Genomic DNA, 57,671 nt, shown 5'->3' with positions numbered 1-57,671 from the left:
CTTTGTAGAATAGCCGCTTCTTATCAGGGGACAGCTGAGCGGCCCCATAATTCTTTTCGCCTTCCTGCAACGGGGTCTCATTGCCCGTGGAGAGGGTGTGGAGATAAAGATTATGCGGATAGCGTTCCTCGCCTTCTACCGTCTGGGGCGGAAGCTCCCGGTTCTCTTTATCGACCACAATGGCATCCTCACCGGCAAAATCCGTTCCGCGAACGCCCTCCACTTTATCAATGCCCTCCAGCTGCAGCTTGGTGTAGACCGATTCACTTGTATTGTCCAGAACGGTGATTTTTTGGCCGGATTTCTCGATTGTCTGTCTGGCTTCAGTATTTTCCGTGCTGCAGGCGGCCATGGACAGCAGAACAGACGCACCCGTCAGCAGCAGCGCCGCTTTGCGCAGTCCGCCACTCTTCTCAGGATTCATAAATGGTTTCCCCCCAGGTTGTGTTGCTCCCAGCATACCGGATGCTTATTTCGAAACCGCTCATGGAATGTTTCCAAGTTGTAAACTTCCTCCCTTTAAGACACCAGCGGAAAAGACAGCCGAAACTCCGAACCTTCACCGTCCGCTTCCAGCAGGGCAATGGTGCCGTTCTGCTTCTCCACCAGATTCCGGACGAGGGATAGCCCCAGCCCCGTGCCGCCCGACTGCCTGGCACGGTCGCGGTTAACGGTATAGAAAGGCTCGAAGATTTTGTCTCTGGCCTCCGCCGGAATGCCGATCCCTGAATCCCTGACCGTAATCCAGACCCGCTGGCTCCTGACCTCGCTCTGAAGATGCACGGTCCCTTGCGGAACATTATACTTAATCGCATTATCCAGCAGGTTGATGAAGATATGCATAAAGCTTTCTTTGTCGATCCAGATATGCGCAGGCTCTGCATCCAGTGTAATTGTAAGCCCATACCGCTCTGCCTTGCCTCTCATGCGGCTGCAGATATCCTGCAGCACACCCTGCACCTCCAGCAGTTCGGCCCGGGATTCGAAATCATATTTCTCCAGCGCCGTCAGCTGCAGCACCTTGTCCACCATCTCATACAGGCGCTGGGTTTCCCTGGCGATGCTGAGCTTGGCGTCCGACAGCAGCTTGGGATCATCGTCATACATGTTCAAGAGGTCCACATAAGCCTTGATCGAGGTCAGCGGCGTCTTGAATTCATGGCTGATATTGCCGATGTACTGCTTCTGCTGCTGCTCCAGCGCCTGCAGCTTCTGCACCGCGAGCTGCAGCTTGCGCTGCTCTTCATCCTTTGCGGCAATGCTGCTGTCAATCTCCCGGCTCATGAAGTAAATGCCCTCCGCCAGCTCGCCCAGCTCATCCTTCCGCTTCAACGGCGGAGCGGTGATATACTCGGCGCGGCGGATCGATTCCGCCGCCTTCTTGAGGCGTCCAATGGCAGCGGCAGCCCGGTTGAAATACAGGTAGCCGCCGATGAAGCTTAAGGCCAGAACAGCGGCTCCGGTTGTAAGGAACAGATTCAGCAAGGTCCGCTGGAAGCTCTGGGCGGCCTGGAGCGAATACTCAAGCTGCACAACTCCCATCTGGTTATCCGGCCCTTGCAGCGGCGCCAGATAGAGCAGCCTTTCACCGGCGCTCTGGTAGGCAATTTTGTTCTGCAGCGCGTAGGCCAGGGCATCGGCAGGCGTCTGTCCCGCCGCCGGACCTTCCTCCTGCAAGGATGTCCCAACCTGCTGCCCCTCTGCGTCGTACAGCGTAACCTGCAGCCCGGTGAATCCGGCCAGCTCTGCGGCCAGCGCTCTGCCCCGCTGCTGCATAAATGCCTGCGGCTCCAGCCTCGTACCGGTATAATACGTCTGCTTGACCCGCAGATTGACGGTTCTCACATGCTGGGCAAGCAGGCTCTCGGTCTGGGCCTGTTGATTCCGCCCGACTCCGCGCAGCACCAGATAACTCAAGACACTTATAGCCACAATGAGCAGCACGGCCAGAAACAGGCTGAACTTAAGCTTGATGCTGGTTCTCATGCGAAGCTCCCCGCCGGAACGGCTTTATAGCCGACGCCATAGACGGTCTGCAGGATATTCTGGTACGGTTCGCCCAGCTTTTTGCGCAGCCGCTGGATGTGGATATCCACTGTGCGCGTGCCTCCGGCATAATCCATCTCCCAGACCTGCTCCAGCAGTTCCTCGCGCATGTAGACACGCTGCGGATGGGAGAGCAGCAGGAGCAGCAGATCGAATTCCTTCGGCGTCAGCTCCAGCTGCTGTTCCCCAAGCTGGACGGATCTCCGGTCCGCGTGAACCCGCAGCGCGCCGTATTCGACAACCTCGCTTTTGGCTTCGGCCGAATTCTTCTCCAGCCTGCGCAGCAGCGCCTTGACCCGGGCCAGCAGCTCGCGGATCTCAAACGGCTTGGTCATATAATCGTCCGCGCCCAGCTCCAGGCCGACGATTTTATCGACGATATCATTTTTGACGGTCAGCAGAATAATTCCGATATCCCCCCGGTCCTCCAGCTTGCGGCATACATCATATCCGTTCAGCTTCGGCATCATCACATCGAGCACCATCACGTTCGGATGAAAAACAAGCGCCTTGCTCAGCGCCTCTTCACCGTCTCCTGCCGTATCCACTTCATAGCCTTCACGCCTCAGCGCATAGGCAATCGAATTTACAATACCCGGCTCATCATCGACTACCAGCACTTTCTTGGTCATTCACGGTTCACCCCTTTCACTTGCGGTCATTTAATTTCCGGCTCTGAATTGCTCATGGGCATTCTCCGTGAGGCTATACTTCCAGACGGACATTTGGCTGAAAAGTTCCTGCGCAAAAAAGAAATGAACCCAAACCGCTGTCTCAAACGTAGTATCCGGCAGAGGTTGATTCTTTAGGTTATCTTAAAGAAGAGTTAAGCTTAACCTCAGCTTTGCCGGTTACAATGTAATTAATCACAACGAAGTCATAAGTATCCCTATTCCTGTAATCAATGCCCCTGCACCGATATACCAAACTTGAAATGAGGATGAATTATGAATATCAAACGAGTGATGATTGTCGGGACGATGATTGTGGCGATCTCCTTCGGTGGAACCACCTGGGGGAAGCCCGTGGTGAGTGCCAGTCCGGTTGCCAAATGGTCTACAGCCAGCGTAGCCGATAAGGATGATTTGCTGGAAGCGCTGAACCAATCCTCCGATGAGGAGCTGTACAATGCGCTGTATGACGGCAAGTCCCTGAAAGATATCGCCGAGGAGAACGGCGGAGATATTGACAGCGTCGTTCATCTGCAGGTGTCGCAGCTTACCCAGCAGCTTGATCAGCGCCTCGCCAGCGGCAGCATCACCCGGCAGCAATATACCGTGCAAAAGGCCGAATTGAAAGAGATCGTGACGCAAAGTGCAATGACCTCCTTCGGCTGACAGAGGGTACATAGCACTTGAGTTCCCGTCCCGCTGCCTGCGGGAATCCTGGGAAACGCATACATTCCGGCAAAAAAAGGCTGTCTCCTGCGCAGATTAACTGCACATGGGTGACAGCTTCTTCTTTTGCAGGCAGGCGGCACGCCGGAGCCGGTTCACTGGCATTTCTGACGCTGATTCCTGCCAATTGTCCGCAGGAGCCAATCCAGCGGTGCTTCTGCCGATAATTCCTGCGGTATCCTTTTGCCCAATTACGGCTTGAACATCTGTTTCACCGTGCCGCTGCCCTCGCCTGACTTCAATTCCACCTCGGCATACGCCCCATTGATGAGGGTCAGCTGCGGCGGAACATGCCCGCAATCGATATCGTAGAGAACCGGAAGCTGCAATTCCTTGCTGCTCCCCACCTTAGTATGCAAGCAAGCAGAAACGGCTACGCCGTCCTTGACCGGGCATTGCAGCTGTTTGCATTTCAGGTGTAAGGCTGGCTGCTGAAGCCAGGCGGAAAGCCAGGTGGAAAAGGTCACTTCATATTCCCCCAGCCGCTTTTTCAAAAGTCCTTAGCGGGAAAAAGGAACCTTAATCGATCCGTTTCTCTTCCTTTCAGAGGAATTCGCCTGCATTAAGATGAACTTGAACCATTCATCCAAAGGGCAGCCATATTAGTGGTAAAAAGGATAACTAATCCGCCGCATTCGGATCCTGGATCATCCCTAGTGGGAAAAAGTACACCTAATTCGGCTGAAATCGGGCATATGGGGGGAGCGGGCCTCCATTAGGTGTACAAAATCCCACTAAAGCTCGTTAAAGCCAGAATTCCTGCCCATTAGTGTTACTTTTTACACTTCGCTTCCGTTCCTTATGAACCTCCTTGCTTTTCATCAGCTTGTTCAGGCTCTCCGGTTCAATTCATCCTGAATTCCGAAAGTGAATGGAACCAATGTAGAGCTTTTTAGATGATTTGTGGATACTTACTTTCGAAATTCAGGATAAATTCTTATCCTTCAAGTGGAAACGGCTTCGCCGTCCTTATAAAGGAGTGTTTCAGCGATAAATAGAAGGATCATTTAGTGCGCCGAGCATATAAATTATATTTTAAAAAAAGCGGCATTCAAACTGCGGTCAGTCTGAATGCCGCTTATATAGTGTACCAAATCCGCGGTGCCGCAGCACAGCTTAGACCTCCGGTTTCTCCCGGGTAATGTCCAGAATATCAAGGAAAAAGACGAAAATCGGGATGCCCAGAATCAGGCCCCATACGCCGATATAATGCTCGGAGAACAGCAGCACAATGAAGGTGTAGAACATGGGAAGGTTCATTTTGGAGGACATCAGCTTCGGATTCAGGAAGTAGCCTTCCATGAAATGCAATACAGCTATCAGCCCCAGCACGTAGATGGTCATCATCAGTCCGCCGATATTGTACCCGATGAGGCACAGCGGAACGAGTGAGATCACAAACCCGACCACGGGAATCAGGCTGAGCAGGAAGATCATAATCGACAGCGCGAACAGGTACGGGAAAGGCTCAAAGAAAAAGCCAAGCACCCATAAGCCTACTACAGTGAAGAGGGTATTGAACAAGGCAATAAGAATCTGTGCTTCAATCACCTTGCCGAAGGAAGAGATGAATTTTTTGCCGAAGTACTCCAGTTCCACATAGAACCAGGAAATCTTGCTGTCTCTCAGTCGGGTAGTGAAGCTGACAATGCGGTTTTTCTCCAGGATGAAGACGAAGCTTAGAATGGTTGCTAATACGAAGGTGGTCCCCCAATTGCTGATTTTCAGCACATATCCAATGCCCTGGGTCATATAAGACTGGTAATTCAAGTCCTTCATTTGGCTGAATATATACTGGGTAATTTCATTTTGCGGAAGATCATCAGAGGTTAGAGTGGTCAGGAAATCGGTCAGCTGCCTAATCTGCGTATATACCTTGGGCAGATACTTGACGAGCGCCAGCACAATCATCGTGATTAGAGCTAGATATAAAATGACAATAATAACCTTGCTGTTCACCTTGACGTATTTGCCGATCCGCTTGGACAGCAGCACCTGAAAGCTGTTCATGACATAAGCAATTAGAAACGTCAGGAGCACAAGATTGAGCATATCTCTAATACTGTACAGCAGCAGTGCAATCAGCGCGAGAATCAAAAAGCGCCGGACTGTTAAATTCGCATAGTAACGCTTGAATACATCCATTGTTTCTCTGTTCCTCTCCATTCGCTTGCGATTAGTACCTATATTTTATAGTCTACAGTAATGAAATAACTTATAGCAACTGAAAGCCTTGTCAAATGCGCGAAAAACCAAACTTTATGTCGATTTCCGGAGGTCTGACCGCTGTAAGCTATACTATGCAAGTGGAAACGGCTTCGCCGTCCTTATAAGGACGGTATCCGTTTCAGCGAGAAAGATAAGGCTAATGTATAGCGTGAAACATATATATTCTTATCTTTTGAAAAAACTGGAGACCGCATCCGCAAAATTCAGCAGAATTTGTAAGGAGCTGCGGAGGCGGCGTTATGTGCAAGGCAACGCGGGTACAGCAGAATGGCAGCCCGCCTGCACCCTTGACTGTCATCATGCAATGCCCGCGCCGCATGCATGGATCTCGAGCGATACGGAAGTGCGAGTCCCGGTATGAGCGCTGGAGCAGAATGTAATCCGGGATTAAAAGCAGGCCGCCGCCGCTAACCGCCAGTCCCGCCCAGCTCACGCTTAATCCGTTCCTGATTGCTGCGGTGGAATTTGCGCATATTGCGGGGGAAGGCGCAGCCCGCAATGAGATGATCTGCCGCTTCTCCAGCAGCTACAGCCGCCCGCAGGCGGCGGATGTAATCCAGGCCTGCGCCTCTGCGCCGCTCGATTTCCGGCTGACTCTCCGCTGCTTCCCCATGTCCGGGCACCAGCAGCGGTACAGGATGCCGGGCGATAATCCGCTCCACCTTGCCAAGCGTTGCTTCGTAGGCAGTACTGCTGTCATAAATATAGGGAAACTCAACATCCGACAAATAATCTCCGGCAATGAACAGGCGGGGTGAATCAACCACCGTGAACAGACCGTCATTGGTATGACCCGGCGCAGCATATCCCGTAAGCTGCAGTTCTCCGAATACCATCGTCTGCCCGTCCTGCCCCATGATATGATCCACATCAGGGTAGGTAATCTCATAAGATCTTCTGAGGTAGTAATTATCGTCAAAGGCACGAATTTCTTCCAGAATGCTTTCCCGCTCTTCCCGGCTTTTGTCCGTGAAGGCTTTGCTGGCAATAACCTCAGCTTCCGCGAAGGCGCCGTATCCGATAATATGATCAAAATCCGAATGCGTGAACAGCAGCAGCAGCCGTCTTCCGCCCAGAACACCGCTGACATATCGACGGATCTCCTCCACCTCGCCCGGCAGCCAGCAAGGATCAACGACCAATACATGTCCGGCGCTCTCCACAACCAGGGAATTGGTCTCATACAGCTCACTCCGGAACAGGGTGATTTCACCTCGCTTCCACTTCAGCACCTGGGTTCCTCCTTCACAATAAGTTGATTTCTGAACCGTTGGACAACACGAACGGATTGAACCCGGCTGGCCCCTATGTACTGCATATCGTTTTTCCGCTTCTTAACATACGCCCGTATTATAATATGCGTTTCAGATGAATACACGATAACCCGCAAAAGCTCCTTTTACTTCACAGCAGAATTATCGCTGAACCGGCTCAATCCGGCAGGACCCTTCAGCACCCGCAGGGCCGCCGGTAATCCGCCAGCCGTAGGAGAGCACGGCTTCCAGCCGGTTTTTCTCAGCTTCGGTCAAGGTCACTTCCACCGCTTCCTTGCCTTCCTTAAGCTCCAGCCCGGCCGGCTTGCCGAGGGCAACGGATATCCAGCTGCGGATGCCGCGGATCGTATTGTACTTGATCCGGTAGCCGCCAGTTACCGCCTGCCGGAATTCCTCAGGCCGCTCCCCTGCCAGAGTGGTCAGGCGGGCATAATCAAATTTATATTCACTCTCGTCCGCAGGCAGCTCTCCCGACGCCGCTCTGCGCAGCAGTTCCTCGTCGGACCAGCCGAGAGAACGCAATGATTCCACCAATAAGGCATCCCATTGCGATAACTTCACTTTGCTTGCCGTCTCTGTCATCTCATAACCTCCTAATGATGGTTTGGATATTAAGCCGATTTTCACTTGCATGTTGGTCCGTTACCAAGGAGATCGTCAGGGATCGCAAATTCCGGACGCCGTTGTCTCAGTCCGAGGCCACATAGTGGCCGGTCCTGAACGGAGACGTCCAGCGCCGAGATCGGCTCGTCGCAGACGACAAATTCAGGCCGGACCGGCAATGCCCGAGCAATGGCCTATTCTCTGTCTAAGCGGTATTGTACAACAGTCCGTTTCCAGACGACAATTCATATATTTCCGGACCCGGCAAAAAATAAGGGGTAGTCCAGTACGTCTGCAAATATATTGAATATATATAATCCATACATCTATTTGTACTGGAGTGGACAATGAATGAGCAAGAGCAAGAACAAGACACGTGTGCTGCTCGGCAGTCCGATTCACCAGAAGCCGCATATTCTGCAGCAATTTCTGAATTCTCTGCTGCGCTTGCGGCGCGCGGGCTTCGAACTGGATTTCTATCTGATCGATGACAACGAGGATGAGGCCTCCAGCCGTCTGCTCGAGACCTTCGCAGCAAGCGGGAATGAAGTGTTTCTGCAATCCTCCGGCTTTCATGATGCCTATATCCGCAACGATACGACCCACTTCTGGAATTCCAATCTGGTCTGGAAGGTGGCCGGCTTCAAGAACCTGATGATCCGGCGGGCCGAAGCCTTCGACTACGATTATCTGTTCCTGATCGATTCCGATCTGATTCTGCATCCCGATACCCTGCTGCACCTGATCGGGACGGGCAGGGACATTATCTCCGAGGTGTTCTGGACGCAGTGGCAGCCGGGGACCCTGCTGCAGCCGCAGGTCTGGATGCACGATGAATACAACCAGTGGGAAGCCGAGCCGGGCGAGCAGCTCAGCCAGGAGGAGATCAACCGCAGATTCCATCAATTCCTGGCCAAGCTGCAGCAGCCGGGCATTTATGAAGTGGGCGGACTGGGCGCCTGTACACTGGTCAGCCGCGGGGCTATTGCTGCGGGAGCAAGCTACGACAGAGTGCGCAATATCTCCTACTGGGGCGAAGACCGCCACTTCTGCATCCGCGCCGCCGCTCTGGGCATCCCGCTATATGTGGATACCCACTATCCGGCGCTGCACCTGTACAGGGACAGCGACCTTGATAAGGTAGCGGATTTCATCCGGCTCTGCTCAGCGGGGCCCGGGCTGGAGGCAGAGGCGGAAGCGGCTGGCACCGGAGCGGCAGCAGCACCAGAGCCGGAGACCGGGAAGGATGCGGGAACGGGAGCGGCAGCAGAGCAACCGGCACAGTCCTCCGAACAGGACGGCCCCAAGCCTTGGACGGAGGCGGAAGCCCGGCGGCGGCTGCATAAGGAGCCGCTGTTCCGGGAGGAATCAGACAGCGAAAAAGCCGTCCGGGCGGCGGCTGAATTTGCTGCAGCTTTTACCGAACGGGCTGCCTCCCGCAGACCCAAGCTGACCTTGACAATGGTGGTCAAAAATGAAGGCCGGCGTTTCCTGCGCCAGGTTCTGCAGACACACCGCCAGTATATCGACGAGGCCGTCATCATCGACGATGGCAGCACCGATGACACAGCCGACATTTGCCGGGAGGTCCTGCAGGGCATTCCGCTGCACCTTGTGCGCAACAGTGTCTCCAAGTTCAGCAATGAATCCGAGCTGCGCAAGCAGCAGTGGGACGAGGTCGTGAAGAGCAGCCCTGAATGGATTCTGAGCCTGGATGCGGATGAGATTTTTGAAGAGCGGTTTGCCGGGGACATCGACAGCCTGCTGCGCGAGGACAGCTGCGATCTGTTCTGCTTCCGCCTGTTCGATTTCTGGGACGACCGGCATTACCGCGAGGACAGGTACTGGCGCTCCCATCTAAGCTACCGGCCTTTTCTGCTCCGCTACCGCGAGGATTTCAACTATGAGTGGAACGATCTTCCGCAGCACTGCGGACGGCTGCCGGAGAATATTTTTGAGCTCCCCCATCTGTTAAGCAATCTGCGGCTGAAGCACCTGGGCTGGTCCAGGCCGGAATACCGCCTGGATAAATATTTGCGTTATATGCTGCTTGATCCCGATGGACAGTACGGCTGGAAAGAACAGTATCTGTCCATTCTTGACCAGCATCCAAATCTGGTTCCTTGGACAGAGTGAGCGGTGGTATAATGAACCTCATGCGGTTTGCCCCTTAACCCGGCGCAACTAAACTCCAGGAGGTACATCTTGAAAGCTGACCCGACTGTCCATTCCGCTTCATCCAAACGCAATTATACACTGCAGCTGCTGACCGTCTTCGTCGGCTTCCTGGTCTTCGGCTTCTCTGAAAATATCAAAGGTCCCGCCATTCCGCGCATCCAGTACGATCTGCGGCTCGACGAGATGCAGCTGGGCACTCTGCTGTCACTGAATTCACTCGGTTATCTGCTGGCCTGCACCTTCACCGCCCTGCTGATCCGCAAGATCGGCATCAAGGCGGTCAGCCTGCTTTCCTTCGGCTCGATGGCCGTATCCGGTATCTTCATTTTCCTCTCCCATAGCTATCCGGCGCTGTCAGGATCTTTTTTCCTGATGTATATCGGCAACGGCATGCTGGAAATCGGCCTGGCCGTGCTTGGAGCCAGGATCTTCGTGAAAAACACAGGAACCATGATGAACCTGTCCCATTTCTTCTATGGCCTCAGTTCAACCGTGGCGCCGCTGCTCTCTTCCGGGCTGATGACTGTAACGGTATTCGGCCATATGCTGGATTGGCGGGGAGTTTACCTGCTGATTCTCATGCTGTCGGTGATTCCGATGCTTCCGGCGTTTCTCGGCAAATTCCCGGGCGACGCCACCTTGTCCGAGGATCGCATCCCGCTCTCGGCCATTTCCCGTGATCCGGTAATTTGGCTGCTGGTGGCTGTGCTATCATTTGGTGTTATTTCGGAGCTGGCCGTCGGCGGCTGGCTGGTGAACTTTCTGGAAAAAGCGTACGGCTGGCAGACCCCGGCCGCTTCAGGCATGCTGTCCGCCTTCTTCCTCTGCTTCACACTCGCCCGCCTTGCGCTTGGTCCCTTGACGGACAAAATCGGCTTTGCCCTGTCGCTGATCCTGTTCTCCGCCTTCACAGGCCTCTGCACCTTTGCCGCCATCCTCTGGGGGGAGCCCGGCGCCGTCCTGTTCGCCATCGCCGGCATCGGCATCGCGCCGATTTATCCGACGGTGATGGCGCTGATCGCCGACCGCTACCGCAACGGAAGCGATACCGCCATCACCTTCGTCGTGACCTTGATCGGCGCAGCCAGCGTGCTCGGCAACTACTTCATCGGTGTGATCACCGGGGGAATCAAGCAGCTGTTTTCCTCCGGGCAGGAAGACGGAATCGGGCTGCTCCGGGGACTGCAGGCGGGCTACGGCTTCATCGGATTATGCGCACTGCTCTGCTCCGTATCGGCTTACCTGCTGTACCGCCATTTGAAAATGAGAGGGCAATTGATGTAAGGTTGCATATTGCCTGCACTAACCCGGCATGGGCAGCATTACGGCCAAATTAAAAGCATGCGGACGCTTATTGGCGTGGAGATGAAGCCCTGACCTCCCTTTTCCGGTCGATTTAGGGACATCTGCTTATGTTTGAATTAATTCAGCGCCTCCGCAGACTTCGGACGGGTAATCGATACGGACAGCTCGCCTCCCGCTTCATTGACCTCCATCACCGAGCCTTCTTCTGCCTCACCGGCTATCAGCGCACGCGCCACTCTTGTCTCCAGGCTTCGCTGGATGAAGCGTTTCAGCGGTCTTGCGCCATACACCGGATCAAAGCCTTCCCTGGCGATGAACCGCACCGCCGGATCGCTAAGCGCAAGACCGACGCCGCGCTCAGCCAGGCGCTGGCGCAGGCCTTCCACCAGCTTCACGACAATCCGTTCAATTTCATCCAGCGCGAGCGGCTTGAACATTACGATGTCGTCCACCCGGTTCAGAAACTCCGGCCGGAAATGGGCGCTGAGCTCCTTCATAACCCGGTCCTTGACTGCATTTGTAAGCTCCCCGTTGTCATCGGTGCCCTGGATGAGATGCGGCGAGCCAATGTTCGAGGTCATGATGATGATTGTATTCTTGAAGTCCACCATCCGGCCCTGCGAATCGGTCAGCCGCCCGTCATCCAGCAGCTGCAGCAGGATATTGAACACATCTGGATGGGCTTTTTCCACTTCGTCCAGCAGCACCACCGTATACGGCTGGCGGCGAACCGCTTCCGTAAGCTGGCCGCCCTCTTCATAGCCGACGTAGCCCGGAGGCGCACCGACCAGGCGGGAAACACTGTGCTTCTCCATATACTCCGACATATCGATGCGGATCATGCCGTCTTCGCGGTCAAACAGCGATACCGCCAGCGCCTTGGCCAGCTCTGTTTTACCGACACCGGTAGGTCCGAGGAACAGGAACGAGCCAATCGGGCGGTTCGGGTCCTTGATCCCGGCCCTTGCCCGGAGCACCGCATCCGTAACCAGCCGGACAGCTTCTTCCTGCCCCACTACCCGCTCATGCAGCGTATCCTCCAGCCGCAGCAGCTTATCCCGCTCGCCTTCCACGAGTCTGCTGACCGGAACACCGGTCCAGCGGGATACAATATCGGCAATTTCCTCCTCCGTCACAGCTTCACGCAGCAGCCGGCTCTCCTGATCCTGCGACGCCGCTTCCTCCGCTGCCTTCAGCTGCCGCTCCAGATCGGGAATAATACCGTAGCTGAGCTCCGCAGACTTATTAAGATCGTAGACCTCCTGGGCGTCTACCAGGTCTTTGCGGGCCTGCTCCAGCTTCTTCTTAAGCTCCCGCAGATCTTGAATGGCCGATTTTTCCTTCTCCCAGCGTGCTGTCATGCCCAGATGCTTCTCCTTGAGATCAGCCAGCTCACGCTGCAGGATTTCCAGGCGGCGCTTGCTGGCGTCGTCGGTTTCTTTTTTGAGCGCAGCTTCTTCAATCTCCATCTGCATCAGGCGGCGGGTCACCTCATCCATCTCGCCAGGCATGGAGTCAATCTCCGTACGAATCATGGCACACGCTTCGTCCACCAGATCGATCGCCTTATCGGGCAGGAAGCGGTCGGTAATATAGCGGTTGGACAATACGCCCGCCGCAACCAGTGCGCTGTCATGGATTTTCACACCGTGATGCACCTCGAAGCGCTCCTTCAGCCCGCGCAGAATGGAAATGGTATCCTCGACATCCGGCTCACTGACCAGCACCTGCTGGAAGCGGCGCTCCAACGCAGGGTCTTTCTCGATATATTTGCGGTATTCATCCAGGGTCGTCGCCCCGATGCAATGCAGCTCGCCGCGCGCCAGCATCGGCTTCAGCATATTGCCGGCATCCATTGCGCCTTCGGTTTTGCCAGCGCCGACAATGGTATGCAGCTCATCGATGAAGAGGATAATCCGTCCGTCGCTCTCACGGATTTCCTTCAACACCGCCTGCAGCCGTTCCTCGAATTCTCCCCGGTACTTCGCTCCGGCAATCAGCGCGCTCATATCCAGCGAAAAAATCGTCTTGTCCCTCAGCCCCTCCGGCACATCCTTGCGGACAATCCTGTGAGCCAGACCTTCAACAATCGCTGTCTTCCCTACACCGGGTTCCCCGATCAGCACCGGATTGTTTTTCGTCTTGCGGGAGAGGATGCGGATTACCCGGCGAATCTCTCCATCCCGTCCAATGACGGGGTCAATCTTGCCCGCCCGCACCTCGGCCACCAGATCGCGGCCGTATTTCTCCAGCACCTCATACGTTGCTTCCGGCTCCCGGCTTGTCACCCGCTGATGGCCGCGGATTTCAGCAAGCACCCCCAGCAGCTTGTCGCGCGTCAGCCCGCGGCTCATGAACAGCCCGCGCAGCTCCCGGTTCCCGCTGCTGGAATCGGACACCATCGCAAGCACCGCATGCTCCACTGCCACGAATTCATCCTGCATCTGCGCGGCTTCCTTCTCAGCCTGCTCCAATACGGCGATCAGCGATGGCGACGCATAACGGCGCATCGTGCCCGCCCCTGAGCCGCTGACGCTCGGCTTCCGCTGCAGCAATTCCTCCGTGCCCTGAAGCAGCCCGGGCACAGGGATATTCATCTTCTGCAGCAGACGCGGCAGAAGACCTTCATGCTGCTGAAGCAGCGCCTTGAGCAAATGGAGATTGTCAATCTCCTGATGCCCGCTGGCCGCTGCCAGCGACTGCGCTGCGGCAACCGCCTCTTGCAGCTTCTGTGTTAATTTGTTGAAGTCCATCTTCTTCATCACCTTTCTGTGTTTGCTTGTTCGCCGGGCTCGGGCGGCCGCCCGCACTGCGCTCAACAACGGCATTTCTGCCGTTATTTCCTCCACTCCCGGCCTCGCCGCGCTCAACAACGGCATTTCTGCCGTTATTTCCTCCACTCCCGGCCTCGCCGCGCTCAACAACGGCATTTCTGCCGTTATTTCCTCCACTCCCGGCCTCGCCGCGCTCAACAACGGCATTTCTGCCGTTATTTCCTTCACTCCCGGCCTCGCCGCGCTCAACAACGGCATTTCTGCCGTTATTTCCGCCAAGCCCGCCGGGCCCGCGCTCGCCGGCCTTCATTCGCGCCGCCGCAGCCGCGGCCTGCGCTTAGCCCATCGCGGCCTTGCGCCGCCCGGAGCCTGCCTCCCGCCGCTTCGCTCCGGCCTGAAAGCTGCCAGCTTCGGCCAGCTGGCGGTACAGCTTCTTCTCCGCCTCAGACAGCTTGGCGGGAATCACAATCTCCACCGCGAACAGAATATCACCGTTCGTGCCATCCGGGCGCTTCAGCCCCTTGCCGGTAAGGCGCAGCGTCTTGCCGCCAGCCATTCCGGCCGGAATCTTCAGCTTCACGCTGCTGCCATCCGGCAGCGGAACCTTGGCTTCGCCGCCAAGGACGGCCTGCCATGGCGCAATCTCCACGGAGCCGTACAGGTCTCCGCCCTCCGGCTCGTAGATGTCATGCGGCAGCAGATGCAGCGAGATCAGCAGATCGCCGCCTTGCGCTGCTCCACCGCTGCCGGGAATCCGAAGCACCGTTCCCTCGGCGGCACGCGGCGGAATGCTGACATTCACATCTTTGCCGAAGACCTGCACCCGGATGTTTCCGCCTTTATATGCCTGCTCCAGGGATACTTCAAGCTGCGCCTGCATTGTACTGCCCGCCTCGCCGAAAGGACCGCCGGCACCGCCGCTGCCGGAGAAAAAATCAAATCCCGCCCGGTCCGCAGCCCCCCGGCTGCCAAAAAACATTTCAAACAAATCCTCACCCTGAATACCGCCGCCGGAGGAGGAGTAGCTTCCGCCCCAGCCCGCTCCAAAGGGCGATTCCCCATACGCCGACGAAGAGGCTCCGCCCCGCCGCGTTCCGCCGCTGGCTGCGCCGCCGAAACCGTAGCGCAGCTCCTCATCATAGGACTTTCTTTTTTCGTCATTGCCCAGCACCTCATACGCTTCCGCCGCTTCCTTAAATTTGGCTTCCGCCTCCGGTGCCTTATTGACGTCGGGATGCCATTTCTTGGCCAGCTTCTGGTAGGCTTTTTTAATCTCCTGCTTCGAGGCCTTTTCCCCTACGCCCAGGGCTTCGTAATAGTTTGCCGCCAAGGGTACCTCCTCCTTTCGTATAATGCGGCTGCATAGCCGATGCTTTTCTGTAATTCCGGGCCGCTTGCCGTTAGCTTGTTTATACCTGAATCTTTATATTTAACTCCGCCGTTCCTTCGGCTCCAGCGCTGTATGGACATCTGAAGGGGAAGGGTTATATAAATCACGGAGTATTCTACCTTTTATTACCCTCTTTCCTGCTCCATCCTGAGCGTTTGCCCCATTCAGCCAAATCTCCGCACATCCAAGCCTATTCTTCACAAACAGGGATTATCCTGAGATATTCCCACATTTCATGAAAAAGCGCACCATAGCCGGAATCCCCACTACAATGCGCCTGTATGATGGTGCTATATGAAAAGCCCTTCGAAACCGCCGATACTGCCGGAGCCTTAACGGGATAACGGCCCCTAAATTTCAGCCGGTCTTTCCGGACTTGGACGTCTCCGTCCCCTACGCAGCCATGCCCTCTGCTTCACCGGAAGCATCCGCACGGCCAGCCTGCCGTTTATTGAAGCTGCTCACCGGATGAGCCGCTGTCCTGAATCTCAATGCGTTTACCCTGCGACTTTTGCCGCTTCGGTACCGACAGGGTCAGCAGACCGTCCTTCAGTGAAGCACGGATTTCATCATCAGCAATGTCCTGTACATAGAACCGGCGCACGTATTCTCCATACCGGCGTTCTCTGCGCACCACCTGATGGTCTTTGTTTTCCTCGCTGTTTTCTTCCTTGCGCACCGCCTTGATCGTCAAATAAGGGCTGGCGTAATCGATGTCGATTTCTTCTTTTTTGAAGCCGGGCATTTCAGCCTCAATCAGATACGCCTGCTCGCTCTCGCGGATATCTGTCCGGAAGGACATCGTCGAGCTTTTAATCGGTGCAAAAAAATCATCATTGAACACTTCATTCAGGGACTTGGCCAGCACACCAAAAGCATCATCTCTGCGTTTTCCAAAAGGAACCAAATCAAACATCATACATTCTCCTTTCATTTGACTTTGACTTTATTTGACCTATGGCTTTATTATAGTTCCCGTCACGGGGGAAGACAAAACCTGTATAAGCCGAAAATCCGGGAAAATCCGGCGTTTCAGCTCAATTTTTATTATAAATTTCAGGATTTTTAACTTTTTGACCTTATTTGACCTTCACTGGATATAACGCTCCCGGTACTCCGTTTCCAGCATGCTCAGCATTACCACATCATGGTACTCATGGTTGTAGAAAAGCGTCTGCCGCCGCACGCCCTCCCGGACAAAGCCTACGGACTCATACACGTGGGCGGCACGTGTATTATATGCGTAAACTTCAATTTCAATCCGGTGCAGATTCAGAATTCCGAAGCCGTAATCCAGCAGCAGCAGCAACGCCTCCCGGCCATAGCCTTGTCCCTGATGCCGCTCCTCACCGATGGCAATCCGCAGATTGGCTGTACGGTTATTGCGGTCCATATCCTGAATGGCGATATCGCCGATTGCCTCGTCATTGTCCTTAAGTGCGATCAGCAGCAGTACCCCGCTGTCATCTCCCGCTTTGCGTTCAATATATGCCGCGATCTCCTCCTTCGTAAGATGCTTCTGCGTTCCAGTAAGCCTGCGGGTCTCGGCACCGTAAAACATATGGTAATACAGTTCGGCGTCTTCCCCGTTCAGCGGGCGCAGATACACCTTTTCTCCCATTAACAGTCCAGATTGCTTGCTCAAAGGCTTCATCTCCTGTCTTCTGCATAGCTCTATGGTATTGCAGAACTGTATACTTTAAAATGGACAAAACCAACCTTTTTCAAAGGACAGTCAAGGAGGAAGCTTATGCTGCTTGTGCCGCCGCTTCAAGAGAATAATAGAATTCCTTATTACATACAGCTGTATGATTATTTCAAAAAAGAGATTATCAGCGGAACGCTCCCCGCAGGCGCACATCTGCCCTCTGTCCGCAATTTGGCCGCCCAAGTCCATACCAGCACCACTCCAGTAGAGCTTGCCTACCAGCAGTTGCTGGCAGAGGGCTTCATTGTGAGCAAGCCCCGCAGCGGCTACTATGTACAGCAGGTTTATCTGATCAGCGGAGTTAGGCCCCCTCAGGAACAAAGCCCGTTGCCCGCACGGCCCATTACGGCCAGGGATTCCCGGAGCTATGCTTATGATTTCCATATTTCGCGCAATGATTTCTCCGTGTTCCCGCACAAAATATGGCGCAGCCTCTACCAGGAGCAGCTCTCCAATCCCGATTTGCTGCAGTATGGCGATCCGCAGGGAGAGCCTGCTCTGCGCGGGAGCCTCGCCGTCCATTTGCGGCAATTCCGCGGACTGCAATGCACTGCAGAGCAGATTGTGATCGGCGGCGACCAGTATACGCTATGCTCCCTTGCCGCGCTCCTGCTTCAGGGGAGGACAAGCCGGCTCGCCATTGAAGATCCGGGATATCATCTGCTGCCGGCCACATTTAAAAGACATGGCTTCGAAATCCTTCCCATTCCTTTACAGGAGGATGGGCTTGATGTGGCGAAGCTCTGTAGCAGCGGGGCTAGTGCCGCATATATCTCGCCTTCCCACCAGTTCCCCCGGGGTATGGCGATGCCGGTTACAGAGCGTCTGGCCCTGCTGGAATGGGCCCGGGCAAGCGGAGGCTGCATTATCGAGGATGATTATGACGGTGAATTCCGCTATCACGGACGGCCGATTCCCGCACTCCAGGGACTGCAGGAGGACAGTCCGGTCATCTACATGTGCAGCGCGGCCCAATCGGTAGCCCCGGCCTTGTGCATTCACTATATGGTCTTGCCCAAGGCAATGCTGCCCGGCTATCACCGGCTGAAAAACGAGCTGTACCTGGAGCATTCAGCCTCACGGCTCAATCAGATTGCATTGCATTATTTTATCGGCAGAGGATATTTGGCGAAGCATTTGCGGAGAATGCGGCTGCTCTATCAAAGGAAGCATGACCTGCTCCTGCAAGCCATACACACACATTTCGGGGAACAGGCGTCTGTAAGCGGCCAGGGGGCGGGATTTCACATTCTGCTTACGCTAAGAAGCGGCGGCAGTGCGCGCCAGCTTGCAGAACTGGCAGGGGCTGCCGGCATCCGGGTCACACCAATGTCCTATACCTGGTGGAACCGGGCCGGCAGCGATGAACCGGAGTTTATTATAGGCTTTGGAGGTATTGCCGAGGAGTTCATTGAGGAGGGCATCCGGCGTCTGGCTGAAATATGGCAATCCTACATGTAAGCTATTGCAGATTTTATTTCGAAGGGGAAGGTAGGCGAAGCTGCCATAATTACGCCGCCCCCGCTCTAGCTATACTTCGCCAGCATATCTCCAAGCAGCTTGCTTATCCACTCGACAAGTACCGGAGGTCCTTTCACCTCAGCCTCATTGCATAATCCGATAGCAAACCTGGCGAAGAATTGCAGATCACTCCTGCCGATCTCCCCCTCCAGCCGCCCGGTGCCGTCTTCGCGGGTATGCAGCAGCTGGGACGACCACAGCTCAGCCTCGCAAGCCTGGACTCCATCAGGGGTCAGCTCTATGTATATCCGGACCTGATCCCTATTATTAGTTGACTCCCGCTCCCCGATACTGCTCTTCTCCTGCTTCAGGCTTCCTTCCACACTGCTGTAAGCATCCTTATTCCCCAAATGCACATGCTGCAAATCCAGCGGGACAAGGCCGGAGGTGTCATATATTGCCTTATGCATCCGGTCGCAGCGGAACACGCGGATGCCGCCGCGCAGGAAGCAGTAGGCGGGACAATACCATAAGCCGCTATTGGCATAGATGCCGACCGGCTGGATAAGACGTTCCATACGCTTGCCCTTGGATTGATAATCAATCCGCAGCACTTTTTGCCCCGTTGCCGCTTCCAGCAGTATGGAGAGATAGGGAAACTCCGCCTGCCGCGCCGGGATCACAAAATCAATCCGGTTCTTCATCCCGTCAATCCGGTCGCGGACATCCCCGGACATATAATTGTAGAATTTATGCAGTGCGCTCAGCGACTCCTCCTTGAAGGGCAGGTACTTGTAGTGGCGCAAGGCATGGCTGGCAAAAAAAATCGCCACCGCCTCTTCCTCCGTAAAGGCAATCGGCGGGAGTATTCTCTCGTTCAGCACCTGGTAGCCCCCGTGCGGCCCCACTTCGGAATATAGCGGTACCCCCAGCTCCCCAAGCTCCTGCAAATCCCGCAGAATCGTTCTTGAGGAAACGCCGAATTCATCCGCCAGCTCTTTGACGGTGAACCTGCGCTTGCGGTTGACGGTCATCATCAGCTCCAGCAGGCGTTTGGATTTTGACATGGCATACGCTCCGATTTATTTTATATTTATGACAATACCTGTCACCATTATACCCTACAATGAACTCATAGCCCAGCAGCAGCGGGCAAATTCAATAACAGGGAGAGATTTGAACATGGCCTTACAGCTAAATCCTTTTATACTGCTCGACGGTACGGCACGGGAGGCAATTGAATTCTATCAGGAGGCGCTGGACGCGAAGCTGCTCTTCAAGCAAACTGTGGGGGAAGGCCCGCTGAACCCCGGGTCGCCCATGTCCGGGAAAGACAAGGCCCGGATCGCCCATTCTGTGTTGCGGGTAGGGGAGTCGGAGTTTTATGTGGCCGATCTGGAGCCGGGACAGGCGCTGCGCCCGGGGAACGGCATTAATATCTGCATTACCGCAGACGATGCCGGAACAGCGGAGCGGCTGTACCATTCGCTGCAGGAAGGCGGACAGATTGATGTGAAGCTCGGCCCCACTTACTTCAGCCCGGCATATGGCATGATCACCGATAAGTTCGGCGTAGCCTTTCAGGTATTTACGAAGCGGGCGCGCTGAAAAAGGCGCCAAGCAGAACCTGCTTCGCCGTCCTCTGAAAGAGGCGGCACCCGTTTTTCCAAAAATAGAAGGATAATTGATAGCGTGAAACATATAAACCTGAATTTCGAAAGTAAGTATCCACAAATCCTCTAAAAAGCTCTACACGAAGGGATGTCTTGCTACAAACAGCTTGCACCCAATGGGTGAAGGAAAAAGAGGGGTTATCCCTTGTCCGATCTGGATGGGTTCCATTCACTTTCGGAATTCAGGATGAATGGAACCGGAGAGCCTGAACAAGCGGATGAAAAGCAAGGAGGTTCATAAGGAACGGAAGCGAAGTGTAAAAAGTAACACTAATGGGCTGGAATCCTGGCTTGAACGGGCTTTAGTGGGATTTTGTACACCTAATGGAGGCCCGCTCCCCCCATATGCCTGATTTCAGCCGAATTAGGTGTACTTTTTCCCACTAGGGATGATCCAGGAGCCGAATGCGGTGGATTAGTTGTCCTTTTTACCACTAAAATGACTGCTCTTTGGATGAATGGTTCAAGTTCTATCTTAATGCAGGCGAATTCCTCTGCAAGGGAGAGAAACGGATCGATTAGGGTTCCTTTTTCCCGCTAAGACCTTGCGAAATAGCGGCTGGGGGAATATGAAGTGACCGTTTCCACCTGGCTTCCCGCCTGGCTTCAGCAGCCAGCCTTACATCTGAAATGCCAACAGCTGCCCGGCCCGGTCAAGGAAGGCGCAGCCGTTTCCACTTGAAAGATAAGAATTTATCCTGAATTTCGAAAAAGACGACTCTTCATTCTGAATTCAAGAATGAACGTCGTCTTTTTGCCGGAGCCGACAACTGCCCCTATAGATCATCGCCGGAGATATGATCATGTATTTTAGTCACATTATGAATATCGAAATCCATATCCTTCTTCACATACCTGTTAAAAAAATCAGGATCAATCCCTGTCAACTGATGAAAGAAGGGCAATTCCGCTCTCCAATCCTGCTCAATCATTTGAGGGATATCCACCAGACCTTTTTTTGAAACAAGATCGATAATGGATTTAATCTTCATGGGCTTCTGTATCGGAATGATTTTATCGAGCGGCTCTCTTTCTAAATATTTTTTCCGGTGCATTGCCGCGTAAAAGTTGCGATGATCCCTGGGTTCCATGAGGCCAAGCTGAGTTGCCCTGTATCCGAGCACCTGCAGCGAGGTTTTCCATTTCTTTTTCAAATCGAGGTAATCATCCGGGTTCGTGATATGGACAATATCCTGCATATCTGCTGCAAATTTGTCTTGCGGCAACAACAAGGCCCCGGCAAACAGATTCGCTTCACTTTCAATCATTTTGTGCTCTTTCCGGTCCAGGTTAGCAAACTCAAGGCGGTAATGAAGCAACAAATGACCTAATTCATGTGCAATATCGAAGTTTCTCCGGACAGCCGATCGTTTCATATTGCCTAAGATAATATAGGGACGGTCATTGAGGGTCCAGAGGCTATAGGCATCAATCTCCTCTCCAATGGCCTTTTCAAACACAAAAACTCCGCTTTTTTCGATCATGAACATGAGATCTTCATTTGTAGAGTCCGCAAAACCGAGTCTTTCACGTGCTAAAAAAGCCACATGATGGATTTGAGCCGCTCTGTCATCCTCTGAATGATTTAAGTACGCTATAACCTCATCCCTTAGCTTGATGATTTTAAGGGTAGGGAGACTAACATTGGCCGTAATATAGTTGACAAATGCATCCAGAAATTCGACATGCTTGGCTTCAGCCTGCGTCTTCGAGATAACATTCAAGACTTTCGAACGATAAGCGATGTTCATTAAGTCGACATTGGCTGGCGTCCTATACCTTGCAAGCATATCTTCCGTATAAAAGTATTTGCCCTTCACATCAAAAATCCGTTTCAACTCATTTACGATTTGCAATTTCGGTGATGTATAAGCGTTCTCATACTGCCAGACTGCTTGTTCTGTAACACCCAACTTTTCAGAGAGCTGTTTTCTCGAATATCCGTGCATGATCCGTAAATTGGCCAGATTGTCACCAATGAACATGCCTGCTTCCTCCTTAATGGACTAACACCATTCTGTTTATTCATGATTGTTGTTGTTCATCTTCAAATATCCCGATATCAAATGCAGCCGGATCCATAATATCTTCGTTCATTTCCGGTGCCACGACTTCGCGATCCTCATCCGTCAGATCAGCTCCTGAGATAAAATCTGAAAGATCCTCTACAAGGTAAGCAACGTTATCATTAGGGTTCGGCAAATAATGCTTGATTTCAGATATCTGATAGGCTTCATCAAGCGCATACGTGAGGATATGAAACTGGTTATAGGAAGACCTGAACTTCTTAAGTTCCTCTCTTACCTGACTCTCTACAATCCAGAAGGCAAGTTGCTCAACCGTTCCACGTTCTTCTGCTTCATTCGAAATTTGTGGCAGAGGCGAGAAATCCAGGTCTTCATTAATTCTTGAGAGTTCATGAAGATAGGTGCTGTAGGGACCCTTCTTGCCAAGACTACTCGGCAGCTTCGCTTGTGAGAAGGACTTTTCATTAAAATATGCCGCGTTCTTGATCAGAAAAAGAATCTTCGAATCTCCGTGGATGAATCGGAGATAATCCCATGTTAGTCCGGCCTTCGATTTCTTCCAGGTGAAGCCGTGATTCACACACTCTTCCGCAAGCCGGCTTTCGATAAAATTCCCCTTCGTCCAGGCAAAAGCTGAACTGATCTTCATCTTTGATTTCCGGTCCTTACGATGCTCAATATAATCGTGGTAACCCTCTACAATAGCATCAACTATCATTTGACTGTGCTCTGGATTAAATTTGTATTCATCCATATCAACCACTCCGATTCACAAAGATAGAAGCATTTCTAGTCTAATTCAAATCGGAGGATATGAAAATGATTTTTTGTATTTTTTTTAAAGTTTAATTAAATAAACGCCTTAATCTTTATAGTTTCATCGCTCGGACTGCAGTTTACTGCGAGACTTGCGAGGGAGGTTTCCAGGGTCCCCGCTTGAATTCTTCCCGTCTCTCCCTCTCAATACAGCGCCCGCCACAAATAGAATGTGGCGTAGGCCTCCCAGCCGCCCCAGCGTTCCGCAAGCGCAAGAAGCTCCGCCGGGGTCGGCTTCCGGTCCATGCCGGCGAGGAATTTGACGGCATTTTGCAGCCCGACATCCCCTGCCGGGAATGCTGAAGGATCATCGAGACAGCGCATGCGGACATACTGCGAAGTCCACGGGCCGACTCCGCGGATTTGCAGCAGCCGCTGCTCGGCGGCTTCCGGAGACAGATTCAGCAGCTCTTCCCGGCTCAAGGCGCCGCTGGCGGTCAGCGCGGCCACGTCCAGCACTGTCCGCGCTTTGCTGCGGGTCAGCTGCAGGGCACACAGCTCCTCTTGCGGCACTTCCGCGAACACCTCAGGCCCGGGGAAGGCATAATAAGTATGCCCTTCCCACTCCAGCGCTTCCCCATAGGCTGCGGTAAGCTGCCGCTTCAGCCTGTAGGCAAAAGCCAAATTGACCTGCTGGCCCAGAATGGCCCAGCACAGCGCTTCGAACAGGTCGGGAATTCCTACGATCCGCAGACCCCTGTGCTGCGCAGCCAACGGGCCCAGCAGCGGGTCGGCCTCTGCGAGCCGGTAGAACGGAGCAAGATCGCGGTCCAGATCGAACCATTCCGCAATATAGCGGGCCAGCCATTCTAACGCATCAGAGGCAGGAATGGCTCCGTGCAGCAGTGTTACGCGCATCCTGCTCCCCCCCGGAACCGTCAGCCGGATCAGAACCGGATGGTTGTCCAGCTTGAAGTACCGGGTTACCCCCTCCTGATCCGTCCGGTACAAGCATTCGAGCGGCGAGCGTTTCAGGTACTCCAGGCATACATCAAAATCGAAGAGCTCCGGCAGCGGCAGCTCAAAAAGCAAATCGTTCATGGCCCGCCGCCCCCACATGAGTAATGCCTTCGAGCTGCAGCAGCTCCTGCTTCAGCTGGAGCCCGCCCCGGTAGCCGGTCAACGTGCCGTTCGTGCCAATGACCCTGTGGCAGGGCAGAATGACCGGCAGCGGATTCTGCCCATTGGCTGTCCCTACCGCACGCATCGCCTGGGGTCTGCCGATTCTTGCGGCCAGCTCGCGGTAGGTGATCACCTCGCCATGGGCAATCGCAGCCAGCCCGTTCCAGACCTCCCGCTGAAACGGAGTTCCCCAGATATCCAGAGGGATGCCATCATAGCTGACCGCAGCTCCGGCGAAATAGCTCTCCAGACGCCCGATGATGCCCAGCTCCGCAAAAACGGACCGATCCTCTTGGATCCGGTGTGAAGGTGCATAGGCTCTCAGCCAAGCTGCCGCAAGCTCCTGCTCCCGCCCAAAGGACAGGCGGATCAGACCCTTGCCGCTGGCCCACAAGGTCCAGTCTCTGTTCCCCAAGGTCAGGCTGTGGTGATAAATCGTAATTTCACCCATGGTGAATTCCTCCTTTGAATTGAATGCGGTATTCTGTGGGCGGCAGACCGGTCTTCCGTGTGAACCATGCGGCAAAATGGGAGGCCCCGCGGAAGCTTACCGCTTGTCCCACCTCCGCAACCGCAAGCTCTGTATCCGCCAGCAGCGCGCAGGCCCGCTCCACACGCAGCTGATCCAGCCGTGAAGCAGGCGACCGGCCCGTCACGCGCTTATAGGTCCGCTGCAGATGGAACGGGCTGACCTTCAGCAGCCCGGCGAGCGACTGCAGCGTCACCTTCTGCCCAAACTGCGCTTCCAGCAGCTTATCTGCTTCAGCCGCCAGTACCGCGTCGGGCCGCAGCACGCCGCCCTCTTCCGGCCGGCATCTCTTACAGGGCCGGAAGCCTGCGGATACCGCCTGCTCCAATGAATCATAAAAGACCACATTCTCCGCCTTCGGAGTTCTCGCCCGGCAGGATGGGCGGCAGACAATACGGGTCGTCAGCACTGCCGTATAATATACTCCGTCGTAGGTCGGCTCACGCCGCACTACGGATTCGTAGATACGCTCGAATAATGCCTGCTCCATAGCAATCACCTCATACCGCCAGTATATACGATTCAATTTGCCTTATGCAGCCCTTTGCAATAGGAGAGCAAGATTACGACAGTGCAAGAATACTGGCATTGCGCCCAGAACGTTCAGAACGAACAGCAGACGCATGCAAATGACAGGAGCAACTTCAATACACCATGCTCGGAGCAGCTTTCTCGAAAAGATTCAGCTTTGATTTAATTTGTGATGCAGCCGTTGAACAACCAATTGCCATCAGTACAGCCGGGCAGCACTTAACGGTATTTCCGCATAAAAAAGCCCCTCCTTTGCATGCCATGACAGCGTAAGGAAGGGGCTAATGCAGCGTCTCAAAAGTTCCTCCCCCATGCTAGCAGAGGTAAAGTAAAGCCAAACTGCTCACACAGCAGAGGCACGAGTTCTTCCGGCGTTCCCTGAAAGGGAGTTATCTCACATTTGCTTTTGTGGTTCGCAAGACAAAGTGAATAGACCGAAGCACTTTTATTGTTGGCTGGGCTGCAAAGTTCGGGGTGCGAACCTGACTTGGGTCTATGAACCGCTGATCTTGCGGACCTTCATCCTGTACTTTGTGGCAGAAACAATTGGGATATTTACCCGTAAGGAGCAGCCCTTCTGCAGGTATGATCCGGAGGAGACCGCCTGCTGAAGCTGCGGATTGAGAACAGCATCCAGCGTGGACGGAAGCTCCTAACGGTACTTACACCCGTTATAGAAGTCAACTGCGCAAAATTGGCCGCCCTGAAGATCATGAGGCAGAGGGGGGACAAGGTGAAACTTGATGGTTGCCAGGGTTCAGTGCTGGCGGGGAGCCGCTCCAGGCTTTAAGTGGAAAAAGTAACACTAATCGAAGCTTTTCGGTCCCCTTGGCAGCATGAAGTGGAAAAAGTAACACTAATTCGATCAAATTAGCGATCAGCCGCCGAAATTCCCCAAATTAGGTGTACAAAATCCCACTAATCCCGTTGTGGCACGAAGCCCGGAGAATTTAGTGGTACAAAATCCACTTGGCATCTCCGGTTACGAAGGCTGCGGCGGGGCTTCCGTAACTCAACTCCGGGGAACCGGGTGAAACGGCAAATCCGCCGCCTTGTTGTCCGACTCCCGGAAGGCCCGGTTGGTCACATCGAGATTGATCTGCAGCAGCTCGATATCCGGTGTGTTCAGCTCCGTATCCAGCGCATTCGGTACTCCCTGTATGAGAACAGGCCGATCCCAATAATCAGCAGCGACACACTGACGGTCAGCATCAGGATCAGCCGGTTTTGTTTGTTGTTCAGCAAATATTTCAACTTGAATCGCAGCATTGGCGTTGCTACATCCTTCCGCGGGTCTCTTGGTTCCAGACCATAGAGTAGCATGTTTCTCCTATACTTCAATATGGAGCATATCATACCCTTTAAGATTTTAAACGTTTAGAGCGGGGAACATATTAAATGTTATAATAGTAGGAGAAAAAAGAGGTTACGGTTTCAAAAAGACCCTAGTACACAGGAGATTAGCCAAAATGCAGCCTAAATTGATGATAAACGATGCCGAGTGGGAGAAGCTCATTTCGGATGTGGCTTTTTATTTTGAGGATCTAACCCTCAAGCGGGGGTTCCAATATTATAAGCAAAACCGTGTCAAAGCCCTGCGGATGGTTTCGTCCCGCAGAGTTATGGCTGTTGTCGAGGGCCATGAGGATTATGCCGTCAGCATGGAGCTGGACAGCCTGACGGAAAGCCATTGCGACTGCCCGGTGCAGGGTCCCTGCAAGCACATGGCGGCTGTGCTGATGAATGTTGCCGAGTCGCAGGAGCGGTCCGTGAATATGCTGGCCAACGCCAAGGCGGTCGTTGACCGGAAGAAGGCGGAGGCCTTGCAGGATTCCGCCTCTGCGGGTGTCTCCGGCGGCCGCCGGGAGCAGGCGAAGAAGATTGCCGGACTGATTCCCGGGGCAACGGTCGAGCAGTGGCGGGAATATATGGCGCTGCTCACCGCACCATTGGGACAGACGGTGCGCAATCCGCAATATGCGGATCGGGCACTGGCCGCCATTGCGCAGGCGAAGGCGAAGCTCTCCCCCGCCGCGGAGCTGCTGTTCCAGCTTAATGCCCGCCTGTTTATCCTGGAGAGCCTAATTCAGCCAAGCAGCCCGCATAACGCAGGAATTCCCCCCTCTTCCAGCTATTCACTGGGGTATTACACAGCTATCGCCGTCTCTGAGCTTCAGGAGGCAGTTGCACGCCTTATGAAACACAGCCTGCCGCTGGCCTCGGAGCCGGAGGAATGGCCGCGGGTCAAGGATACATTGGCTCATGTACGGCTTGAGATGCTGACGGAATCGCGCGACCGTCTGCGGGAGCAGCCTTATTTCTCTTTCTGCTATGAACGGCTCTGGCAGAGCTGGATTGCCCCGAATACCGGCGGTCCGGAGCTGTATCTGGAGGAGCTTGACGCGCTCCGGGAGCGGGAAACCGGGCTTGGGGCCGCTGTTGCCCGTCCGGCCCTGCTGCTCGCGGAGAGCCGGATGTACTTCTACCTGAACGATGACAAAGCGGCCTGGGAACGGCTGGCTGAAGCGTCCGGGCGGCCCGGCCTGCATCCGGACGAGCTGATGGGCTTCCTCCCGGCGCTGGCCGAAGCCGGACACTGGTCCCGCCTTGCAGCCTGGCTTGAGGCCACAGGACCGCTGCTTAACACCCGCTTATATAATCTGCAGACCTATGCCGGATACTGGGAGGAGGCGGTCCGCCGCCTGCCGGAAGCGGAGCCTCAAATGTGGAATACACTGTCCCGGATGCTCCCCCTGTCACGGGATATCTACGATGAGAAGCTGCTGGCCTACGGCAAATGGCATGAATGGATGGATTACCAGCTGTCTTCGGGCAAGGAGCCCTCCGATTTCCGGGTCAGCGATTTGCAGCCTGTGGAGAAAAATGCGCCGGAGCTGCTGCTTCCCTTCTATCATCAGGCGGCCGAACGGTTCGTGCTGGAAAAGAACCGCCACAGCTATAAAGCTGCCGTGAAATTATTGAAGCGTCTGGCAAAGCTATACAAGAAAATGAAGCGCGAAGAGCGGTGGGCAGAGTTCCTGGACACCTTCACCGGCCGGCACAGCCGGCTGCGCGCGCTGCAGGAGGAGCTGCGGAAAGGAAAGCTGATCCCATGAGTATGCACACACGGAATATTACTGTTCAGCTGGCCTTGAGCCAATATGGCGATGCCCTGATCTATGCCATCAACGAACGGGATGATTATGTCCCGGGCGTGCAGCTGAAGCAGCAGCTGTTCGCCTGGCACGAGGAATCCTTCTATGGAACAGAATTGACGACCCAGAACGCCGATGGTGTGGAGCTGGTCGTTCTTCCCGCCGAACAGGTGATTCCCTTCTTTGCGGAGCTGAAGGTGCTCCGGCATATCGGCTGGAGCTGGCAGGGCAACGCGGCGCTGCTTACCGCCCTCGCCCCGCTTCTTGCCGGCCTGATTGACGAGAAGCAGTATGTCCCCAGCTTCTCCGCATTCCGCGAAGGCCGGCTGCGCTGGGACTGGGACGCCCAGAGTCTTGCGGGCGCGGCGGACGGCAACTGGGAGGCGGAAGCCGCGCTGCACGGGCTGCGGGAGCGCAGCAGCCTTGCGGAAGGGCTGCAGGCCGCCTTCTCGGCGGCGGTCTTCCAGCGCCATTACCGCACGGAGGCCGAAGCGGGCGACCTGCGGAGCGAATTCCCGCTGCTGTTCAGCCGCAGCGGGGAAGCTGCCGCCGGGATGGATGCGGACAGCTGGCTCATGTCCATCGGGTGGAAGGCGGACAACGCGCCGTTCCGTCCCGCGCTGCAGCTGCTGGAGCCGGACGGGGACTCGCCCTATTGGCGGCTGCAGCTGCTGCTCCAGGACAAGCGCGACCAAGCCGCGCTTGTGCCGCTGAGGCTCTCGGATGACGGAGAGCCTCATGGCCGCTGGCCCGCAACGTGGGATGGCCACGTCCACGAGCGGGCGGCCGGGTGGCTGTCGCGCCTGCGGGACAGCCTGCCCGGAGAGCACATCGGCCGCGGGCGCGATGTGCTCGGGGAACCGCTTAGCGACCAGGTCGCGTGGCGGTTCCTGACGGCCGACAGCCGGCGCCTGCTGGAGGCCGGCTGGCAGGTGCTGCTGCCGGCGTGGTGGGAAGCCGCCAGCCGGAAGAAGCCGCGCCTGCGCGCCAAGATCAGCTCCGGCGAGGGCAGCCGCGGCCGGTCGCTGTTCGGGCTGGACGCGCTGGTCGACTTCGACTGGCGCATCTCCATCGGCGACGCCGACCTCTCCGAGGCGGAGTTCGCCGGCCTGGTCGCGCGCGGCGAGCGGCTCGTGAAGTTCAGGGGCCAGTGGATTCCCCTGGACCCCTCGCTCCTGGCCCAGATCCAGCGGGCCATGGCCGGAATGGACAAGTCGCAGGGCTTGTCCTTCCAGGATGTTCTGCAGCTGCATCTGCTCGGCAGCGGCGGGGAGGATGCGGCTGCCGAAGCAGAAGCGGAGCAGGCAGAGGAGGACGCGGCGCGCTTCCGCCTGGAAGTGGAGCTTAACGCGCATCTGGTCAAGCTGATCGGCCAGCTCGGGCAGCGGGACCAATGGCCGCAGCCTCCTGTGCCTGCCGGACTGCACGCAGAGCTTAGGAGCTACCAGCAGGAAGGGTATGCCTGGCTGGCCTTCCTGCGCCGTTTCGGCCTGGGAGCCTGCCTGGCCGATGACATGGGCCTCGGCAAAACCGTGCAGCTCATTGCCTACCTGCTTCATCTGAAGGAGCTGCAGGCAGCTGCCGGAGCAGACCCCGATGCGGGCAGAATGCGGCAGACGGACCCTCCCGGCTGGCCTTCGCTGATCATCTGCCCGACGTCGGTGCTTGGCAACTGGCAGAAGGAGCTGCAGCGCTTTGCACCCTCCCTGAAGATCATGCTGCATTATGGAAGCAAGCGGCTGGATGCCGGTTACTTCTACGGCGCTGCTTCACAGGCAGATGTGGTCCTGACCTCCTATGCTACGGCAGCGCTGGATCAGGAGCTGCTTAAGCAATTCACTTGGGCCTCCATCTGCCTGGATGAAGCGCAGAACATCAAAAATGCCGGAACCAAGCAGTCTGCGGCTGTGCGCAGCTTCCCGGCGCTGCACCGGATCGCGCTGACGGGAACACCGATCGAGAACAGGCTCTCGGAGCTGTGGTCGATCTATGACTTCATTACACCGGGATACCTCGGCAGCTCCAAATCGTTCCAGGACCGGTTCGCAAACGCCATTGAGAAGGGGCGGGATGCGAAGCGGACGGCGGATCTGCAGAAGATGGTCAAGCCGTTCATGCTGCGCCGCAAGAAGAAGGACCCGGCAATTCAGCTTGATCTTCCCGACAAAAACGAGATGAAAACCTATGTTCATCTGACGGCCGAACAGGCGGCCTTGTACGACCAGAATGTAAACGGGCTCCTGGAGAGGATGCAGAAGCTGGAGGGTATTGAGCGCAAAGGGGCCATTCTGGCGGCACTGACCAGTCTCAAGCAGCTTTGCGATCATCCGCTATTGCTGACCAAGGATGCACTGCCGGAGCCGGATGCCGAAGGCCGTATGGACACCTCGGTCCTGGTTGAGCGTTCGGCCAAGCTTGAACGGCTGCTTGCCATGGTGCGGGAGCTGCGCGAGGAGAAGGAACGCTGCCTGATCTTCACCCAATACGTCGGCATGGGCAAGATGCTGCAGGCCGTGCTGTCACAGGAGCTGCAGGAGCCGGTATTGTATCTGAACGGCAGCACGCCCAAAGGCGCACGCGACCGCATGATTGAGCAATTCCAGATGCCTTCGCCGCCGGAGGGAAGCTCCCCTCCGGATGGCGGGCAGCCGCAGGCGGAGCAGCCTAATGTGTTCATCCTCTCGCTGAAGGCGGGAGGCGTTGGCCTGAACCTGACCGCCGCCAACCATGTCTTCCACTTCGACCGCTGGTGGAATCCGGCCGTCGAGAATCAGGCCACGGACCGTGCGTACCGCATGGGCCAGACCCGGGATGTGCAGGTGCACAAGTTCATTTCGCTCGGCACACTGGAAGAGAAGATTGACGAAATGCTGGAGAGCAAGCAGCAGCTTAGCGACGATGTGATCGCAAGCTCCGAGGGCTGGATTACCGAGCTGTCCACCGACGCGCTGAAGGATCTGTTCACGCTGCGGCGGGAGTGGGTAGGCTGATCGGCGCCATGGGCCATGCCTCACCACAGCTCGGACATCCGGAAGGCGGCGGCCACATTGTCGGCGCCGGCGAGCGAGCTGACCGTGAGCGTGACCGCCTCATCCGTAAGATTATACAGCAGCTGATTCAGCAGATTCACTGCAGCATTCTGGTAGGCGCCGGCTATGCCTGAGCCAAGCCCCTGGGTGATTACTCTTCCGCCCGTGATGGTTGTACTGGTGTAGTTCACCTGCAGCGCAGTCGCGGTAACAGGTATCGCCGTAGTGGGCGTAGGGAAATTCACAAAGGTTCCGTTAACGGTGCCGCCCGCGATCACTTTGTAGCGGATTGGCGTCGATGCCAGAATTTCCAGGCCGTTCGTTCTGATCTCGGAGGCAACTGCCTCTGGTATGGCTATAGCTGCGTTTCTGCGGAAGCTGATTGCCGGGAAATCAGCCGCGGTTACAGCGATATCCTCCCGGAACTCCGAGGTAATCCGGCCGACGCGGAGCGGCTCCATAGGCACGGTTGAGCAGATGCCGGCAGTGTCGACAAGAAATATTTGAATCTGCAATAGCTCCTGTGAATATACTGCATTAAGCTGAAAGTAAATCTGGGTGATGTTATAGGTTCGGGTTACCACTTCCCTGTAATTCACCTCAAATAACTCCTGGGCAAAAAAAGTTTGCGGGGTTACATCATTATTAAGTCCTGTTATATATACCACAGCTTTGGACAATCCGTTGTTGACCATTTTGACTACAATCTGGCTGATGGTTCCCAACCCTCTGGCAGGTCTGCTCGTTAATGTGTCGGTAGTTAAATAAGGCACAGGTCATCCTCCTTCTAGTAACGTCGTTCAATATCATATGCGTTGAAAATTGGAAGTTTCTAGATTAAACGGAAGAACGGAGCCGCGACCCGCGCATTCGGGCGCTTCCTTAATTGGAGCACGTTGCCAGTAAGCGGAAAATGTGCTAAAATCAACGTAACTTTTTATGAACGGAGGGTTGCGTGTGATAGACTATATCCGGATTCGTACTTTACGCGGCTAAGCTAATTTTATAGCGCGAAAGCTCTGCCCCGTGCAGAGGACTCAGGATAGGTCTATCCATTTTTGAAGGCAGCCCACAAGGTTGAACCAAACGTCCGGCGGACTGGCAAGGCTCCGCCGGCAACGGCCTTTAGGAATATTTGCATCTCCATAGCCCAGCATTTGATCCCTCGCGAAGCGCCTGGGGAGCAGCACCGCTATTTCCCGCTCCGCTGAGTCTCCTTTGTGTAAAGCTATCGGAATGCCGGTCCGCAGGAGATATAATACATGCTTCCTTCCCCTCCTGCCCTATTCTGTTGTCCTCTATTGATACTGTAAGCACAGGCAGATTGCCTGTGCTTTTTGACGATCAAATTTACTGATGGAGGATGAATCAATATATGGAAACATTACAGCAGAAAGCAGTGATTGTCGGCGTCCAGCTGCAAAACAATACGAATTTCGCATATTCCATGGAGGAGCTGCGCAATCTGGCCGCCGCCTGTGAGCTTCAGGTAGTGGGAGAGCTGAGCCAGAAATCCAGCCGGATTAACCCGCCCTATTATATCGGGACAGGCAAAATCCGGGAGCTGGAAGCATTGCTGGAGGCGCACGAAGCTCCGGTAGTTATTTTTAATGACGAGCTTTCCCCTTCCCAGATCCGTAATCTGGAAGCGGCACTGGACCGCCAGGTCATTGACCGGACGATACTGATTCTGAATATTTTTGCCGAGCGCGCCAAGACGAAGGAAGCCCAGCTCCAGGTGGAGGTGGCTCAGCTGCAGTATATGCTCCCGCGGTTGACCGGGATGCGTGAATCCCTGGGCAGGCAAGGCGGCGGATCGGGGCTGAACAACCGTGGAGCCGGTGAAACCAAGCTGGAGCTGGACCGGCGCCGGATTGAGGAACGCATCACGGCGCTGCAGCTGGAGCTGCAGGCCCAGGTATCCCGGCGGCAGATTCAGCGTAAGGCGCGGCGCAAGAATGAGGTGCCTGTGGCCTGCCTTGTCGGCTACACCAATACCGGCAAGTCCAGCTTAATGAATACACTTGTGGACACTTATCATCCCGGCGCGGAAAAAGGGGTGTTTGCCAAGGATATGCTGTTCGCCACGCTGGAGACCTCAGTACGCAGCATTGAGCTGCCGGACCATAAGACATTTCTGCTGACCGATACGGTCGGTTTTGTCAGCCAGCTGCCCCATCATCTGGTCAAGGCCTTCCGCTCCACACTGGAAGAGGTGACCGAGGCCGATCTGCTGATTCACGTGGCCGATATTTCCGACCCGCAGGTCGAGCAGCATATAGCCGTAACGAATGAAACGCTTAAGGCGCTGGGCGCGGATGGAATCCCGGCCATCTATGCCTATAACAAAGCGGACCTGACGGACCTGCTTTACCCGGTGGTCAAGGAGAACACCGTTACTCTCTCGGCTAAGCAGAAAAGCGGGATAGCCGAGCTTGTAGCCCTGATCCGCGCGCATCTATTCAATGATTATGTCCAGTGTGAAATTCTGGTGCCCTTTGACCGCGGCAATGTGGTTTCTTACTTCAACGGCCATGCCCATGTGCAATCGGTCAGCTATGAGGAGCAGGGCACACGTCTGAAGCTGGAATGCCGGATTGCTGATTATGAGCGATTTAAGGACGATTTTGTCGAGCTCACTTTCGTAAAATGACAACTTGAACTAACTGGAAAAGAGACTCCGCAGCAGCTTTTTTCAGCTGTACCGGAGTCTCTTTATTATGTGCAGTTTATTCTGCGGTTGCGGTTGAATCTTCCGCTTCAAATGCATCCCCTCTATTCTGCCCGGCCCGGTCGCAGACGAAGCGAGAAGGCTTCCGCCTCTTCCCCGTTTCCGCTTACCCTCAGCCCGCCGGCATCCGTCACTTCTATTTGCGGTCCGGAGGGGGACGGTGTCTCCCGGACATCCAGCGAAAAGACCAATGCCGCTTGCTGGAGAACATGAAAATCAATGACTCTGCGTGCGCCCGAGTAGAGAACCAGCTCCACCAGAATTTTATCCGCAGTCTTTTGAACCTCCCATGTCCAGTCGCGTTTTGCCCCTGCATGCCCCGTAAACGCCGCGAACCAGGTTGTCAGTCTGCACTCCGCCGCTCCGATTCGGATGAACGCCCCCGCATCCACAGCTTCGGCAATGATTCCGTCCAGATGCCCGCCAATTTCCAGCCGCAGCCGTAAATCTTCAGCCTCAACGGTACCACCGGTAGGATCAAGATTGGGATGAGTATCCCCTCCATTGGTAATGAAATCAATGCCGAACAGCACCTGTCCCTGATCCTGCTTCGCCTGAAAGCGGGCCGAACAATAATCGTAGCCATCATGCAGACAGCGGAGCTGTATATAGGCAGGGGCCCCGTTGTTATCCGCATACACCAGCAGCGGCCGTCTCTGATTCCACATATCACTGTGTGTAAACGATCCAACACTTAACTGCGGGGTCATAAAGGTAACTGCCCACTTGCCGCTGCCATCTGTCTCATTTCCCTCATAGAGCTGCCGGATTTCCTTGGTGTCTGAATTAGCTAATAATTCCAAATATGCATTTGGGCACTCTAATCCGCTCCGGTACCATTCTTCTTCGTAAGGAAGCTCTTCCCAGTCCGCGAACATCACTTTTCCCCGGGTCGCCAGCTGCAAAAAAGCCTTGCTCCGGCCGTTCAGAAGCGTCTCATAACAGCGCGAATGCGGCCCGGACCACTGTGCAGTCGCAGGATGATAATATCCGGCAACACTTCTCCAGGTCAGATCAAGCAGTTCGCCGCTGAGCTCCCTTACCCTGTCATCCATGGTCCCGGCACGCAGCTTGGACAGCTCCAGAATCGCAATGTACGTATAGACAGGACTGTTGTATTCCTGAAAAGCGCCGCGCTTCATCGTATAATCATACAGCTTCTGCAGACGCTTCAGGCCATAATCCGCGTATTCGCTGCGCCCCAGCTGCTCCCCGGCAATTCTCGTGACGAAGGCCCCCAGTATGGCGATATTGGTGTAATCCGGCCCGACATTCCGCTTGATAATCGCCTCACAGGCATAATCAATGGAGCGGGTAACCGCCTCATGCAAGGACTGCGGGAGCCGCTGACCGTGGCGTGCGAGGGCCTGAACCAGGCGGCTGCCGCAGAAATCGGCCCAGTTCCAGTCCGGCGGTGCCATTTGCGCAAGCGGTTCTTCATAGAACCAGGACCAAATGCCGAAGGTATCATGGCTGCGGTCTGTGTCCTGAAGCGATGCCACTTGCCCGATAATATCAAAGGCCCGCTGCTCATATGGGACCAGCCCCGTATCCAGCAGCCCGAGCGCATACGACAGCGAATCCCGGGTGGAATGGATGAACTCCGCCTCCTTCAGCGTGGTGTGATAGCCCGGACTGCTGAACGGCGAGCGCAGCATCTGAAGCTCCGGGTCATACCGGTGCTCCAGCGTCTGCATTTTGCGGATCAGCAGCCGCTGCTCCATGGCTTCATGCCTACTGGCTGTTTTCTCCTTGTCCGATGCTTCAAGAGCACTGCTTCCCTCAGCCGTTTTCTTCACGGTAATCTTCCTTTCCAGTTGTCGTTCATATCCGGTGCATACAAGGGTGATTCTCCAATGACTTCTCCAGCTTCCGCCTACTGCTTAAGATGTTGAAGCCCCTTTGAAGGGAGGTAACCTGCCTGGGGGTCCGCCATCACCGGAGAGCCTCCCGTAAAAGACATCTCTCCAAACAGGGCCTGGACGGTGAGCTCCACCGTCTCCTCATGCAGCGAATAGGCATTGACCAGCGTATCGAGGAACGGCATATCCCGGAGCAAATAAGGCGTGGCGAACGAAATGCCGATGGGCTTAACCGTCTCCGCATGCTGCATCGCCCATATCGCTTTGGCAGCTTCGCCCACAGGGCGGGCGGTGTTCATCATACCGTGCAGCGGCAGGAAATACGGAGCAAACGCAGCATCCCAGCGAATCCCCGACTGTTCCCACTTGCGCAGTGTACCAGGCGGCTCAAATTCATCGAGGATATCCACCTGGAGCCCTCTCGCCAGCAGATGATCCACAAAGAGGTTCATCCGCTCATATCTGCGTCCTTCCGTCACTTTGTTAAGCATGATTACCAATACCCGGCGGGTCGTCTCCGGATTAAGCGGCAGAACATTCCCGCGGTTGCGGACCAGGGTAATACAGCGCCCGGCAAGGGCCCGGCTTAGCTGTTTGGCCTCCAGATCGAGCGGCGGCGGCAATTTATCGTTTATCAGCGGAGCCGCCAGCGGGTCGCGGCCCTGCCCGTCAATACGGTGCACCCCCAGCAGGGCTTTCAGCTCCAGCACCCGGCGTACACTGGCCTCCAGCCGTTCCATGCTCACGGCTCCTTCACTGATTGCTTTCTCCATGACCTCAAAATACTCTGTCCCCGGCCACAGCAGCACATCCGTTCCGCAGTTGAAGCAGTCCACCAGCCGTTGCCCTACATCGCCCCACGCCAGAAATCCGCCCATATCCAGCGCATCTGACAGTACAACGCCTGCAAAGCCCATGCGCTTCCTTAGCAGCTCCGTGGTAATACGTTCCGATACCGTTGCCGGAACAGGCTTCTCTCTCCGCATATCTCCCTCCATCCAGGGAAGGGCGATATGCCCGGTCATATACGACAGCGCGCCCTGATCAATCATAAATTGGGACACCTGCCCGTAAGTGGCGAACCACTCTTCCTCGGACAAGCTGTTAATGGTAGTCACAATATGCTGATCCCGATAATCTACCCCGTCTCCCGGAAAATGCTTGGCGCACGCCGCCAGTCCATGGTCCTGCATGCCCCGCATAACCGCAGCCGCCAGTCTTGCCGCACGCTTGGCGTCATCCCCCAGGCACCGCGTAGTAATCACCGGATTCATCCAGTTCAGCAACAGATCTGTCCCCGGGGCCAGCGCCCAGGTAAAACCGGCCGCCCGTCCTTCCAGCGCTGTAAATTTTCCGTATTCGTAGGCCAAAGCCTCATCGTCGGCAGCGGCCAGGGCCAGCAGCGGAGGGAACGCCGTTAAGCTTTTGACCGCTGATCCTGCACCGAACTCCAGATCGCCGGAGAACAGCAGCGGATTGGGGCTGATCCTCTGCAGCAGCTCCGTCCAATCCCGGTAATCCTCCGCCTTGCCCGCTGCCTTCTGAATAACCTCTCCACCGATAAAAAAGCTGCCCACCGGATATTTCTGCAAATAGGCGCCCAGCGCTTTTTCATCCGTCCCCCTGAACGGCAGCCTGCCCGCATGATCCTGCATGGTTTGCCCGATCTTTTCCCGCAGGCTCATGGATGCGAGCGTACGCTCCACCCAGTCCTGATCTTCCTTTGTCAGCGGCCTCTGCATGGTCACAAATTCCTCCTAATGATTTCGATCCCCCTAAATCCCCCTTAGCCAAGGGGGACCCCAAGGTCCCCGGCCCTCTGGACACCCGGATGGCTGGCGTGGGCCGGGGTTTGCGCTCCCGGGCTTCAGTGTGCGAAGAGCGCTTAACCCCTGCGGGGACGCTTGGGCTGTAGCTCGCCTGCACAAAGGCAAGGGTACGCTTCGCTGCCCCCAAACATCTGAAAACATTAAGGCTACGCTTCGCTGCCCCCAAACATCTGAAAACATTAAGGCTACGCTTCGCTGCCCCCAAACATTCGAAAACATTAAGCCTACGCTTCGCTGCCCCCAAACATTCGAAAACATTAAGGCTACGCTTCGCTGCCCCCAAACATTCGAAAACATTAAGGCTACGCTTCGCTGCCCCAAAGCCTGCAGCCTTAATGTCCTAAGTGTAGCCGGGGAACAACAGAGACTAAATAAGGCCATCTATAATAAAAGTTTGAAATTCTACTGGATTTTCAAGCTGCGAATTCCTATTTAGGATTTAATATGAAATGGAAACCAGCAGAATGCTGCTATTCCACTGGATATCCGGGAAATATGGACCTCTATGATCAACTGACTACGGAGGGTCTGCCCCCTTCCTGTATTGCCGCCAGTGCCGGGGCCGCAGGCAACACCGGCAGTACAGGAAGTACAGCAGCAGTGACGGCAGAGGGGATGCAAGAATCAGCAGCAGGTTGCATTGAAGAAGCAGCAGGCAGTACGGCGGTGAATAGCGTAGAGCAACAGAGCAACGGAGCAAACGGAGAAACGGGACGCAGGACGCGGCCGGCATGGGACACTTACTGTTTTACCTCTTTGTTATAAGCGTTAAAGTGGAATTAAGTGGAAAAAGTAAACCTAATGAGAGGGAATCACCGATTTCGCGGCACCTAAGTGGAAAAAGTAAAACTAAATTGGTGTTTGGAACCAAATAGTAATGTTTTGCTTGGAATTAAGTGTAGAAAATCCCACTAAGACCGAGAATTTGCTGATTACTGGGGATTTAAGTATACTTTTTCCCACTAGCTCGCCGCAGCAATTTCTGATTTGGATAGGCGGCTACCGGGCAGGCATAGCAGTGAACATATTTTACTAGCTGTAGGGCTTTCACCTAATCCGTTCCATTTGATCCCGCATGCCGATGTGATCCAACCCGATGGAAGTAACCGCACAAGAGGTAGCAGAATGGAGGGTTAAGGAAATCCGGTTTACGGGAACGCTGCGCCAGACGGCCGCGATTAAATATATGAAGGCTAACGTTGGCGAGCAGTTTGTAATTAGCAGCTCTGCCCACATTTTCACCCGGCGGGTCATGGGCGGGTCATGTAGGTTTAAAAAAACAGGGCTGACCAGCAGCCGTTTCACGGCTTTGGGGTCAGCCCTTTGCAAATCAATCCATACTCTTCACTTGATCAATACAGACTGATGCTCAGCGTTTCACTCAGCTTGTTGTTTTCCTTATTCATCTCCTCATACCGCCAGATATCATTCACGAAGAAGCTGACGGTGAAATCGCCGATGGTCGGAACCGTCCAGCGGGGCGTGCCCTGGGCGCTGCTGTTGGCGGTCAGGGTAATTTCTTCTCCCGGCTGGATCACCGTATTGTTGGTATCCGACCAGGAGACGACTCCGCCATTGACGGAGAAGGCCCCGCCGGTAACTTGCCCAAGTCCCGTGGAAGCGTTCAGCGGTGTTGGGCGCACCCCGATATTTTTCACCTTGGCCCAAAAGATTAGAGAATCTCCTAGCTGCGGCGTGCTGTGGGAGGAGGGGGTCCCGTCGCTGCCCACGATATTCCAGCCGATATCCGTCACGGTCAGGTCCGGCATCGGGGCCGGAAGTGTGGACTCGTAGCTCTCGAACTCGAAGCCATGGACCATAACCAGCCCGTCGGTCCCTTTGATCTCCATCCGGTGCAGCCCGTAATCCAGTCCGGCAAGCTCGTAGACAATCCTGTTCTCCCCCTCCAATCCGGCTTGGGGAATGACTACTGTCTCCTTATATTGCCCATCAATATAGACATCCGCGCTGCCCATATCGCTTTTGATATCCGATCTCCAGCGGACCCCGATGCCATTAAAATTGAACACCGCTGAAGCATCGGGCGCATAGGTCACATGGGACACGCCGTTCGAAGCTGCCGTAAAGCCGGTATAGTCGATATAAGGATGGTCATGCTCTGCGGTATACCAGGACGGGACAGGTGCATACGCTCCTTCCTCAAGTCTGAAGTAGTCGATATTGGCGCCGTTGCCCGCTGAAGTGAAGCTGATCGTGTTGTACCCCGGCTGGAGCGTGATGCCATACTGCCTCGCGGTAATATTGGCGGTCCAGCTTCCGGTTGCAGGCAGGGTGATGGTGGACAGCTTCTGCCCGTTCACAAGGACATTTTTCTTCGATTCCAGGCTGGATGCGTATGCAATAGTTAGAGTGTAGCTGCCGCCATTCTCCGAATAGAAGCCCTGAATCGCCAGGCTCCCGGCTTGGGTCTGCTCCACAACTTTTCCTCCCGAGGCACTGCTGTTGTTGCCAACCTTAAGCGGCAGCGCAAAGGCAGTGGCTTCCGCCTCGAACTTGGTCGGATCTCCCGCAACATGCGGCGTAACCGGCATTGCCGGTGTGGCCGCGGATACGGCTGCACTGAGCGGCGAGACATTGCCGAAATCATCCACAGCCTGAACCCTGTAGCTGTATACCGTCTCAGGAGCCACGGTATAGTCATTATAAAAGGTAATCTGTCCCGGAATGGTCATCACCGGCTCTGCTCCGCCGTCCCGGTACACTTTGTAGCCGACCACCCTGTCGTTGTCCGTGGAAGCATTCCATGTCACCTTGACCTGCTCGTGGCTTACCGCTGCCGCCGCCGCACCGGTTGGAGCGGCGGGCGCCGTCGTCTCCAGCTCATCCAGGATGTACTGAACGGTCTCGCCTGCACCCAGGGTAACCGAGAGCGTTATGTCCGGCGTTGCCGTAAGCTGGACTGTGGAGTGGGCCGCGGTATAGGTATCCCCCGGGCCGAAGCGCTCTCCGGCGTACTGTCCGCTGCCGGGCATCGTGACCCGCACCTGCATCGTCACGGGCTGCGTCTCAAAGTTCACGAAATTCAGCAGAATTTTATCCGAGGAGGCCCCTATGGCCGTAGTGCCCAGCGCCGAGGTATCCACCGCGCGGAAATAAGCCTTTTGCCCGGTCAGAGCGGCCGGGTTCATGACCTCGTAGCTGAGCGGACGTCCGTGGGTGGCATATGCGGCAGCCAGCCTGCGGAAGGTCTTCAGCCGCGTTTCGCCCGGCTCGTTAATATTGGCGGCAACTGCCGCCGTATCCTCATAACGGTGAGTGTTCCAGTCGATGCCGGAATCGAACAGCCCGAACTCGGTACCATCGTTGAAAAAAGCGGCATGCTGCATAATATGGTCAACATAGCCGATGTCTCCGCGCAGCTCCCGGTCAAAGGCGGAAGCAAAACGGAAGGCGTACGTACCGTATTTCGTATTATCGGAGTGGTTGTCATTGCTGCCGGTTTCGCTCATGGCCATCTCTTTGCCGAAGCCTTCATCCGCTTCACCGTACACCCGCAGATTCTCATACAGGCTGCCGCCCGGCAGCGGCTGGACCCCGGTTCCGCCATAGCTGTGTCCGTTCGTCACATCTGAAAGCGCTTCAATTTCTTCGCGCTGGGCGGCGTCGCGCTCCCACCCGTCAGGAATTCCGTTATAAGGCCAGTAGGCCCAGCCGGGAGCCACAATTTTCAGATAAGGCTGGCTGTTGGTCTGCCGCTCTTCAGCCATCAGCTCATGGATTGCAAGCACCGATGGCTGCGACCATCCGAACAGGCCAGGCTCGTTGCCCGTTTCCGCATACTGGTATAGATCACCGAATTTGCTGACAAACGCAGAATAGTAGCTTCTCAATGCCGTACTGATGGTTCCATTGACCAGATCGGCGTTGTTCTTCCAGTTGGCCCCGATGATATCCACCATCGGCGTAAGGTTCAGATCACGCAGAGCAGACAGATAGTTCCGTCCCTGCGGGTCCCAGCCGGTGCTCGTATCCGACCAGAAGGAGGCCCGCATCCAGTTGCCGCTGTAAGCGATGCCCAGCCATTTGCTCATGGGCGCCAGATGGCGGATCGCGTTCTCGTCATATTTGAAGGTAGCTGCCGCCAGCGTGGTTCCCAGATGCACATACCGTCCATGAATCGGCTCTTCCGCCTGCTCCGCCAGGGACTCCAGCTTGAAATAATCCCACTCGAACCATAAATATTGGTCCCCGTCATAGCCGGGAGCCTCAGGGTCCGCATACAAGCCGCGGTCGACTGCAAGCCGGATTTCATTGCCGCCAATATGCAGCTGTTCTTTGGGAATGTACAGCCTGTAGGTCTGTTTCCAGGTATGCTCCAGGGAGACTTCACCGTTGTTCAGGCCAGTAATCTGAATCAATCCGCTCATGAGGCCATTTGTAAATACCGCAAGCTGCGGAATAGCCGTACTGGCGTCGATTACCTTGAAGCTGAATTCCGCACCACTCTGTGGAACCGCTTCCAAATTAAATGAAAGATAAAGATTTCCGTTCACATTGGCCTTCATGCCTTTGGAGACTGTGCTCCAGCTCTCTGAAGGCAAAGGCAGCGACAAATCGCTGTATACATTATTGTAAACCGTAAATTCCGCAGAGCTGTTGTCCGCCTCACCCACCTGCCATAGCAAGCCGGACGGCTCATAAGTATCGGTTGTGACTGATGACGCTTCTCCAGCCCCGTTCAGAGCCTGATCCGGTATTTCAGCAGTTGGTGCGCTATCCTGCTCCAATACCGCCGGGCCTGGCGGACCAGCAGAGACGATACGCTCGGCCGGCATCAGAAGGGTCATCAGCAGACATAACAGGGCAATCGGCATAGCTGTTTTTTTGACAATTCGCACATTAACACCCTCTTCTAAAATATTTAGAAACAGGGCCCCCAATTGCTAATTCGGCGAATAGGAATACCCGACATCCAGGCAATCGGCCAGGCCAAGCTGATGTAAAAATCAGAAGGGAGGCCAAATCTTATGGAATATCGGGTCTGCTAAGCATACAACAACTTATTTGGCGGCCAAAAACGCGTCCATTTGCGACTGGATTTCGCCAATCACGGCATCCAGCCCAGCGGCCTTAAGCTTGCTGTTCATTTCCTTCAGGATCGGCTCGGGGTCCTTTTCCCCGGAGTACAAGGTATTCTTATACTGCTTCGTAATGTTGATCAACGCTCCGATCTGCGACTGCACCTTGGTCGAATCAAACACAAATCCGATCACCGGGGACACCTTGGAATTTTTGTTCCAATCGGTATAGAGCTGCACCCGCTTGGGGTCCTCATCCTTGTTCAGATAGTTCAGCAGCACATTCCCGATCATCCATGAGGATACGGAGTTATAGCCGCTGTCCGGAATAAATTCAACCGTATTGCCGCCTACCTTGGTATAGTGCTTGCCTTCAATGCCGAAGGTCAGCAGATTGTACAGGACCGGATCGGTATGAATCAGGTTTATGAACATCATGGCCCGCTCAGGGTTCTTGGAGGTTCTGGAGATGGCGAGCATCGAGCCTTGCAGGCTTTTGGTGCTTACTTGAACCGGCAGCAGGGTTTTGATGATCATCGGCTTCTCGGCGAGCCGGGTCCAGTCATTGGTGGAGGTTGGATTCATATTGCCGTAGGTGAACCAGGCCTTGCCGCTTTTTACCGCATCCTTCAGCTCGGTTTTGTCGGTAGCCCCGTTCTTGTTGATATAGCCCGCTTTGTACCATTCCCGGATCAATTGCAGCCGCGCACGGATCTCCGGTGTATCATATTCGTTAAAAACCTTCATCGTCTTGTAATCGAGCAGTGTCGGAATTTCATTGCTGCCGTCGAGGTCCTCGCTGTCCGGGTATACCGTGAACCAGTTCAGGCTGTCGGTGTGGTTCATGAACAGCGGCGTGATGGCCGGCTCCTTCTCTTTGACCGTCTTCAGCATCGGCTCAATGTCCTCAAGCTTCGTGATGCTGTTCACATCGAAGCCATACTTATCGACAATCGCCTTGTCAAAAGCAAAGCCTACCGACTGCCCCAGCTCCTTCTCGGTTGGAATCGCATACAAATGTCCGTTTACGGTGGCCGCCTGCAGATAAGCGGGGTTAATCTGTGCCTTGGTTTCCTTCGCATAGGTGTCCAGCAGCTCCTCAAGCGGCAGATACGCGCCTTTGGCGGCATTGGTCATGAAGTTCCAGGTGTAGACCATATCGAATACTTCGCCGGACTGGATCATCAGATTTACTTTGTCCGCCGGTTTATCCCAGCTGAGCTGGTTAATCTTAATTGTGGCATTGATCTTATCCTTCAGATAATCATTGATCGCCTGCTCGACGGAGGCTACATCCTTATCCGGCCCGCCGGGCAGATACAATGACAGCTCCGCCTGCTCCAGCCCGTTCGCATTTTCCGTGGCTGCGGCTGTGTCAGAGGCGGCCGGAGCCGCGGTGCTGTCCGTCTTTGTCCCCGATGGTGCAGCCCCGTTATTATTGCTGCCGCCGCACCCGCCCAGCGAAAGCCCAATCAGTAATACAAGTGAAAGCAGCAGACCTGTGCCCTTTTTTCCTGCCATATCTTGTTTCCTCCCCTTGATGGTCAATATATGCTAATCGGTGAAAGCCGAGGTTAGCCTTTGATGGAGCCAAGCGTCAAGCCTTTGATGAAATACCGCTGGAAGAACGGATACGCCAGCACAATCGGACCAATGCCAATCAGCGCCATTGCCATGCGGATGGTCTCGCCAGGCAGTTTGGCCAGCTCGGTGGCCGAGCCTTGAATCAAAGCTCCGTTGCGGGACAGGTAGTCCGCCTGGGAGATCATTTTGTACATCAGGTACTGCAGGGAATAGAGGTCTGTGTCCGTAATGAAAATCATGCTGTTGAACCAGTCGTTCCAGTAATGCAGCGTATTGAACAGCCCAATAGTGGCAAATACCGGCAGGGACAGCGGAAACACAATCCGGAAGAACGTCCGCAGCTCCCCCGCGCCGTCAATCTTGGAGGCCTCGATCAGCGCCGGCGGCACACTCATCTGGAAATACGTCTTCATAATCAGCACATTGAACGGGGACAGCAGCATCGGGATGATCAGGGACCAGATAGAGTTTTTGAGATCAAGCACCTGGGTGTAGACCATGTACCAGGGCACCAGCCCGCCGCCGAAAAGCATGGTGAAGAAGATCAGAAAGGCGAAGAAGCCTCTGTACTTGAAATCGGTCCGCGAGATCGGATACGCATACAGAGAAGAGATAAATACGCTGAGCAGCGTGCCGGCAACGGTTACGAAGATGGATACGCCGTAGGCTTTTGCAATTACGGTGTAATCCTTAAAGATATAGGCATACGCTTCCAAACTGAACTTCTCCGGAAAAAATTGATAACCGTTTAGCACAATATAGTCATAATCGGTGATGGAGATCATGAACACCAGCACAATCGGCAGCAGGCAGGCTATCGCCAGAATGATAAAAATAATATGAAGAATAACGTTGGTGGGCCGGGATATTTCATTATTGGTCACTGGTTCCATCCTCCTTCTGTTTTGTTTTTAGAAAACGGCCTGGTCCTTGTCGACCTTGCGCACGATCCAGTTGGAGCCGAGGACGAGGAAGAAGCCGACGATGGATTGGTACAGCCCGGCTGCGGCGGACATGCCCAGATTGCCCATATTGATCAGCGCGTTATAGACATAGGTGTCAATGACCAGCGTTGTCGGATAGAGCGCTCCGGAGTTCAGCGTGGTCTGATAGAACAGCCCGAAGTCGGAGCGGAAAATGCCGCCGATGGCAAGAATGGTTGTGATGATAATGACCGGACGGATAAGCGGGATCGTAATATGGAGAATCTGCTTCCACTTGCTCGCCCCGTCAATCAATGCCGCCTCATAATACTCGCTGTCAATGCCGATAATCGCCGCAAGATAAATTACGCAGCCATACCCCACCCCTTTCCAGAGGTTGATCAGCGGCAGGATAAACGGCCAATACTCCGGTTCGGAGTACCAGTTCAGCTCATTCATGCCAAACAGCGACAGAACACCCTTGTTAATGAAACCGTATTCAACATTCAAAAAAGCGAACACGAGGTAACTCACCACCACCATCGACAGGAAATACGGGAAGAACATAATGCTCTGGTAAAATTTCGCGGCCAGCTTATTTCTCAGCTCATTCAGGGCAATCGCGATGGATACGGCAATCACCAGATTGAGAACAATAAACACGAAATTGTACAGCACCGTATTGCGGGTGATAATCCAGGCATCCGATGTGGCAAACAGGAATTTGAAATTATCCATTCCCACCCACGGGCTGCCGAGAATCCCGTCTACGTAATTAATATTTTTGAAAGCAATGATGATCCCGAACATCGGCAAATAGTTGTTGATGAGCAGAAAAACAACGCCCGGCAGCAGCATCAGCAGCAGTACCTTATGCTTCAGCAAATGCTTGAATACGGACCGTCTTTTCCCCGCATTCAGCTGCACCGGCAGGCGCTGCCTGATGTCCATTGCGCTTCTTTTCCCATGAGTAATCATCTCTAACGCCTCCATATTCCTTCGTCTCTCTCTTCCCTGTCTTAAGTGTAGCTTGGGAGCTGCGGATGCTAAATAAGGCCATCTATAATAAAAGTTCGATAATCTACAGAGTTTGGAGACAGAACCGGACCCAGCCCCCGAGCCAAGTGGAAACGGCTGCGCCATCCTTATAAGGACGTTATCCGTTTCAGCGAGAAAGATAAGGCTAATTTACAGCGTGAAACATATAAATTCTTATTTTTGCAAAAAAACGGCTCGGCCGTCCTTCATTGGACAGCGCAGCTGTTAGAAATTTCAGGTGTAAGGCGGGCTGCTGAAACCTGGCGGTAAGCCCAAGTGGAAAAAGTGAACCTAATTCTCCCCACCTCCCCTGTTTCGATAATGTTAGTGGGAAAAAGGATACCTAATTCATCCATTTCGTCCCATTTCAAGGAAATACACTGAAATTAAGTTGCCTTTTTCCCGCTATTCCCTCTGCCGCCAGCTTTTCTGTCCATTTAAGTTCACTAATTCCACTTCACTTCATTAGTACTCCACTTCCCTACCCCGCGATCCCGGTTAGCTCCTCAAATTCCGCTGTACCTCCTGCAAAGTGCAACCTACACGTTCAGCACGATGACCACATTTAAACTTACCCCCAACTTTAAACATACCTTATCCACAGCTAAAGAAATTCATAATTTCCTGAACAACAAAAAAAGGGCCTGCTTTGATTCATGTGCAGGCCCTCCTGTATTTTTATGCAAGTATACCGCTACACTCCGGCAGTGCAATTACGTCAATCTATGAACAGACCAGACACTGCCCGAGGACGCTCCTCCCAGATTTAAAGGAATGGTCAATCCATTCGACACATAGAAGAGGCCAATAACGTCGCCTGCCGCCAGACTGAATTCTCCCGTCAAGGTAACCGTACCGTTGCCAAGTATGGTTCTGAGCGATAACAGAAGAGCAATGTTTACATTCAGCAGCGGGAAGAGGCCTGTTACCAAATTCGTTGCTGTCGGGGATGTTCTCTGCAATACAAATGCCGGATTAATTCCTGTGCCCAAGGCAACCGAAATCGCAGCGGTCGTTGCATAGTTGATGGTCGCCTCAAAAGAGTAGTTGCCCGATACAGGAACCGTGTATTCCCCCGTTGTTTCGTTAAAGGAGTCACTGTCATAATAAGGGGAAGTTACCGTCCAGCCGGTAAGCTGGGTGCTGGCGGAAACCGAGAAGGCCGGCAAAAACGCCGAAAATCCTTCGGTTGCCACATTGGGGCCAGTCGCTCCCGTGTCTCCGGTTGCCCCTGTCACGCCCGTAGCTCCAGTCGCTCCCGTGTCTCCGGTTGCCCCTGTCACACCCGCAGCTCCAGTCGCTCCCGTGTCTCCGGTTGCTCCTGTCACGCCCGCAGCTCCAGTCGCTCCCGTATCTCCGGTTGCTCCTGTCACGCCCGTAGCTCCAGTCGCTCCCGTGTCTCCGGTTGCCCCTGTCACACCCGTAGCTCCAGTCGCTCCCGTGTCTCCGGTTGCCCCTGTCACGCCTGCTCCAGTCGCTCCCGTGTCTCCCGTCGCCCCTGTCACACCCGTAGCTCCAGTCGCTCCCGTGTCTCCGGTTGCCCCTGTCACGCCTGCTCCAGTCGCTCCCGTGTCTCCCGTCGCCCCTGTCACACCCGTAACTCCAGTCGCTCCCGTGTCTCCGGTTGCTCCTGTCACGCCTGCTCCAGTCGCTCCCGTGTCTCCCGTCGCCCCTGTCACACCCGCAGCTCCAGTCGCTCCCGTGTCTCCGGTTGCTCCTGTCACGCCTGCTCCAGTCGCTCCCGTGTCTCCGGTTGCCCCTGTCACACCCGCAGCTCCAGTCGCTCCCGTGTCTCCGGTTGCCCCTGTCACGCCTGCTCCAGTCGCTCCCGTGTCTCCCGTCGCCCCTGTCACACCCGTAGCTCCAGTCGCTCCCGTATCTCCCGTCGCCCCTGTCACGCCCGTAGCTCCAGTCGCTCCGGTTATTCCCTGAACTTCTCCCAGCAATTCAGCGGATACCAGCCGATGGGAAGCTACCAGTTGGCCTGTGCCGCTCTTTCCCCAGAAGGAAATCTGTACAGGATCATCTGCCGGGCTTGTACCAGGCGTTGTAAAAATAAATTCAAAAGCATCCATATCAGCAAAATAACTGCTTGTCAACACTTGATTGGGAGTCAAATTCTGGACCTCGTTCACATACATATTACGCACACCGCCGCTCATATAGTAGCCTTCAATCGTCACCGTGGATGACAATACATCACTGCGGTTATCGATTCGCAGGGTAACCAGTTGAGTCGGTCTTACACCACCTACCGCATTGTTTTCTATAGGACCCGTTGATAAAAAGCTCATCTCTCCAGTTCTCCTTTTCAATAGATTTCAAACTTCTGCTAACACTGCCTCCGCCTCTATCCAAGCGCGAATCTAGCAGTACAAAAATTGATTTATATAGTAATATTCCAATGCTCTGCGTGCGGTGTGGACTAAGAACTGCAAGCTTGCACACAACCTGTGCAGCCCATCGCTACAGTCACGCAGCTGACACGGTGCCAGTCTTTCCCTCCACAGGCGAATCAAACAGGGACTGTTCCGGAGCCGGGCGGCTCTGGAACAGTCCCTGTTTTAACCGGTGCTATAACTGGTGCTTTATTTCTCCTGCTCCTGACCGGCACTTAGCCGGCTCTCGAGGCTCTCTTCCCGCAACGGGAAATTCGGATCGAAATCCGGATAGATATATTCATTATATTTGAACGAATACCCGGTAGCCGCGATGTCCAGCATCTGATTCAGCCGGGCACTTTCCGCGCGAAGTCCTTCGTCTACGCTTATCCCGCCGGAAAGGATCTGCAGATAGAGCTGCATACGGGGGCGGTCACCCGAGTCCCGCGGTTCCACCGAAACAGTGTTGGGATCGTACTGATCCATAATCTGCGGAATGAGGGGATAGATGGACTCTTCTGCCGTCGGGTAAAAATCCTTGAAATGTCCCAGTCCCGGAATCTGTACCGGAAGATCCGTGATGCCGTCTACCACCGGCAGCGCCAAGGCCTGCTGAAACAGAATGGCCAGAAAGTCCTCGGACTGGAGGAACTTCCAGACCTTCACCGCCGCTTCCCGATCCGGGGCACTGCTGTTAACCGCCAGCGGCGAGTGCGGAATCATCATCAGCGCACCGCTGCCCTTCCTCTGCAAAGACGTTACTGGCGGCAGAGCCACTCCCCAATCATCCTTTGGCATATATTCCTGCAATTTCACATAGTCTTTGCTGGTTGCATACATCATGCCGATATTGCCGTCGGCGAATTGCCGGAGGGCAGCATTTCGCTTCAGCAGGGTCTCGCCGGGATACAGGCTGCCCGCTGCCTTCATCTCCAGCAGCAGCTGCAGCCAGGGGGCATATACACTCAGATTATAACGCCCGGTCCGGTAATTATAGAGATATACCCCGCTGTAGGTATTGGACATTTCAAGACCGGTCTGAAGACTGTCCTGGCTGTCTCCCCCAGCAAGCGCAAAGCCATATTTGTTCACACCGGCCCCGGCCTGGCTGATCCCGGCAGCCGCCTGCTTCAGTTCCGTGAAGGTAACGGGCGGCTGATCCGCGTTCAAGCCGGCATTCCGGAACAGCTGCTTATTGTAGATCAGCCGCACTGTTTCAATACTGGAGGGCATGAAATAGACACCGCCCTTGAACAAGGAGCTGCGGGCGTAATCCCTGGCCCACTGCGGGAATCGGTTCAGATCGCCGGAGTCCAGATAGGGATTCAGATCGGCCAGATACCCCTTGTTCACATAGGTAGCCAGCCAGCTGTTATCCACACTGAACACATCCGGCCCTTGACCAGAAGTCATCAGCATGTTCAGGGTGTCATCGTAGGCGTCTGTGGACAGATTCATCAATACAATTTCAATGTGGTCGGGGTTGCTCTGGTTATACAGCCGGATCGCATTCTTCACTTCCAGATTTTCCGTCCAGTCATACAGCGCAATCCGCACCTGAACCGGCGGTACAGCTTCAGGTACAGGCTCGGGATTAAATTCCACCAGCAGCGGACCGCTATAGGCAATGGCATAGACGATAAACCCGCACAGTGCCAGACCCGTTATAGAGAACAGCAGCCTCTTCATCCTACCCCTCCCGCGTTGACAGCATGACACTGCCGTTTTACAATGAATACCATCTATTGAATGATATTTTCCATTAATACCTGATAATTGGCAAGCATAGAATCTAATACGTTTAAGGATGCGCAAGAGCTGACTTTACAAAAGCGCTTAAGGATGTACAGAGCTAACTTTAAAATTACGCTTAAGGTGTGCAGAAGCTAACTTTATAATTAGCTGTTCAAGACCGCTTTGACTCTTTTGCAATGGACCAGGATGCCCTTATTTCAGGCCAAAACGATAGCTTTGCCCTGATAACGGACTCCAATGCCGTTATGCACAGTGATTTACCTGAAATCCGCCTTCCCAAGCGGTAATAAGCTTACGGTCTGTTGAATCCGCTAAAGGTGCTTAATTTGAAAAACCACTGAGGAATGAAATATCGCTGCGGCCGCGTGATTAAAGGGCAGATGCTATGATATGAAAATGCCCCGGTTGGTAGCTCCTGCCGCTAAAAGGGCGGCATTGCTGTCGATCTCATAGCACGAGCACGGCATAAAGGTTGGACTTCAGGAGGGGTTCAGATGAAGAAATTATTCGATACTCTGTCCAAAACCCTCTTCCTGTACAACTTCAGCATCCGCAGCAGACTTATCCTCTACTTCCTCTTTCTCGTCCTTCTTCCGACCACCATTATCTCTGTTACGGTATATAACAAATCTGCGGGTATCATCACCCGCAATGTCAACACATCCATCGAGAACAACCTGAACCTGGTTCAGGATAATCTGGCCCAGCGGTTCGCCGCCGCGAATCATTCCATGATCTCCCTGTATCTCAATACAGAGTTCGCCGACCTCATCTCCTCCAACCGTCCTACGGACAGTACGGGAATCATCAATGAGCTGGCCGCGCTGAATAAAATCCTGGAGAGCTTTCCCGGCAGCGGCACATCGGGAAGCAGCTCCGTCCCTATGCTATATATGCTGAACCGCCCGGAATATACGCAGTATAATTTCTCCAGACGGGTATTCAATATCGATCTGATTTCGCTGAAGCCGTGGTATCTGGGTATTCCGGCCAGGTCCGATTTCACCGTGGTCGGACTCAGCTCGCTGGACTCCAGGTTCACGCTCAAATTCGCCAAGCGCCTGTTCGGCATCCGCCATGCCCAGCTGCCTTATGCCGGACTGCTGACCATCGACATTCCCGTGACGGAATTCGATACTCTGCTGGAGCATTACAAGCCCACGGCAGGCAGCCGGATCTATATCGCCGACCAGACCGGAACGATTGCAATCAGCCCGGACAAGGCACTGATCGGCCAGAACATCAGCACACAGGATTACTACAGCCGGATGGAAGCAGAACCCGATGACAGCGGCACCCTGCATTCCTTCCGCCAGGTGCTTCAGGGAGAGAACATGCTGGTCGCTTATACCAAAATACCGGAAACCGGCTGGACGATCCTCTCCTTTTCACCCGTAAATGAGCTTAACGGGGAACTGGCCTCGTTCCGGCGCGTCATGTATGTCGCCATCGGCATCTGCATGCTCGTCTCGCTTATGATGGCCCTGCTGCTGTCGGAGAATATCTCGGCACCCATCCGCAAATTCATCCAGTCGATGTCCCATGCCGAAAGCGGCAACTTCAACATTATCATCCGCTACCGGCGCAAGGATGAATTCTCCTATCTGTTCAACCGCTACAATAAGCTGCTGCAGCAGATCAAAGCGCTGATCGACAAGCTCTATGTCACAGAGCTCCGCAAAAAAGAAGCAGAGCTCAAAACACTTCAGGCCCAGATTAACCCGCATTTTCTCTACAACACGCTGGATTCAATCAACTGGATCGCGATCAATCACGATATTCCCGAAATCAGCAATATGGTAACCTCGCTGTCCGACTTCTTCAGATACAGCCTGAGTAAAGGACGGAATATTATCCCGCTGCGCGATGAGCTGCGGCAGGTGGACAGCTACCTGCAAATTCAGCAGTTCCGTTTCCAGGATAAGCTGAATTACGAGCTGGAGGACACCGATCCCCGGCTGCTTGCGGAATGCCTGGTGGTGAAGCTCAGTCTCCAGCCGCTGGTGGAGAATGCAATTATCCATGGCATACAGAAGCGCCGGGGCTCAGGCAAAATCCGCATCCGGGCGGAACGGTCCCAGGATATTCTGTGCGTGTCCGTTTTTGACGATGGCGCGGGTGCAGATCCGGAGCGGCTGAACCAGCTGCTTACAGATAAGCAGCCGGGCAACCAGTCATACGGCATCCGCAATGTGCATACCAGAATCCAGCAGTTTTTTGGCGAGGCCTACGGCATCCGGTATTATGCCAATACCGAAGATCACAGCGGCCTCTTGGCTGTGGTCCGGTTTCCGGTGGTGACTACATGGAACGAGGTGATGGAAGATGTTGACGATGATCGTAGCGGATGATGAGCCGTTTATCCGCAAAAGTCTGATCCATGTGTTCAATTGGCAGGAGGAATTCGGCATCGAGATTATCGGAGAGGCCTCGGACGGGCAGGAGGCTTATGAATTATGTATGGAGCGGCAGCCGGACATTCTGTTCACGGATATTATGATGCCCATGATGGGCGGGCTGGAGGTGGCCGAGAAGCTGAAGGCCGGGAACTGCCGGGCCCGGATCATTATCATCAGCGGAGCCCAGGATTTCTCCTATGCCCAAAGTGCGCTGAAGATGAATGCCGAGGGGTATATTCTGAAGCCTGTCAAGCTTCCTGAGCTGCGGGAGGTCTTTCATGAGGCCGTCACCCGGCTCCGCCAGGAAAAAGACCATCAGCTGAACTTCGAGCAGCTGAGGAAGCAAGTGCAGAGCAATATGCCGCTGCTCCGCGAGAAATTTCTCCAGAACTGGTTGGCGGGGCTGTACCGGGATGAAGGGGAGCTTTGGGATAAAATCGGTTATTTCCAGCTCCCCTTCAAGCGGGGGGATGTGCTGACGGCAGGGGTGCTGCAGCTGGATGATTATCAGAGCGCAATTGACAAGTTCTCGGAGGAATACAGGCAGCTGCTGTATTTCTCCATCCAGAATATGATCACCGAGTGTCTGGAGAAGCCGCCCGGCGGAATCTCTTTTGTCGCCAGCGAGAATGAATTCATTGTGATCTTCTGTCCGGATCAGGCCGCAGCTCCGGGAACCGGCGCCATCTCAAGCCTCTGCGAAGAAATCATTGGCAGCATTAAGAAATATCTTCGGCTGGACGCTTCCATCGGCATCGGCAGAGCCTGCTCCAGCGCAAGCGAATTGGAGGACTCCTATAAGGAAGCGCTGGCCGCGCTGGTGCATACTTTTTACACCGGCCACGGGTCGATTCTGTATATTAAGGATATCCAGCCCGGTACAGCGGCCCTGCAGAGCACTTTTTTTTACAAATTCCAAGCCCGGCTGATGAATGAGCTGAAGGCCGGCCATACGCAGCAGGTCCTGGAGCTGCTGGAGAAGCTGTTTGACCGGCTGGCCGCCCCCAAGCTGCAGATTGATTATGTGCAGAGCATCTGCGCCGAGATAATCTTCACCTCCGCAAGGGCCCTGTATGAGCTGGATGAGGACATCGAGCAGGTGCTGGAGGACCGGCTGACCATCATGGACACACTGTACAGGCAGAAGAACATTTCCGGGCTGAAGACCTGCATGCTCTCTCTTTTTTATAATCTCAGCACTCATGTGGCCGGCAAAAACACCTCCAAGAACAGCAAAACCATCAACAGGATCAGAGCCATTGTCCAGGAGGGTTATGCCCGGGAGCTGTCTATCGCGCGGATTGCCGAGGAAGTTTTTCTGACCCCCAACTACATCAGCCTTATTTTCAAAAAAGAAACCGGCGAAACCCTTACCGACTACATCACCAAGATCCGCATCGGCAAGGCCAAAGAGCTGCTGCACACCACGGATCTTAAGATCATGGAAATCTCTGAGCGTGTCGGCTATGAGAACCCCCACTATTTCAGCACCGTGTTCAAAAAAAACGTCGGCGTCCATCCGCTCAAATACCGTTCCGGCAAGTGATAACGGGCTGCAGCTCCTTTAACCCGCGGATACTATCCCAGCAACGGCGCTACTTGATAATGTAGGATTTGACCCCTATTCTGGAGAATATTTTGTTCCGCGCAGAGCCGCTTCCCGTAGGGGGCAGGGCAGACCGGCTGGACAGCGTCTGGATATAAGCGAAATCCGGGTGAAGCGCCTCATTGGCAAGATAGGCCGATATCCGGCTGCCCGGAACTCTTTCGCGGTTGAGCGACGCAATTATGCCGTCCGCACTTTTGATCCCCAGACCATGTCCATAATAGCTGTCGTTGCCGAGCAGCACCGCATTCTCTCCCTGCCACTCCGGTTTCTCCGGATCATGGTCCGGATTTTTGAAATACACCACATCTCCAGGCCGCATCTCCCACGGATTGAAGGTAGTGATCATCCGCAGATTATTGTCATAATTCCAGTCCCACAGGAACAGGTCGGTAAAATACCGGTTAAAGGCATTCTCCCCAATGGAATCAATGGTGGCCTTGTAAAAAATCATGACCATCGCCATGGCACATTCGAAGGCGTACAGCCGGCCATTTATAAAAATATCGTTGATTGCCGCCGAAGGCGTGACGTCACTGCGCAGCTGGAAGCCTCCATTCGAATTACGAATCCAATATCTCGGATTGCAGCGTGAATTCTTAAATGTGGAAAATTGTGTGCCGCCGACATTCATTGCTCTGGCTGTTTCAATAATCCGTCCCCTCATATTCTGTTCAAATCCCGAAGCGGGAGCACCATATCCATAGGCCACTGTCCATTTCCCCTTTCTCATCACAATAGATAGGTTATTGTACGTGTCAGGCCTGTTGTTGGTGCGCAGCAGTTTTCCGAAACGTAAGCTCCCCTGCCAAAAAGCCCCGGCAAGCGGGGCTAAGCAGCAGCTGCATCCCATTCCTTGAACGGAACGCTTCACCCCTGGCGGCTACTCCGCGTCCCCATTTCCCTCCTGGAACCAGGCGTTGACCCGGGCGGTCTCCTCCGTCAGAATATCCAGATAGAGCGAGGTGCGGTAATCGGTTTCCTTGAGGCTTTTGCCCGTAATTTCGGCGATCCGGTTCAGCCGGTACATCAGGGTGTTGGTGTGGATATGCAGAAAGGACGCAGATTCCTTGAGATTGCCGTTCAGTGTCAAATAGACAACGATGGTTTTAAGAAAATCGCTTTTGTGCTCGCGGTCATGCTCTTTCAGCGGAGAGAGCAGCGAGCTGCGGCGTGTCCGGCTGCGCTTCTGCTCCATAATGGCCGGAATATAGGCCCAAAAACCGATTTCCTCATACAGCAGCAGATGGCGGGCATGATAAGGCAGCAGTTTTTTGATTTCCAGTATGGTGAGCGCTTCCCGGTACGCCGCTGCGGCCGAGGTATACTCCTGGTAGCCCGGACTGCAGCCCGCCTGCAGCTTGCAGCCCTCGCTTTTGCCCAGCTCCTGCAGCAGCTTATGCACGAACGAGGACAACAGCGGCGTCCCTTCCACCGGAAACAGAAAGGAGAACAAGATAATCAGCCGGTTATGCTCGGCGGTGAGAAACAGCAGGCGCTGACTGGCATTTGCCTCCATAAGCTGGCGAAAACGCTGCACGAAACGGTCGTCGATCGTCTTGCCGCTCTCCAGAACCCCGATATAATAGCTCTCCGGCAAAAGAATCGAAGCGCCCTCAGCCTCCTGACGGATACGCGGCTCCGTTTCATAATGCGAGGTCAGCAGCTTCCAGAAGAAATCCTCATGCGTCTTCTCCTGCTTGGTCTTCCAGCCCCGCTGCTTCAGCAGGTAGCGCCCGGCAATCCCGGCAGCTTTCTCGACAATGCGCTCTGCATGCCCCTCGGCCAGATTGCCTCTGTCTACGACCCAGATATAACCGAGAATCTCCTGCTGATGTCTGATGCACATCGCCAGCCTTGGCCCGAGGCCCACCTCCATCACCGCCGGAATGCGGACCGGATGAGCGGTATTCTCAAGCTGGTGCATCACGCCTTTTTTGCGCAGGCCGATGATGACCGTGTTCGGCACACGCTTGCCGATAATGGTGGAGATCCGCGCCGGATCGCTCTCGAACTGATGGGAGCTGTACCCGATCACGTGATGATTGCTGTCCTCAATCGTCACCTGCGACTGAAGCGATTCGCTGATGGTATCCGCCAGGGATTCCATGCTGTCAAAAAAACGGTCAAACGACGGCTCTGAATCTGTCAATGTCCCCACCCCAAACCTGAAGAATTGCCGAAAGCTTATCTTGTGCTATGCTGTTTTCATTATATCCCGCAGCTTTGCGGCTGACTATAGCGGCAGCTTCCTTCCGGCAGCCAGACTCTATCCGGTGAACATGCAGGGGCGCTTACCCCTCTGCATACAAGAAGAAACGGCTTCGCCGTCCTTGACCGGGCAGCGCAGCTGTTTGCTTTCAGGTGTAAGGCTGGCTGCTGAAGCCAGGTGGAAACGGTCACTTCATATTCCCCAAGCCGCTTTTTCGAAAGTCCTTAGCGGGAAAAAGGAACCCTAATCGATCCGTTTCTCTTCCTTTCAGAGGAATTCGCCTACATTAAGATGAAGTTGAACCATTCATCCAAAGAGCAGCCATTTTTAGTGGAAAAAAGGATAACTAATTCACCGCATTCGGATCCTGGATCATCCCTAGTGGGAAAAAGTACACCTAATTCGGCTGAAATCAGGCATATGGGAGCGGGCCTCCATTAGGTGTACAAAATCCCACTAAAGCTCGTTAAAGCCAGAATTTCAGCCCATTAGTGTTACTTTTTACACTTCGCTTTCGTTCCTTATGAACCTCCTTGCTTTTCATCAGCTTTTTCAGGCTCTCCGGTTCCATTCATCCTGAATTCCGAAAGTGAATGGAACCAATGTAGAGCTTTTTAGATGATTTGTGGATACTTACTTTCGAAATTCAGGATGAATTCTTATCTTTCAAGAAAGACGCCTATCGGCGTCCTATAATAAGAATGCTGCCATTTCAGTGGGGAGGAGAAGAATCATTTCACGCTGATTCCACCGTCCAGCCTACTTCTAGGAGAATCAAAGGTACATCTGCCTTTGATTCCACCGTCCAGCCTACTTCAGGTGAATTCAAAGGTACTTCTGCCTTTGATTTCACCGTCCTGCCGGCTTCGGGCGAATTCAAAGGTACTTCTGCCTTTGATTCCACCGTCCTGCCGGCTTCAGGTGAATTCAAAGGTACTTCTGCCTTTGATTCCACCGTCCAGCCTACTTCAGGTGAATTCAAAGGTACTTCTGCCTTTGATTTCACCGTCCTGCCGGCTTCGGGCGAATTCAAAGGTACTTCTGCCTTTGATTCCACCGTCCTGC

40 protein-coding genes and 2 pseudogenes (1 of these 42 running past the window's edge) are annotated in these 57,671 nt (G+C 54.4%); 12 read left to right on the top strand and 30 right to left on the bottom strand.

Annotation, left to right across the window (positions count from 1 at the left end):
* The 3 genes from HYD27_RS26155 to HYD27_RS26145 all read right to left on the bottom strand — a co-directional run.
* Positions 1-424, bottom strand: the beginning of a protein-coding gene (locus HYD27_RS26155; RefSeq protein WP_219220131.1) for a TolB family protein. It extends 698 nt beyond the left edge of the window; the window shows 424 of its 1,122 coding nt (coding positions 1-424); the start codon lies at positions 422-424; its stop codon lies beyond the left edge, outside the window.
* A 95-nt stretch (positions 425-519) separates the two neighbouring features.
* Positions 520-1,986 carry a sensor histidine kinase gene (locus HYD27_RS26150; protein ID WP_219220129.1) on the bottom strand — a complete coding sequence of 489 codons (1,467 nt, stop codon included), beginning with the start codon at positions 1,984-1,986 and terminating at the stop codon, positions 520-522.
* Positions 1,983-2,678, bottom strand: a complete 696-nt coding sequence (locus tag HYD27_RS26145) for a response regulator transcription factor (RefSeq protein ID WP_219220128.1) — start codon at positions 2,676-2,678, stop codon at positions 1,983-1,985. Before HYD27_RS26145 ends, HYD27_RS26150 begins: the two co-directional genes overlap by 4 nt.
* A 315-nt stretch (positions 2,679-2,993) precedes the next feature.
* On the opposite strand from HYD27_RS26145, the gene HYD27_RS26140 reads away from it, so the two are divergent.
* Positions 2,994-3,383, top strand: coding sequence for a hypothetical protein (locus tag HYD27_RS26140; RefSeq protein ID WP_219220126.1), 390 nt, complete (start codon positions 2,994-2,996; stop codon positions 3,381-3,383).
* Positions 3,384-3,634: 251 nt separating this feature from the next.
* Here the strand turns inward: HYD27_RS26140 and HYD27_RS32230 are convergent.
* The 4 genes and pseudogenes from HYD27_RS32230 to HYD27_RS26120 all read right to left on the bottom strand — a co-directional run.
* A pseudogene (locus HYD27_RS32230) lies at positions 3,635-3,778 on the bottom strand (LD-carboxypeptidase); the annotation flags it as partial.
* Positions 3,779-4,559: 781 nt separating this feature from the next.
* The gene (locus HYD27_RS26130; protein ID WP_219220121.1) at positions 4,560-5,588 is read right to left on the bottom strand and encodes an AI-2E family transporter; all 1,029 of its coding nucleotides are present in this window, start codon (positions 5,586-5,588) and stop codon (positions 4,560-4,562) included.
* Between the two features lie 491 nt (positions 5,589-6,079).
* Positions 6,080-6,904 carry an MBL fold metallo-hydrolase gene (locus HYD27_RS26125; RefSeq protein WP_219220119.1) on the bottom strand — a complete coding sequence of 275 codons (825 nt, stop codon included), beginning with the start codon at positions 6,902-6,904 and terminating at the stop codon, positions 6,080-6,082.
* Between the two features lie 183 nt (positions 6,905-7,087).
* Positions 7,088-7,528 (bottom strand): hypothetical protein, encoded by a 441-nt coding sequence (locus HYD27_RS26120; RefSeq protein ID WP_219220117.1) that lies wholly within the window; start codon positions 7,526-7,528, stop codon positions 7,088-7,090.
* Positions 7,529-7,900: 372 nt separating this feature from the next.
* Between HYD27_RS26120 and HYD27_RS26115 the strand changes: the two genes are divergently transcribed.
* Both HYD27_RS26115 and HYD27_RS26110 read left to right on the top strand, forming a co-directional pair.
* On the top strand, positions 7,901-9,685 hold the full coding sequence (locus HYD27_RS26115; RefSeq protein WP_228745346.1) for a glycosyltransferase family 2 protein: 1,785 nt from the start codon (positions 7,901-7,903) through the stop codon (positions 9,683-9,685).
* 69 nt (positions 9,686-9,754) lie between these two features.
* The gene (locus HYD27_RS26110) at positions 9,755-11,011 is read left to right on the top strand and encodes an MFS transporter (protein WP_219220115.1); all 1,257 of its coding nucleotides are present in this window, start codon (positions 9,755-9,757) and stop codon (positions 11,009-11,011) included.
* A 137-nt stretch (positions 11,012-11,148) separates the two neighbouring features.
* On the opposite strand, the gene clpB is transcribed toward HYD27_RS26110, so the two are convergent.
* The 5 genes from clpB to HYD27_RS26085 all read right to left on the bottom strand — a co-directional run bounded on the left by clpB (position 11,149) and on the right by HYD27_RS26085 (position 16,850).
* Positions 11,149-13,785, bottom strand: coding sequence for an ATP-dependent chaperone ClpB (gene clpB / locus HYD27_RS26105; RefSeq protein ID WP_219220112.1), 2,637 nt, complete (start codon positions 13,783-13,785; stop codon positions 11,149-11,151).
* Positions 13,697-14,116: a hypothetical protein gene (locus HYD27_RS26100; protein ID WP_219220111.1), complete on the bottom strand. Its 420-nt coding sequence runs from the start codon at positions 14,114-14,116 to the stop codon at positions 13,697-13,699. Before HYD27_RS26100 ends, clpB begins: the two co-directional genes overlap by 89 nt.
* Before the next feature lie 27 nt (positions 14,117-14,143).
* Entirely contained in the window at positions 14,144-15,136 is a 993-nt protein-coding gene (locus HYD27_RS32790; RefSeq protein WP_219220109.1) for a DnaJ C-terminal domain-containing protein, read from the bottom strand.
* A 508-nt stretch (positions 15,137-15,644) separates the two neighbouring features.
* Positions 15,645-16,112, bottom strand: coding sequence for an Hsp20/alpha crystallin family protein (locus tag HYD27_RS26090; protein WP_219220106.1), 468 nt, complete (start codon positions 16,110-16,112; stop codon positions 15,645-15,647).
* A 174-nt stretch (positions 16,113-16,286) separates the two neighbouring features.
* On the bottom strand, positions 16,287-16,850 hold the full coding sequence (locus tag HYD27_RS26085; RefSeq protein ID WP_219220105.1) for a GNAT family N-acetyltransferase: 564 nt from the start codon (positions 16,848-16,850) through the stop codon (positions 16,287-16,289).
* Between the two features lie 96 nt (positions 16,851-16,946).
* Between HYD27_RS26085 and pdxR the strand changes: the two genes are divergently transcribed.
* The gene (pdxR, locus tag HYD27_RS26080) at positions 16,947-18,365 is read left to right on the top strand and encodes a MocR-like pyridoxine biosynthesis transcription factor PdxR (protein WP_219220103.1); all 1,419 of its coding nucleotides are present in this window, start codon (positions 16,947-16,949) and stop codon (positions 18,363-18,365) included.
* 65 nt (positions 18,366-18,430) lie between these two features.
* Here pdxR and HYD27_RS26075 read toward each other — a convergent pair whose 3' ends face one another.
* Positions 18,431-19,432: a helix-turn-helix transcriptional regulator gene (locus tag HYD27_RS26075; protein WP_219220101.1), complete on the bottom strand. Its 1,002-nt coding sequence runs from the start codon at positions 19,430-19,432 to the stop codon at positions 18,431-18,433.
* Between the two features lie 115 nt (positions 19,433-19,547).
* Between HYD27_RS26075 and HYD27_RS26070 the strand changes: the two genes are divergently transcribed.
* Positions 19,548-19,973, top strand: coding sequence for a VOC family protein (locus HYD27_RS26070; RefSeq protein WP_219220099.1), 426 nt, complete (start codon positions 19,548-19,550; stop codon positions 19,971-19,973).
* An 841-nt stretch (positions 19,974-20,814) separates the two neighbouring features.
* Here the strand turns inward: HYD27_RS26070 and HYD27_RS26065 are convergent.
* The 6 genes and pseudogenes from HYD27_RS26065 to HYD27_RS26040 form a co-directional block, all read right to left on the bottom strand.
* On the bottom strand, positions 20,815-22,023 hold the full coding sequence (locus HYD27_RS26065) for a spr1629 family repressor/antitoxin (protein WP_219220097.1): 1,209 nt from the start codon (positions 22,021-22,023) through the stop codon (positions 20,815-20,817).
* Positions 22,024-22,063: 40 nt separating this feature from the next.
* Positions 22,064-22,819: a spr1630 family ClpXP-sensitive toxin gene (locus HYD27_RS26060; protein ID WP_219220095.1), complete on the bottom strand. Its 756-nt coding sequence runs from the start codon at positions 22,817-22,819 to the stop codon at positions 22,064-22,066.
* A 206-nt stretch (positions 22,820-23,025) separates the two neighbouring features.
* Positions 23,026-23,922 carry a DNA-3-methyladenine glycosylase family protein gene (locus HYD27_RS26055; RefSeq protein WP_219220093.1) on the bottom strand — a complete coding sequence of 299 codons (897 nt, stop codon included), beginning with the start codon at positions 23,920-23,922 and terminating at the stop codon, positions 23,026-23,028.
* Positions 23,903-24,454 (bottom strand): methylated-DNA--[protein]-cysteine S-methyltransferase, encoded by a 552-nt coding sequence (locus tag HYD27_RS26050; RefSeq protein ID WP_219220092.1) that lies wholly within the window; start codon positions 24,452-24,454, stop codon positions 23,903-23,905. Before HYD27_RS26050 ends, HYD27_RS26055 begins: the two co-directional genes overlap by 20 nt.
* Complete coding sequence (locus HYD27_RS26045) at positions 24,447-25,022, bottom strand: bifunctional transcriptional activator/DNA repair enzyme AdaA (protein ID WP_219220090.1); 576 nt, start codon at positions 25,020-25,022, stop codon at positions 24,447-24,449. Before HYD27_RS26045 ends, HYD27_RS26050 begins: the two co-directional genes overlap by 8 nt.
* A 1,068-nt stretch (positions 25,023-26,090) precedes the next feature.
* A pseudogene (locus tag HYD27_RS26040) lies at positions 26,091-26,332 on the bottom strand (AraC family transcriptional regulator); the annotation flags it as partial.
* Positions 26,333-26,532: 200 nt separating this feature from the next.
* Here HYD27_RS26040 and HYD27_RS26035 point away from each other — a divergent pair.
* A complete protein-coding gene (locus HYD27_RS26035) occupies positions 26,533-28,179 on the top strand; it encodes an SWIM zinc finger family protein (protein ID WP_219220088.1) in 1,647 nt (548 codons plus the stop codon).
* Positions 28,176-31,208 carry a DEAD/DEAH box helicase gene (locus HYD27_RS26030; protein ID WP_219220086.1) on the top strand — a complete coding sequence of 1,011 codons (3,033 nt, stop codon included), beginning with the start codon at positions 28,176-28,178 and terminating at the stop codon, positions 31,206-31,208. Before HYD27_RS26035 ends, HYD27_RS26030 begins: the two co-directional genes overlap by 4 nt.
* A gap of 20 nt (positions 31,209-31,228) precedes the next feature.
* Here HYD27_RS26030 and HYD27_RS26025 read toward each other — a convergent pair whose 3' ends face one another.
* Positions 31,229-32,020, bottom strand: coding sequence for a hypothetical protein (locus HYD27_RS26025; protein WP_219220084.1), 792 nt, complete (start codon positions 32,018-32,020; stop codon positions 31,229-31,231).
* A 602-nt stretch (positions 32,021-32,622) separates the two neighbouring features.
* Between HYD27_RS26025 and hflX the strand changes: the two genes are divergently transcribed.
* Positions 32,623-33,900: a GTPase HflX gene (hflX, locus tag HYD27_RS26020; RefSeq protein ID WP_219220082.1), complete on the top strand. Its 1,278-nt coding sequence runs from the start codon at positions 32,623-32,625 to the stop codon at positions 33,898-33,900.
* A 122-nt stretch (positions 33,901-34,022) separates the two neighbouring features.
* Here hflX and HYD27_RS26015 read toward each other — a convergent pair whose 3' ends face one another.
* Together HYD27_RS26015 and HYD27_RS26010 are read right to left on the bottom strand one after the other, a co-directional pair.
* Positions 34,023-35,777 (bottom strand): hypothetical protein, encoded by a 1,755-nt coding sequence (locus HYD27_RS26015; RefSeq protein WP_219220079.1) that lies wholly within the window; start codon positions 35,775-35,777, stop codon positions 34,023-34,025.
* A 77-nt stretch (positions 35,778-35,854) separates the two neighbouring features.
* Entirely contained in the window at positions 35,855-37,582 is a 1,728-nt protein-coding gene (locus HYD27_RS26010; protein ID WP_228745348.1) for a glycoside hydrolase family 3 protein, read from the bottom strand.
* Between the two features lie 1,183 nt (positions 37,583-38,765).
* On the opposite strand from HYD27_RS26010, the gene HYD27_RS33005 reads away from it, so the two are divergent.
* Positions 38,766-39,035, top strand: a complete 270-nt coding sequence (locus HYD27_RS33005; protein WP_375373947.1) for a DUF6953 family protein — start codon at positions 38,766-38,768, stop codon at positions 39,033-39,035.
* Here HYD27_RS33005 and HYD27_RS26005 read toward each other — a convergent pair.
* From HYD27_RS26005 to HYD27_RS25975, 6 genes are all read right to left on the bottom strand, one after another.
* Positions 39,022-42,528 carry a hypothetical protein gene (locus HYD27_RS26005; protein ID WP_219220075.1) on the bottom strand — a complete coding sequence of 1,169 codons (3,507 nt, stop codon included), beginning with the start codon at positions 42,526-42,528 and terminating at the stop codon, positions 39,022-39,024. The genes HYD27_RS33005 and HYD27_RS26005 overlap by 14 nt on opposite strands.
* 162 nt (positions 42,529-42,690) lie before the next feature.
* Complete coding sequence (locus tag HYD27_RS26000) at positions 42,691-44,229, bottom strand: ABC transporter substrate-binding protein (RefSeq protein ID WP_219220073.1); 1,539 nt, start codon at positions 44,227-44,229, stop codon at positions 42,691-42,693.
* Between the two features lie 53 nt (positions 44,230-44,282).
* The gene (locus HYD27_RS25995; RefSeq protein ID WP_220101769.1) at positions 44,283-45,185 is read right to left on the bottom strand and encodes a carbohydrate ABC transporter permease; all 903 of its coding nucleotides are present in this window, start codon (positions 45,183-45,185) and stop codon (positions 44,283-44,285) included.
* 18 nt (positions 45,186-45,203) lie between these two features.
* Positions 45,204-46,193 carry an ABC transporter permease gene (locus HYD27_RS25990; RefSeq protein ID WP_375373946.1) on the bottom strand — a complete coding sequence of 330 codons (990 nt, stop codon included), beginning with the start codon at positions 46,191-46,193 and terminating at the stop codon, positions 45,204-45,206.
* A gap of 773 nt (positions 46,194-46,966) precedes the next feature.
* Complete coding sequence (locus HYD27_RS32215; protein WP_228745344.1) at positions 46,967-48,547, bottom strand: autotransporter outer membrane beta-barrel domain-containing protein; 1,581 nt, start codon at positions 48,545-48,547, stop codon at positions 46,967-46,969.
* 294 nt (positions 48,548-48,841) lie between these two features.
* Positions 48,842-50,323 carry an ABC transporter substrate-binding protein gene (locus HYD27_RS25975; protein WP_219220069.1) on the bottom strand — a complete coding sequence of 494 codons (1,482 nt, stop codon included), beginning with the start codon at positions 50,321-50,323 and terminating at the stop codon, positions 48,842-48,844.
* Between the two features lie 560 nt (positions 50,324-50,883).
* On the opposite strand from HYD27_RS25975, the gene HYD27_RS25970 reads away from it, so the two are divergent.
* Positions 50,884-52,740, top strand: a complete 1,857-nt coding sequence (locus HYD27_RS25970; protein ID WP_219220067.1) for a cache domain-containing sensor histidine kinase — start codon at positions 50,884-50,886, stop codon at positions 52,738-52,740.
* Positions 52,715-54,334, top strand: a complete 1,620-nt coding sequence (locus HYD27_RS25965; protein ID WP_219220065.1) for a response regulator — start codon at positions 52,715-52,717, stop codon at positions 54,332-54,334. Before HYD27_RS25970 ends, HYD27_RS25965 begins: the two co-directional genes overlap by 26 nt.
* Before the next feature lie 49 nt (positions 54,335-54,383).
* Here HYD27_RS25965 and HYD27_RS25960 read toward each other — a convergent pair whose 3' ends face one another.
* Both HYD27_RS25960 and HYD27_RS25955 read right to left on the bottom strand, forming a co-directional pair.
* Entirely contained in the window at positions 54,384-55,247 is an 864-nt protein-coding gene (locus HYD27_RS25960) for a protein-glutamine gamma-glutamyltransferase (protein ID WP_375373948.1), read from the bottom strand.
* A gap of 30 nt (positions 55,248-55,277) precedes the next feature.
* Positions 55,278-56,546 carry a PucR family transcriptional regulator gene (locus HYD27_RS25955; RefSeq protein ID WP_219220063.1) on the bottom strand — a complete coding sequence of 423 codons (1,269 nt, stop codon included), beginning with the start codon at positions 56,544-56,546 and terminating at the stop codon, positions 55,278-55,280.
* Positions 56,547-57,307: 761 nt separating this feature from the next.
* Between HYD27_RS25955 and HYD27_RS25950 the strand changes: the two genes are divergently transcribed.
* On the top strand, positions 57,308-57,671 hold a 364-nt coding region (locus HYD27_RS25950; protein ID WP_219220061.1), incomplete at its 3' end, for a hypothetical protein.

Origin of the sequence: Paenibacillus sp. S150, assembly GCF_019352175.1 — a bacterium.
Taxonomy (GTDB): Bacteria; Bacillota; Bacilli; order Paenibacillales; family Paenibacillaceae; genus Paenibacillus_AQ.
The sequence above is the reverse complement of the archived record's forward strand: the minus strand, read 5'-3'. Positions and strand labels throughout refer to the sequence as shown.

Coding starts and splice junctions, on each gene's coding strand:
- HYD27_RS26150 (WP_219220129.1), bottom strand. CDS start 1,986: ATGAGAACCAGCATCAAGCTTAAGTTCAGCCTGTTTCTGGCCGTGCTG.
- HYD27_RS26145 (WP_219220128.1), bottom strand. CDS start 2,678: ATGACCAAGAAAGTGCTGGTAGTCGATGATGAGCCGGGTATTGTAAAT.
- HYD27_RS26140 (WP_219220126.1), top strand. CDS start 2,994: ATGAATATCAAACGAGTGATGATTGTCGGGACGATGATTGTGGCGATC.
- HYD27_RS26130 (WP_219220121.1), bottom strand. CDS start 5,588: ATGGATGTATTCAAGCGTTACTATGCGAATTTAACAGTCCGGCGCTTT.
- HYD27_RS26120 (WP_219220117.1), bottom strand. CDS start 7,528: ATGACAGAGACGGCAAGCAAAGTGAAGTTATCGCAATGGGATGCCTTA.
- HYD27_RS26115 (WP_228745346.1), top strand. CDS start 7,901: ATGAGCAAGAGCAAGAACAAGACACGTGTGCTGCTCGGCAGTCCGATT.
- clpB (WP_219220112.1), bottom strand. CDS start 13,785: ATGGACTTCAACAAATTAACACAGAAGCTGCAAGAGGCGGTTGCCGCA.
- HYD27_RS26100 (WP_219220111.1), bottom strand. CDS start 14,116: ATGAAGGCCGGCGAGCGCGGGCCCGGCGGGCTTGGCGGAAATAACGGC.
- HYD27_RS26090 (WP_219220106.1), bottom strand. CDS start 16,112: ATGTTTGATTTGGTTCCTTTTGGAAAACGCAGAGATGATGCTTTTGGT.
- HYD27_RS26085 (WP_219220105.1), bottom strand. CDS start 16,850: ATGAAGCCTTTGAGCAAGCAATCTGGACTGTTAATGGGAGAAAAGGTG.
- pdxR (WP_219220103.1), top strand. CDS start 16,947: ATGCTGCTTGTGCCGCCGCTTCAAGAGAATAATAGAATTCCTTATTAC.
- HYD27_RS26075 (WP_219220101.1), bottom strand. CDS start 19,432: ATGTCAAAATCCAAACGCCTGCTGGAGCTGATGATGACCGTCAACCGC.
- HYD27_RS26070 (WP_219220099.1), top strand. CDS start 19,548: ATGGCCTTACAGCTAAATCCTTTTATACTGCTCGACGGTACGGCACGG.
- HYD27_RS26065 (WP_219220097.1), bottom strand. CDS start 22,023: ATGTTCATTGGTGACAATCTGGCCAATTTACGGATCATGCACGGATAT.
- HYD27_RS26060 (WP_219220095.1), bottom strand. CDS start 22,819: ATGGATGAATACAAATTTAATCCAGAGCACAGTCAAATGATAGTTGAT.
- HYD27_RS26055 (WP_219220093.1), bottom strand. CDS start 23,922: ATGAACGATTTGCTTTTTGAGCTGCCGCTGCCGGAGCTCTTCGATTTT.
- HYD27_RS26050 (WP_219220092.1), bottom strand. CDS start 24,454: ATGGGTGAAATTACGATTTATCACCACAGCCTGACCTTGGGGAACAGA.
- HYD27_RS26045 (WP_219220090.1), bottom strand. CDS start 25,022: ATGGAGCAGGCATTATTCGAGCGTATCTACGAATCCGTAGTGCGGCGT.
- HYD27_RS26035 (WP_219220088.1), top strand. CDS start 26,533: ATGCAGCCTAAATTGATGATAAACGATGCCGAGTGGGAGAAGCTCATT.
- HYD27_RS26030 (WP_219220086.1), top strand. CDS start 28,176: ATGAGTATGCACACACGGAATATTACTGTTCAGCTGGCCTTGAGCCAA.
- hflX (WP_219220082.1), top strand. CDS start 32,623: ATGGAAACATTACAGCAGAAAGCAGTGATTGTCGGCGTCCAGCTGCAA.
- HYD27_RS26010 (WP_228745348.1), bottom strand. CDS start 37,582: ATGCAGAGGCCGCTGACAAAGGAAGATCAGGACTGGGTGGAGCGTACG.
- HYD27_RS33005 (WP_375373947.1), top strand. CDS start 38,766: ATGGAAGTAACCGCACAAGAGGTAGCAGAATGGAGGGTTAAGGAAATC.
- HYD27_RS26000 (WP_219220073.1), bottom strand. CDS start 44,229: ATGGCAGGAAAAAAGGGCACAGGTCTGCTGCTTTCACTTGTATTACTG.
- HYD27_RS25995 (WP_220101769.1), bottom strand. CDS start 45,185: ATGGAACCAGTGACCAATAATGAAATATCCCGGCCCACCAACGTTATT.
- HYD27_RS25990 (WP_375373946.1), bottom strand. CDS start 46,193: ATGATTACTCATGGGAAAAGAAGCGCAATGGACATCAGGCAGCGCCTG.
- HYD27_RS32215 (WP_228745344.1), bottom strand. CDS start 48,547: ATGAGCTTTTTATCAACGGGTCCTATAGAAAACAATGCGGTAGGTGGT.
- HYD27_RS25975 (WP_219220069.1), bottom strand. CDS start 50,323: ATGAAGAGGCTGCTGTTCTCTATAACGGGTCTGGCACTGTGCGGGTTT.
- HYD27_RS25970 (WP_219220067.1), top strand. CDS start 50,884: ATGAAGAAATTATTCGATACTCTGTCCAAAACCCTCTTCCTGTACAAC.
- HYD27_RS25965 (WP_219220065.1), top strand. CDS start 52,715: ATGTTGACGATGATCGTAGCGGATGATGAGCCGTTTATCCGCAAAAGT.
- HYD27_RS25960 (WP_375373948.1), bottom strand. CDS start 55,247: ATGGGATGCAGCTGCTGCTTAGCCCCGCTTGCCGGGGCTTTTTGGCAG.